The 57,319-nt window shown below is 61.4% G+C and carries 55 protein-coding genes and 2 tRNA genes (2 of these 57 only partly in view); 20 read left to right on the forward strand and 37 right to left on the reverse strand.

All coding sequences use genetic code 11. The features are described from left to right. The 3 genes from fliG to J5J09_RS01355 all read left to right on the forward strand — a co-directional run. A protein-coding gene (gene fliG / locus J5J09_RS01345; RefSeq protein ID WP_208547928.1) for a flagellar motor switch protein FliG crosses the window boundary here: on the forward strand, positions 1-776 show its 3' portion. 262 nt of this gene lie to the left of the window's left edge; the window shows 776 of its 1,038 coding nt (coding positions 263-1,038); its start codon lies beyond the left edge, outside the window; the stop codon is at positions 774-776. Between the two features lie 166 nt (positions 777-942). Next, on the forward strand, positions 943-2,034 hold the full coding sequence (gene flhB / locus J5J09_RS01350) for a flagellar biosynthesis protein FlhB (protein ID WP_208547929.1): 1,092 nt from the start codon (positions 943-945) through the stop codon (positions 2,032-2,034). Then, on the forward strand, positions 2,031-2,471 hold the full coding sequence (locus J5J09_RS01355) for a hypothetical protein (RefSeq protein WP_208547930.1): 441 nt from the start codon (positions 2,031-2,033) through the stop codon (positions 2,469-2,471). Before flhB ends, J5J09_RS01355 begins: the two co-directional genes overlap by 4 nt. Before the next feature lie 38 nt (positions 2,472-2,509). Here the strand turns inward: J5J09_RS01355 and J5J09_RS01360 are convergent, their stop codons facing one another. From J5J09_RS01360 to J5J09_RS01425, 14 genes are all read right to left on the reverse strand, one after another. Then, positions 2,510-3,217 carry a helix-turn-helix transcriptional regulator gene (locus J5J09_RS01360; protein WP_246745882.1) on the reverse strand — a complete coding sequence of 236 codons (708 nt, stop codon included), beginning with the start codon at positions 3,215-3,217 and terminating at the stop codon, positions 2,510-2,512. Positions 3,218-3,274: 57 nt separating this feature from the next. Beyond that, entirely contained in the window at positions 3,275-3,943 is a 669-nt protein-coding gene (locus J5J09_RS01365) for a helix-turn-helix transcriptional regulator (RefSeq protein ID WP_246745883.1), read from the reverse strand. Between the two features lie 466 nt (positions 3,944-4,409). Continuing rightward, positions 4,410-6,101: a flagellar basal-body MS-ring/collar protein FliF gene (fliF, locus tag J5J09_RS01370; RefSeq protein ID WP_208547933.1), complete on the reverse strand. Its 1,692-nt coding sequence runs from the start codon at positions 6,099-6,101 to the stop codon at positions 4,410-4,412. 117 nt (positions 6,102-6,218) lie between these two features. Then, the gene (locus J5J09_RS01375) at positions 6,219-6,548 is read right to left on the reverse strand and encodes a hypothetical protein (RefSeq protein ID WP_246745884.1); all 330 of its coding nucleotides are present in this window, start codon (positions 6,546-6,548) and stop codon (positions 6,219-6,221) included. Positions 6,549-6,618: 70 nt separating this feature from the next. Further along, entirely contained in the window at positions 6,619-7,173 is a 555-nt protein-coding gene (gene cheD, locus J5J09_RS01380) for a chemoreceptor glutamine deamidase CheD (RefSeq protein WP_208547935.1), read from the reverse strand. Next, positions 7,170-7,559, reverse strand: coding sequence for a response regulator (locus J5J09_RS01385; protein WP_208547936.1), 390 nt, complete (start codon positions 7,557-7,559; stop codon positions 7,170-7,172). The genes cheD and J5J09_RS01385 overlap by 4 nt, the downstream gene beginning before the upstream one ends. Then, positions 7,559-8,611 carry a chemotaxis response regulator protein-glutamate methylesterase gene (gene cheB, locus J5J09_RS01390; protein WP_208547937.1) on the reverse strand — a complete coding sequence of 351 codons (1,053 nt, stop codon included), beginning with the start codon at positions 8,609-8,611 and terminating at the stop codon, positions 7,559-7,561. Before cheB ends, J5J09_RS01385 begins: the two co-directional genes overlap by 1 nt. Then, positions 8,608-9,513 carry a protein-glutamate O-methyltransferase CheR gene (gene cheR, locus J5J09_RS01395; protein ID WP_208547938.1) on the reverse strand — a complete coding sequence of 302 codons (906 nt, stop codon included), beginning with the start codon at positions 9,511-9,513 and terminating at the stop codon, positions 8,608-8,610. The genes cheB and cheR overlap by 4 nt, the downstream gene beginning before the upstream one ends. After that, positions 9,510-9,977 carry a chemotaxis protein CheW gene (locus J5J09_RS01400; protein WP_208547939.1) on the reverse strand — a complete coding sequence of 156 codons (468 nt, stop codon included), beginning with the start codon at positions 9,975-9,977 and terminating at the stop codon, positions 9,510-9,512. The genes cheR and J5J09_RS01400 overlap by 4 nt, the downstream gene beginning before the upstream one ends. Positions 9,978-9,996: 19 nt before the next feature. Then, positions 9,997-12,303, reverse strand: a complete 2,307-nt coding sequence (locus tag J5J09_RS01405; RefSeq protein WP_208547940.1) for a chemotaxis protein CheA — start codon at positions 12,301-12,303, stop codon at positions 9,997-9,999. Between the two features lie 16 nt (positions 12,304-12,319). Continuing rightward, complete coding sequence (cheY1, locus tag J5J09_RS01410) at positions 12,320-12,685, reverse strand: chemotaxis response regulator CheY1 (RefSeq protein ID WP_028738986.1); 366 nt, start codon at positions 12,683-12,685, stop codon at positions 12,320-12,322. Then, positions 12,682-12,981: an STAS domain-containing protein gene (locus J5J09_RS01415; RefSeq protein WP_208547941.1), complete on the reverse strand. Its 300-nt coding sequence runs from the start codon at positions 12,979-12,981 to the stop codon at positions 12,682-12,684. The genes cheY1 and J5J09_RS01415 overlap by 4 nt, the downstream gene beginning before the upstream one ends. A gap of 136 nt (positions 12,982-13,117) precedes the next feature. Next, positions 13,118-14,716, reverse strand: coding sequence for a globin-coupled sensor protein (locus tag J5J09_RS01420; RefSeq protein ID WP_208547942.1), 1,599 nt, complete (start codon positions 14,714-14,716; stop codon positions 13,118-13,120). A gap of 385 nt (positions 14,717-15,101) precedes the next feature. After that, complete coding sequence (locus J5J09_RS01425; protein ID WP_208552956.1) at positions 15,102-16,301, reverse strand: ROK family transcriptional regulator; 1,200 nt, start codon at positions 16,299-16,301, stop codon at positions 15,102-15,104. A gap of 221 nt (positions 16,302-16,522) precedes the next feature. Between J5J09_RS01425 and xylF the strand changes: the two genes are divergently transcribed. The 8 genes from xylF to J5J09_RS01465 all read left to right on the forward strand — a co-directional run bounded on the left by xylF (position 16,523) and on the right by J5J09_RS01465 (position 27,319). Then, positions 16,523-17,560 (forward strand): D-xylose ABC transporter substrate-binding protein, encoded by a 1,038-nt coding sequence (gene xylF / locus J5J09_RS01430; RefSeq protein WP_208547943.1) that lies wholly within the window; start codon positions 16,523-16,525, stop codon positions 17,558-17,560. A gap of 172 nt (positions 17,561-17,732) precedes the next feature. Further along, positions 17,733-19,046 (forward strand): sugar ABC transporter permease, encoded by a 1,314-nt coding sequence (locus J5J09_RS01435; protein WP_208547944.1) that lies wholly within the window; start codon positions 17,733-17,735, stop codon positions 19,044-19,046. Positions 19,047-19,059: 13 nt separating this feature from the next. Continuing rightward, positions 19,060-19,842, forward strand: a complete 783-nt coding sequence (locus tag J5J09_RS01440) for an ATP-binding cassette domain-containing protein (protein ID WP_208547945.1) — start codon at positions 19,060-19,062, stop codon at positions 19,840-19,842. Positions 19,843-20,106: 264 nt separating this feature from the next. Further along, positions 20,107-20,388, forward strand: a complete 282-nt coding sequence (locus tag J5J09_RS01445; protein WP_208552957.1) for an EF-hand domain-containing protein — start codon at positions 20,107-20,109, stop codon at positions 20,386-20,388. Between the two features lie 80 nt (positions 20,389-20,468). Continuing rightward, entirely contained in the window at positions 20,469-21,599 is a 1,131-nt protein-coding gene (locus J5J09_RS01450; protein ID WP_208547946.1) for an efflux RND transporter periplasmic adaptor subunit, read from the forward strand. Further along, positions 21,596-24,745, forward strand: a complete 3,150-nt coding sequence (locus tag J5J09_RS01455) for an efflux RND transporter permease subunit (protein WP_208547947.1) — start codon at positions 21,596-21,598, stop codon at positions 24,743-24,745. Before J5J09_RS01450 ends, J5J09_RS01455 begins: the two co-directional genes overlap by 4 nt. Positions 24,746-24,758: 13 nt before the next feature. Beyond that, positions 24,759-25,430 carry a response regulator transcription factor gene (locus J5J09_RS01460; protein WP_208547948.1) on the forward strand — a complete coding sequence of 224 codons (672 nt, stop codon included), beginning with the start codon at positions 24,759-24,761 and terminating at the stop codon, positions 25,428-25,430. Then, entirely contained in the window at positions 25,427-27,319 is a 1,893-nt protein-coding gene (locus J5J09_RS01465; RefSeq protein ID WP_208547949.1) for an ATP-binding protein, read from the forward strand. The genes J5J09_RS01460 and J5J09_RS01465 overlap by 4 nt, the downstream gene beginning before the upstream one ends. Positions 27,320-27,492: 173 nt before the next feature. On the opposite strand, the gene J5J09_RS01470 is transcribed toward J5J09_RS01465, so the two are convergent. Together J5J09_RS01470 and J5J09_RS01475 are read right to left on the reverse strand one after the other, a co-directional pair. Beyond that, on the reverse strand, positions 27,493-27,807 hold the full coding sequence (locus J5J09_RS01470) for a hypothetical protein (RefSeq protein WP_208552958.1): 315 nt from the start codon (positions 27,805-27,807) through the stop codon (positions 27,493-27,495). A gap of 123 nt (positions 27,808-27,930) precedes the next feature. Continuing rightward, on the reverse strand, positions 27,931-29,151 hold the full coding sequence (locus tag J5J09_RS01475) for an AGE family epimerase/isomerase (RefSeq protein ID WP_208547950.1): 1,221 nt from the start codon (positions 29,149-29,151) through the stop codon (positions 27,931-27,933). A 344-nt stretch (positions 29,152-29,495) separates the two neighbouring features. Between J5J09_RS01475 and J5J09_RS01480 the strand changes: the two genes are divergently transcribed. After that, positions 29,496-30,776, forward strand: a complete 1,281-nt coding sequence (locus tag J5J09_RS01480) for a capsular polysaccharide biosynthesis protein (protein WP_208547951.1) — start codon at positions 29,496-29,498, stop codon at positions 30,774-30,776. Positions 30,777-30,858: 82 nt separating this feature from the next. Here the strand turns inward: J5J09_RS01480 and J5J09_RS01485 are convergent, their stop codons facing one another. Next, positions 30,859-32,367, reverse strand: coding sequence for a hypothetical protein (locus J5J09_RS01485; RefSeq protein WP_208547952.1), 1,509 nt, complete (start codon positions 32,365-32,367; stop codon positions 30,859-30,861). A gap of 73 nt (positions 32,368-32,440) precedes the next feature. On the opposite strand from J5J09_RS01485, the gene J5J09_RS01490 reads away from it, so the two are divergent. Continuing rightward, positions 32,441-33,655: a capsular polysaccharide biosynthesis protein gene (locus J5J09_RS01490; protein ID WP_246745765.1), complete on the forward strand. Its 1,215-nt coding sequence runs from the start codon at positions 32,441-32,443 to the stop codon at positions 33,653-33,655. Positions 33,656-34,011: 356 nt separating this feature from the next. Next, positions 34,012-34,332, forward strand: a complete 321-nt coding sequence (locus tag J5J09_RS22935) for an acyltransferase (protein ID WP_208547953.1) — start codon at positions 34,012-34,014, stop codon at positions 34,330-34,332. Positions 34,333-34,388: 56 nt separating this feature from the next. Here the strand turns inward: J5J09_RS22935 and J5J09_RS01500 are convergent. The 10 genes from J5J09_RS01500 to J5J09_RS22740 form a co-directional block, all read right to left on the reverse strand. Next, positions 34,389-34,464, reverse strand: a tRNA-Phe gene (locus tag J5J09_RS01500). 228 nt (positions 34,465-34,692) lie between these two features. Beyond that, the gene (gene yacG / locus J5J09_RS01505) at positions 34,693-34,884 is read right to left on the reverse strand and encodes a DNA gyrase inhibitor YacG (RefSeq protein ID WP_208547954.1); all 192 of its coding nucleotides are present in this window, start codon (positions 34,882-34,884) and stop codon (positions 34,693-34,695) included. A 2-nt stretch (positions 34,885-34,886) separates the two neighbouring features. Beyond that, positions 34,887-35,507, reverse strand: coding sequence for a Maf-like protein (locus tag J5J09_RS01510; RefSeq protein ID WP_208547955.1), 621 nt, complete (start codon positions 35,505-35,507; stop codon positions 34,887-34,889). 37 nt (positions 35,508-35,544) lie between these two features. Further along, positions 35,545-35,763, reverse strand: coding sequence for a translation initiation factor IF-1 (infA, locus tag J5J09_RS01515; RefSeq protein ID WP_004117876.1), 219 nt, complete (start codon positions 35,761-35,763; stop codon positions 35,545-35,547). Between the two features lie 126 nt (positions 35,764-35,889). Then, complete coding sequence (locus J5J09_RS01520) at positions 35,890-36,348, reverse strand: low molecular weight phosphatase family protein (protein ID WP_208547956.1); 459 nt, start codon at positions 36,346-36,348, stop codon at positions 35,890-35,892. 12 nt (positions 36,349-36,360) lie between these two features. Further along, positions 36,361-36,834 carry a UPF0262 family protein gene (locus J5J09_RS01525; RefSeq protein WP_208547957.1) on the reverse strand — a complete coding sequence of 158 codons (474 nt, stop codon included), beginning with the start codon at positions 36,832-36,834 and terminating at the stop codon, positions 36,361-36,363. A 2-nt stretch (positions 36,835-36,836) separates the two neighbouring features. After that, the gene (gene hisD, locus J5J09_RS01530) at positions 36,837-38,135 is read right to left on the reverse strand and encodes a histidinol dehydrogenase (RefSeq protein WP_208547958.1); all 1,299 of its coding nucleotides are present in this window, start codon (positions 38,133-38,135) and stop codon (positions 36,837-36,839) included. Positions 38,136-38,178: 43 nt separating this feature from the next. Further along, entirely contained in the window at positions 38,179-38,616 is a 438-nt protein-coding gene (locus tag J5J09_RS01535; RefSeq protein WP_208547959.1) for a DUF2948 family protein, read from the reverse strand. Positions 38,617-38,762: 146 nt separating this feature from the next. Further along, a complete protein-coding gene (murA, locus tag J5J09_RS01540) occupies positions 38,763-40,055 on the reverse strand; it encodes a UDP-N-acetylglucosamine 1-carboxyvinyltransferase (RefSeq protein ID WP_208547960.1) in 1,293 nt (430 codons plus the stop codon). A 118-nt stretch (positions 40,056-40,173) separates the two neighbouring features. Then, complete coding sequence (locus J5J09_RS22740) at positions 40,174-40,524, reverse strand: hypothetical protein (protein WP_246745766.1); 351 nt, start codon at positions 40,522-40,524, stop codon at positions 40,174-40,176. Between the two features lie 5 nt (positions 40,525-40,529). Between J5J09_RS22740 and J5J09_RS01550 the strand changes: the two genes are divergently transcribed. Beyond that, positions 40,530-40,604, forward strand: a tRNA-Thr gene (locus tag J5J09_RS01550). A 173-nt stretch (positions 40,605-40,777) separates the two neighbouring features. Here the strand turns inward: J5J09_RS01550 and J5J09_RS01555 are convergent. From J5J09_RS01555 to J5J09_RS01580, 6 genes are all read right to left on the reverse strand, one after another. Then, positions 40,778-41,941, reverse strand: coding sequence for an iron-containing alcohol dehydrogenase (locus J5J09_RS01555; protein WP_208547961.1), 1,164 nt, complete (start codon positions 41,939-41,941; stop codon positions 40,778-40,780). A 3-nt stretch (positions 41,942-41,944) separates the two neighbouring features. Next, positions 41,945-42,781 (reverse strand): ABC transporter permease, encoded by an 837-nt coding sequence (locus J5J09_RS01560; RefSeq protein WP_208547962.1) that lies wholly within the window; start codon positions 42,779-42,781, stop codon positions 41,945-41,947. Then, positions 42,778-43,656: an ABC transporter permease gene (locus tag J5J09_RS01565; RefSeq protein WP_208547963.1), complete on the reverse strand. Its 879-nt coding sequence runs from the start codon at positions 43,654-43,656 to the stop codon at positions 42,778-42,780. The genes J5J09_RS01560 and J5J09_RS01565 overlap by 4 nt, the downstream gene beginning before the upstream one ends. A 2-nt stretch (positions 43,657-43,658) precedes the next feature. Further along, a complete protein-coding gene (locus J5J09_RS01570) occupies positions 43,659-44,756 on the reverse strand; it encodes an ABC transporter ATP-binding protein (protein WP_208547964.1) in 1,098 nt (365 codons plus the stop codon). A gap of 69 nt (positions 44,757-44,825) precedes the next feature. Further along, entirely contained in the window at positions 44,826-45,956 is a 1,131-nt protein-coding gene (locus tag J5J09_RS01575; protein WP_208547965.1) for a PotD/PotF family extracellular solute-binding protein, read from the reverse strand. 39 nt (positions 45,957-45,995) lie between these two features. Beyond that, a complete protein-coding gene (locus J5J09_RS01580) occupies positions 45,996-47,339 on the reverse strand; it encodes a glutamine synthetase family protein (protein ID WP_208547966.1) in 1,344 nt (447 codons plus the stop codon). A 117-nt stretch (positions 47,340-47,456) separates the two neighbouring features. Here J5J09_RS01580 and J5J09_RS01585 point away from each other — a divergent pair, with 117 nt between their 5' ends. After that, positions 47,457-48,248: a helix-turn-helix transcriptional regulator gene (locus J5J09_RS01585; protein WP_208547967.1), complete on the forward strand. Its 792-nt coding sequence runs from the start codon at positions 47,457-47,459 to the stop codon at positions 48,246-48,248. A gap of 102 nt (positions 48,249-48,350) precedes the next feature. After that, entirely contained in the window at positions 48,351-48,704 is a 354-nt protein-coding gene (locus J5J09_RS01590; RefSeq protein WP_208547968.1) for a hypothetical protein, read from the forward strand. Positions 48,705-49,020: 316 nt separating this feature from the next. Here J5J09_RS01590 and J5J09_RS01595 read toward each other — a convergent pair whose 3' ends face one another. Continuing rightward, the gene (locus J5J09_RS01595; protein WP_208547969.1) at positions 49,021-49,725 is read right to left on the reverse strand and encodes a hypothetical protein; all 705 of its coding nucleotides are present in this window, start codon (positions 49,723-49,725) and stop codon (positions 49,021-49,023) included. Between the two features lie 223 nt (positions 49,726-49,948). Here J5J09_RS01595 and J5J09_RS01600 point away from each other — a divergent pair, with 223 nt between their 5' ends. Beyond that, entirely contained in the window at positions 49,949-50,818 is an 870-nt protein-coding gene (locus J5J09_RS01600) for a DUF6030 family protein (RefSeq protein WP_208547970.1), read from the forward strand. Positions 50,819-50,913: 95 nt separating this feature from the next. Next, positions 50,914-51,249 (forward strand): TIGR01244 family sulfur transferase, encoded by a 336-nt coding sequence (locus J5J09_RS01605; protein ID WP_208547971.1) that lies wholly within the window; start codon positions 50,914-50,916, stop codon positions 51,247-51,249. A 6-nt stretch (positions 51,250-51,255) separates the two neighbouring features. On the opposite strand, the gene galE is transcribed toward J5J09_RS01605, so the two are convergent. The 3 genes from galE to mscL all read right to left on the reverse strand — a co-directional run bounded on the left by galE (position 51,256) and on the right by mscL (position 54,162). After that, positions 51,256-52,290 carry a UDP-glucose 4-epimerase GalE gene (gene galE, locus J5J09_RS01610; RefSeq protein ID WP_208547972.1) on the reverse strand — a complete coding sequence of 345 codons (1,035 nt, stop codon included), beginning with the start codon at positions 52,288-52,290 and terminating at the stop codon, positions 51,256-51,258. Positions 52,291-52,444: 154 nt separating this feature from the next. Beyond that, complete coding sequence (locus tag J5J09_RS01615; RefSeq protein ID WP_208547973.1) at positions 52,445-53,614, reverse strand: pyridoxal phosphate-dependent aminotransferase; 1,170 nt, start codon at positions 53,612-53,614, stop codon at positions 52,445-52,447. A gap of 125 nt (positions 53,615-53,739) precedes the next feature. After that, positions 53,740-54,162, reverse strand: a complete 423-nt coding sequence (gene mscL / locus J5J09_RS01620; protein WP_208547974.1) for a large conductance mechanosensitive channel protein MscL — start codon at positions 54,160-54,162, stop codon at positions 53,740-53,742. A 204-nt stretch (positions 54,163-54,366) separates the two neighbouring features. Between mscL and J5J09_RS01625 the strand changes: the two genes are divergently transcribed. After that, positions 54,367-57,319: the 5' portion of a PAS-domain containing protein gene (locus J5J09_RS01625; protein WP_208547975.1), read on the forward strand. Its footprint extends 557 nt past the window's final position; the window shows 2,953 of its 3,510 coding nt (coding positions 1-2,953); its start codon is at positions 54,367-54,369; its stop codon lies beyond the right edge, outside the window.

Raw genomic sequence — 57,319 nt, forward strand, 5'->3', positions numbered from 1 at the left:
TCGAGGCCATCCTTGAGGAAGGCCTGACCCCCGAGGAAGTCGACGGCCTGCTCGGCCGCCGCACCGCCTTCCAGGCCTTCGAGGCCTCCATCTGGGACCGTCTGCAGGACGCAGAACCGGACTTCATCGCCCGCTATCTGATGCGCGAACATCCCCAGACCGTCGCATACATCCTGTCGATGCTGCCCTCCGGCTTTGGTGCCAAGGTTCTGCTGAAGCTGCCCGAAAGCCGGCGCGCCGATATCATGAACAGGACCGTCAATCTGAAAAATGTCAGCCCCAAGGCGGCACAGATCATCGAGAACCGGATTCAGGACCTGATCGCGGAGATCGAGGCCGACAAGAACTCCACCGGCACCAACAAGGTGGCCGAACTGATGAACGAACTCGACAAGCCGCAGGTCGATACCCTGCTCGACTCGCTCGAATCGATCAGCAAGGAAGCCGTCAACAAGGTGCGTCCGAAGATCTTCCTGTTCGAGGACCTGCTGGCGATGCCGCAGCGCAGCCGCGTCATGCTGCTCAACGACATATCCGGCGAAATCCTCACGATGGCGTTGCGTGGCGCCAATGCCGAGATCCGCGAGATCGTCCTGTCCTCGATCAGCCCGCGCTCGCGCCGCATGATCGAGGCCGATCTCGGCGCCGGCGCGACCGGTATCAATCCGCGCGAAATCGCGATCGCCCGCCGCGCCGTGGCGCAGGAAGCGATCAGGCTCGCCAATGCCGGGCAGATTCAGCTCAAGGAAACGGAAGGTGGCGAAGAGGCCGCCTGACACAAGCACCTTGTTGATAACCCGCACCACGAACTCCGGCCGATTGCGCGACAACGGCCGGAGTTATACGTTTTAGCAGCATCTGACTGAAACATACCTCCGTCGCAACGACGGTCCTAAACCTGCGTATCGGCGCGCACGCACGCCCTAACGACGAGGCGATATCTTGGCCGACGACGAGGACAAAGAGAGTAAAACAGAAGACCCGACAGAGAAAAAACTGCGGGACGCGATCGAGAAGGGCAATGTACCGGTTTCTCGAGAGGTGGCGATTTTCGCTTCTTCGCTCGCCTTCTACCTCTATCTTGTGTTTTTCGTGCCCGACGGGGTGGCGCGCGTCGGCGAAACGCTGCGCGACCTCTTCGAACAACCTGACCAGTGGCACATCGCAACGGCTTCCGACGTGGTGTCGCTCTTCGTCCATCTCGGCTGGGCGTCTGCTTCCCTGCTCATTCCCGTCATGGCGCTTTTTATTTTCGCCGGACTCGTCTCCGCTTTCGCGCAGAACATGCCGCAGTTCGTGCTGGAGCGAATCAGACCGCAGGCCAACCGCATCTCGCTCATCAAGGGATGGAACAGGCTTTTCAGCGCCCAGGGGCTGGTGGAGTTCGGCAAATCGCTTTTCAAGATCATTATCGTGTCGGTCATCATGGTCGTGGTGATGCGCGACGACTATTTCGCGATCCTCGACGCGATGTTTTCGGAACCGGAGACTGTATTCACCCGAATCGACGTGCTCATGCGGCAGGCTATGCTCGTCATTCTTGCCGCCACAGCAGTTCTTGCCGCCGTGGACCTCTTTTGGACGAGGCACCATTGGTACAGCGAGTTGCGTATGACCAAGCAGGAGATCAAGGACGAATACAAACAGTCTCAGGGCGACCCGATCGTTAAGTCGCGCCAGAGATCGATCGCCCGCGACCGCGCGCGCCGGCGCATGATCAACAACGTGCCGAGAGCAACCCTGGTGATCACGAACCCGACGCACTATGCGGTCGCGCTACGCTATGTGCGGGAGGAAAACGACGCTCCGGTGGTGGTGGCCAAGGGCCAGGACCTCATCGCGCTTAAGATTCGTGAGATTGCAGGTCAGAACGGCATTCCGATTTTCGAAGATCCTCCGCTTGCACGATCCATGTTTGCGCAAGTCTCGGTGGATAGTGTCATCCCGTCAGTTTTCTACAAGGCCGTGGCGGAACTCGTGCACCGGGTTTACGTCAAGCAGGCTCAGAAACAACGGGTACCCGGAAGAAAATGAAAAAAAGCCCCTATACCGACGAGCGGGAAAAGATCGTTGCACGCGCCATAAGCCCGGTTGCATCAGAGTTACGCCTGCTCGATGCGGCGGATTTGATCGCGCTGCTGCGATTCGAGTTCTACAGCAGCCTGTCCGATCTGGTGGCGTCAGCTGCCGAGCTCTATTTCCATCCGGGAACCGTGATCTTTGGAGCGGGCGGCGAATATCGGCTGGATTGGGGCGAGATGCCGGAGGTCTCGCTGGATCTGGAAATACGACCCAAGGACGTAACGATTTACGCCAAGCTCAGCCTGGGCGATCGCCAGGCCGGGCTTGAGATCAACCACATCGCCTTCGAAAAGCCCAGCGCCGACCCACATGAAAACACGGCGTTTCTGGCACAGGCTCTGGAAGAGTCGCGCTTCATCAAACAGCATGGGTCGCCGGTTCACGGGTGAGCCGGCCCGTTTCTACGCGAAAAACACTCGATCAGTTGTCAGTGGATGTAGCCAAGGCGAATCGCCTTGGCTATCGCCTGTATGCGGTTCACCGAGTCGAGCTTTATTGTCGCCGAGCCGAGATAGGCATTTACGGTATGCACGGAAAGGCCGAGCTTTTCGGCGATCTCCTCGCTGATGCGCCCGTCACCGGCAAGCTGAAGACAGGCGATCTCCCGATCGCTAAGCGCATCGGAGGGGCTGAGCCGACGTTCCTCGAGCGCCAGCACCTCCATAACCAGCTTGCAGCAACGGCCATGCGCGTCGAGGATCGCCTCGCCGGAAAGGTCGATCTCCAGATTACTTGCGAAAATCACAACACCGTTTCCGACCGCGCCGAGACGCACCGGAAACGCAATGCCTGAATTGGGTAAAAGCCGCTGCTTCAACTGGATAACGAACGGCGCGAAATCGTAGACGTCGGCAAGCCCCTCGCCGTCCTGGGCGTTCCAAACCATCGGCAGAATCGACACATCGAGATGCTGCAGAAGCTGATCACCATAGGCGCCGACAAATGCAGCCGATCCACCCCCGACGACGGGATCCCAGTTTTCCATCTGCGTTTCCAGACGACGCTTGCCCGGCAGACTGGCGCCCGAAACCCTCAGGAAAGCAAAGCTGCGCGTATTTAGTGACTTCTGGATCGACAGGAACTTTGGAAAGACGTCCGACCTACTAACCGCATTGCGGATCTGGACCGCTGGCATTTCAAGCCGCCCTTTTTCCGTATGGTCGCCGGTGTAAGTCATGGTCGCGTCCCAGCCCTAAACGAGATTGTTGCGAACGGCGTAGGCAATCGCTTCCGATCGCGTCTTGGTCGCCGTCTTGCGCATCACGCTGGTGATGTAGTTGTTGATGGTGTTTCTCGAAATGCCGAGAATCATCGCGATCTCGTCGCTGGTCTTGCCCTCGGCGATCCAGTAGAGGCATTCGAGCTCGCGCTCGGTCAACTCGAATTCCCTGTCGGTCTTCTGGCCTCGGGAGGTCGACAGACTGACACAGTATCCCGCCAGCAGGCCGGTCTCGCGCAGCCGCTCGGGCGACAACACCACATCCGTCGGAAACAGCATCAGCAGGGCGAGCCGGGTTCGTCCCACGTTGAACGTCAGCGAGCAGAAATGCCGGTCGATGTCGGACGGCACCTCGGCGTCATCCGGCAAGAGGGCAAACCGCGGGTGAAGGATCGATTGACACTTCTCGAATTCGGTGGTGCGGGCGTAATTTGCCGCCAGCTCGGACTCCACACGGCGCACCATATCAAAGGGCCAGTTGGAGCAGACAACGAAATCGAGACCGGCTTCCTGGACCAGGTCGTATCTGGCCAAAAGATAGAGTGATGCACCGACATACTCGGTGAGGATACGCAAGCCCGCCGCGACGTTGCCAGCGCCCGCCGCCAGCGAAAGCCGCGCGATCATCTGCTCGCGCGTCATGCCGTGGCCGAGAGTCCTTGTGCCGACCACGATGCCCGTGGCTTCTCCCGGCTGCTCCTTGCGATACCCCACTTCCATCGTGTTTCCCCCTCTCCGGGACGAAACGGCAAGCTTCGATCTCGTCGCGTGCCGTCGGAATGCCGCCATTTCCCGACCTGCAAGCTTCAATTCGATCATCGAATCACACAGGCATAGTAAGCCTTAAATTCGAAGGCGCGATAACCCGTTTTTTGGGAGTCCCCAGTTTTCACCCGTGAAGACAAGCAGAAGTGAAGTGAAACCGTCGTAGAACTGATGGCGACAGCAGTTGAAAACCCTGATTCCAAAGGGATGGGAGCTGGGGAAACGCAACACCATTGGGCTTTCAAATATGATAGATGGCTTTTACGCGACCCTCGCTGGGTGCCAAAAGTAAAACGCGCCGCCCCGGGGGCGACGCGTTCTGTCTGTGCGGTATCTTTGCCGATCAAGCTGCCTTGTCGACTGCCCATTTGCGGAGGATCTTCGCGGCGCGTTCTTCGCTGATTTCGACCATGCGCGACAGACGACGCTCGGGGCCTTCCTTGACCCGACGATTGAAGCCGGAATTCGGATCGTCGCCGATGTTGAGAAGATCGTCGGTCGAATCGAACCCGAAGTCGGAGCCGAAACCGTCCATGAGCGATGCGCCTGCGTCGGCACCGCCGAGGGCGGGTGAGAAGTCCGGCAGTTCCAGGCCAGCAGCCTCTTCGGAACCGCCCGTGGCGATGCTGGAGCTGGTTCCGCCAACGGAGCGGACCATCGGACGGATGCCCATCCAGATGATCAGGAAGGCGACGGCGACGAAGGCCAGCGAGTTGATGATGCCACCGAGATTGCGGCTGAGGATTTCCGTGACGCTGGGGCCGGTCGCGCTTTCCTCGAGAAGCTGATTCTCCAGGAATTCCATGGCGGTCAGCGTGACTACGTCGCCGCGGTCAGTATCGAGACCGGCTGCGGAGGCGACAATCTTCTGCATCTCCGCGAGATAGGCGTCGATCTTGGCCTGGTCGACGGGCTCGCCGACCATCTTGGCGACACGGCCGCGATTGACCACGACGGCGACCGAAAGCTTCTCGACGGTATAGCCGTTCCTGACTGTCGCTACCGTCTTCGAATTGATCTCGTAGTTGGTCTGTTCTTCCTTCTTGTCGCTTTCGTCATTGGAGCTCGGACCGCCGGCGCCGCCCTGGACGTTACCCTGCGGCACATTCTGTTCCACGGTCGCGGCCGTATCCTGCAGGCTCTGCTGCGACTTCTGCGCTTCCTTGGTGATCCGGACCGAGCGTTCGACGCGCGACTCCGGATCGAAGATCGTTTCCTGGATCTGCTGCGTATCGGTGTTGAGGACTGCCGTGACGGATGAACGGAAGTTGTCCATGCCGAGGAAGGGCGCCAGGGCCTTGTCGATGTTGGTCTCGATCTCCTGCTGCACCGACTGTACGACGCCGAGGGACCGGCTTGCCGTGCCGCCTGCCTCGTCGCCAGATGCCAGCAACTGGCCCGTCGAATCAAGAATCGTCACGTCCTCGACGTCGAGGCCGGGAACCGAAGATGCGACCAGGTGCCGAATCGATGCGGCGGCCTTGCGGCCGGCCGTGGCGCTTGCCCGGATCATGACGGATGCTGTCGGCTTCTGTTCACCACGCCTGAAGTTTCCGACGTCGGGCATGACGATGTGAACCCGCGCAGCCGCGATGCCACTGATCTGCTGGATGGTGCGTGCAACTTCGCCTTCCAGCGCCCGGACGCGGGTGACTTCCTGCATGAACGAGGTCAGGCCGAGGGACCCGACATTGTCGAAGAGCTCGTAGCCGGCATTGGCGCTGTTCGGCAGACCGCGCTCAGCGAGCAGAAGGCGCGCCTTGGTGGTCATGCCGACGGGAACGCGAATGCTTTTCCCGTCCGTTCCGACCTCGAAATCAATGTTCGATTCGGCGAGTGCAATGGAAACCTGGTTCAGGTCGACGGTTTCGAGACCAACATAAAGCGTCTCAAAGGCGGGCTTGTTGACGTAGAACGCCCCCGCCAGAATCACTGCGATCGACAAGACAGCGACGCCGGCCAAGGCCATCAAACGCGCCTGCCCTAGCTCCGCCAGGTTCTTAAAGACCTGAACTAATTGATTTAACAGATTCATTCTGTCTCACACCGTCAAACGAAGGGTTCAAGGCTTTTTGCCCTTGCAGGGACAATAGAAGCCGAAACTTGTGCGAACGTTTCGTTTTGGTGAAAGACAGATGAAGTAGAGGGACAATCAGAAGAAGTCGAAGTCGCCAGCGGCCTTCGTCAACGGCTGCGAATGCCCGTGCCTGATACCGGCGCCAAGAGCCTTCTGCATGTCGGCGAGCTTGACCAGGCTGAGCGCCGTGGAGACGTCGACCACCCAGTTGTCCGGGATGGTGCCGGTTATGGTGTCAATGAACTCTGCCAGGCCGCGCGCCTTCTGGACGGCAAGATCGATCCCCTGCATGACCTTGAGCGCATCGGGAGACTGAAGAATAGTCTCGCCGCCGAGTTCAAGAATCTGAGGTTCGATACGTTCGATCAAATACGCCACATCGTGCAACTCGGACACGACACGCATCAGCACTTCCGGCAACGTCTCATCCACGGTCGTGGTCTCCATACATACTCTGCGGCGTACCGCGTGATCGTTAAAAGAACTCGATCGAATCCTCGACCGGCTTGCTGACTGGTACCGGCTTCTGCTCGAGAGCGACGGTGCGCTGCGTTTCCGCTCCGGTGAGGGGATACTGGCGGGCGCGGCCGCTGACGGGCCAGAACTCCAGTTTGCGGCCATGCTCGCCACCCGTCGAGCCACCGACAACATTAATGCCTTCATCGCGCAGAAACTGCATCGCAAAGGCCGCGTTCTGTTCGCCGACATTGGAGAAGGTCGCTATCGTCTTCGCACCGCCGAAGACCTTCGCCTCCAGCCGGTCGCGCCGCGCGCCCTGTTTCAACAAGCCGTTGATCAGAAGTTCCATCAGGTGAACGCCGTAGCGGGTCGCGTCCCCTCCCCCCGAACCGGGAGTAGCGGAACCCGGAAGGAGAAAGTGGTTCATGCCACCGACTCCGGCGACCGGATCGCGCAAGCAAGCGGCCACGCACGAACCGAGAATGGTGGAGAGGACCACGTTGGGGTCACTCACTACCTTGTATTCGCCTTGTATTATGTGGACCCGCTTTGCAGCGCTTTCCTCTATCATTTTAGGGCTCCGAATACCGCCTCGATGGCGGCCTTCATCTTTTCGATGGTGAACGGTTTTGCGAGAACGTTGTTCGCGCCGAGCTGCGCCGCCTTCTGGACAAGGGCGCGGTCCCCCTGCGCGGTCAGGATGATGAACGCCGCTTTCTTGGTCGCCGGATTGGCGCGGACGTTCTGAAGGAAGACCAGGCCGTCCATCTTCGGCATGTTGAAGTCCGAGATGACCAGGTGATGCGGCTGCGCAGCCATAATCTTCATGCCCTGCTCGCCGTCACCGGCAGCAGTGATCTGCTTGAAGCCAAGCTGGGTCAGAGCATCACTCAAGAGCAAACGACTGGTGACCTGATCGTCGACGATCAGAACTTTGATTTTTTCAGCTATAGACATTATTCGATACCTTCTTTTCGGGCGGTAAGTTTCAGGATCTCTTCGCCGATGGAACCAAGTGGCAACTGCTGCTCGACGGCACCCAACTCCTGGGCGACGCGAGGCATGCCATAAACCACGCAGGTTTTTTCATTTTGCCCAAGGGTGCGGGCACCTGCGTGCCGCATCTTGAGCAATCCTGCCGCTCCATCGCGGCCCATTCCGGTCAGTATCACCCCGACCGCGTTTCTGCCTGCCAGTTCGGCGACGGAATCGAAGAGCACATCCACCGACGGCCTGTGGCCGTTGACAGGCGGACGTTCAACCAGACGGCAGCACGGTGCAGACGCGTTCACCACCTGAAGATGACGATCGCCGCCGGGCGCCAGATAGATTTTGCCAATCTCCAACCGAGCCCCATCCGTGGCTTCCTCCACCACCGGCGCGGACAAGCGGTTCAGCCGCTCGGCAAAGCTCTTGGTAAAGGTTGGCGGCATATGCTGCGTAATCACCGTGGGAGGGCAATTGCGCGGAAACTTCTGCAACACCGTGATCAGCGCTTCCACGCCACCGGTCGACGAACCGATCGCAACAATCTTGCGACCGACGCGGAATTCGGCAGCGGGAGCCGCATTGGCGGCCGGCGGCGGCGATGCGGCGCGATGATGGCTGAAGCGCCATTGCGAACGGGCCGCCGCCTTCACCTTCTCGGCCAGATCACCGAACGGATTGCGCTCTCCTGGGATTGGTTTGCTGACGCAATCGAAGGCTCCGATTTCGAGTGCGGTCAGCGAGGCGTCGGCACCCTGGTGCGTCAGTGTCGACACCATGATCACCGGCATCGGACGCAGACGCATGATCTTCTCGAGGAACTCAAGGCCGTTCATGTTCGGCATCTCGATGTCGAGAGTGACGACGTCGGGATTGAGTTCCTTGATCGCCGCGCGCGCTTCCATTGCGTCACCGGCCTGACCGATGACGTTTACCTCGGGATCCTGACTGAGAACGGCCGTGATGAGGCCACGCATGGTCGGACTGTCATCGACGACAAGAACGCGGGCGGGATTGCTCATGCCTTCCTGCCCCCCGTCTTGCCGATGTAGCGATAGGCGGTAATGCCAATATTGTCGAAAAGGTTCTTCGATTCGCCGGAGACCCGTTCGGAATGGCCGATATAGAGGTGGCCTCCTTCCGCCAGAAGTCCGGCAAAACGGGTCCAGATGCGCATCTGCGTCGGCTCGTCGAAATAGATCACGACGTTGCGGCAGAAGATCACATCGAACGGTCCCTTCAACGGCCACTGGGCCATGAGATTGAGTTCGTTGTAGGTGATCAGCCTCTTCACCTTGTCGTCGATCTGGAACTTGCGACGGCCGTTGATGTCCACCTCGCGGAACCATTGCTTGCGCATGGCCGGGCTCACGGTTTCCAGAGCCTGCTCGTCGTAAGCACCCTGACGGGCAACTGCCAGGATCTTCGGGTCGATATCGGTCGCGAGAATCTTGAAATCATAGTCGGCGGCATTCGGCAGCGCCTGCAGCACCGTCAGCGCGATGGAATACGGCTCCTGACCGTCGGACGAGGCCGCCGACCAGATGCGAACACGCCCACCGCTCTTCGCGCGGCTGATCAGTTCGGGCAAAACCGCATCACGAAGATGCTCGAAGTGATGGTTTTCGCGGAAGAAGCGGGTGAAATTGGTCGTCAGGTGCGAGAGCATCTCGCGGCGTTCGGTGGCGCCTTCCGGAGAGGAGACGAGCGCGCAATACTCGCGGAAGCCGCGCAGGCCGAGGGCCCGGATGTGCTTAGACAGCCGTGAATAGACGAGCGAAGCCTTGGAATCGTTCAGCGCGATCCCGGCATCGGAGTAGATCATCGCGGCAATCTCGTTGAGGTCGCGCCGGGTCAGCGGGTACTCGCCGCTCGCCAGCACCTCGTCGTCATGCAGTCTCGATGTCGCCTGTAGCAGTGTCATGCAGCTTCACTTTCGGATTCGGGGAACAGTGCCCCCAGCTCAATCAAGCAGATCATCCGCTTGTCGATCGCGAGGATTCCGCGGGCGTATTGTTTCTCGAGGTCGGAAGAGACCTCGGGGGTCGGCTGTATGTCGTCGTCCGTGACGGTCAGGATGTCGGAAACCGCATCCACCAGAAGGCCGATGATGCGGTTCTTGACCTGTGCCACGATAATCACGTGCCTGGGTGTCGGGTCGGCCGGCTTCATGGCCAGTCGCTTGGCTAGATCGACGATCGGCAGCACCGCTCCGCGCAGGTTGATCACGCCCATGACGTAAGAGGGTGCGTGCGGCAGCGGCGTGGCCTGCGTCCAGCCACGAATCTCCCGCACTGACATGATGTTCACGCTGAACTCCTGGTCGCCGATCCGGAAGGCGATAATCTCCCGGCTCCCTTGACTCAGATTCTTGACGGCGTACGACATCGACCTCTCTACCCTATACTCAGCCTGCTACTGCCAACGACATTTCCTGTTTCAACGACTGGCCACGCGAAGCGGCGACGACAGCATCCACGTCGAGGATGAGCGCCACGCGGCCATCTCCGAGGATCGTCGCCGCGGCGATGCCCGGCACGTGCGTGTAGTTTGCCTCAAGACTCTTAATAACGACCTGACGCTGACCCTGAATGGCATCGACCATCAGTGCCCGCTGGCCGCCACCTTCCGATTCGACCAGAAGTGCGACGCCCTCGATCGGATTGGCCTGGGTGGAGCGGAAGTTGAGGATACGGCCCACGTCCACGAGCGGGCAGAACGAATTACGGATCGAGATGAGCCGCTGGTTCGCACCGAAGGAGTGGATGTTCTCGGCTTCCGGCTGCAGGGTCTCGACGATCGCCGTCAAAGGCACGACGAGCGTCTGGCCGGCAACCGTGACGACCATGCCGTCGAGAACAGCGAGCGTCAGCGGCAGGCTCATAGTGAAGGTCGAGCCCTGGCCCGGACGCGAGGTGATCGAGATACGACCGCCGAGAGCCTGGATCGAGCGCTTGACGACGTCCATGCCGACGCCGCGACCGGAGATATCCGAGATCTTGTCGGCCGTGGAGAAGCCCGGCATGAAGATCAGGTTGTCGATTTCCTCATCCGTCAGGTTGGCATCGGCCGCGATCAGATCGTTGTCGATAGCCTTCTGGCGGACGCGCTCGCGGTTGATGCCGGCGCCGTCATCGACGAGTTCGATGACGATGCGGCCCGAACGATGCTTCGCGGTCAGCTTGACCGTGCCTTCCGGGTTCTTGCCGGCGGCTGCACGCTTTTCGGGGCTTTCGATACCGTGGTCGACAGCATTACGGATCATGTGGGTCAGCGGCTCGGCCAGCTTGTCGATGACCGTCTTGTCGACTTCGGTGTTTTCACCTTCGGTGACGAGGCGGATCGACTTGCCGACCATGTCGGCGACTTCGCGAACGATACGCGACATGCGCTGGAAGACCGGCTTCACCGGCTGCGCGCGGATCGCCATGACCGAATCCTGGATCTCGCGGGTGAGCTGCTGCAGCTCCTCCAGACCCATGTTGATCGATGAGGCACCGTTGTTGTCGTTCTCGATGACGCTCTGCGACAGCATTGCCTGGTTGATGACGAGCTCGCCCACCAGGTTGATGAGGCGGTCGACGCGGTCGAGATCAACGCGGATGGTCTGGCCAGCGGCATTCGCAGCCGCAGCGGCGGCGGCGTTGTTCTGGGCGGCAGCGGCGGCGGCCGCAGCGGCGCTTTCCTTGCGGTCTGCTTTCGCAGCGCCTGCAGCCATGTTCATGACATTTGTCGCGGTCTCGGCCGCGGCCACAGCCGCTTGAACGTCGGCATTCTCGGTCGATTCCGCTGCTTCGCCGGCTTCGGACGAACCCGCGTCATCCAGGATGGACAGATCGAACGGCACCGGCACCATCGGCGGCTCTTCGCCAGCGGCTTCCGCAGTCGGTTCCTCGTGCGGCTTGATTTCCAGGTCGCAGTCCCATTCGGCGAATTCGAATACCTGGCGGACGGCTTCTTCGCCTTTTTCGGCGGTGACCTGGATCTTCCAGGAGAAATAGGCCGCTTCCGGATCCATGTCTTCCAGCGAAGGCAGATCGTCCATGTTGCAATGGATGCTCATCTCGCCGACGCGGGACAGGTCCCGCAACAGAAGCGCAGCCTCGTTGCCCTTGGCGTAGAGCTCGCGGCGCGGCTTGAAGGAGACATCGAACTTGGACGGCACAATCGATGCTTCTTCCTCGCCACCGAAACCGTCGAAGGTGAACGGGATCGGCTGGAAGCCGCTGTCGTCGGTCGGCGCGGGTGCGGCGGCCTGAGGTGCTGCCGGCTTCGGCGCTGGCGCGGGGGCCGCTGCCTTCGGAGCCGGGGCGGCGCTCGGCGGCGGCGTTTCCCCGTTTGCGAGAGCCTCGAGTTCCTTGACGAGACCGCTGGAGCGGCTTTCGTCGACGCTGCCGCCGTCGCGAGCCGCGTTGGTCAAATCCGCCAGCACGTCGGCCGACTTCAGCATGACCTTCATAACTTCTGGGCCGGGCTCAAGCTTGTTGGACCGAACGCAATCAAGAGTCGTCTCGAAAACGTGGGCAAAGGCCACGAGATCGTCGAGGCCGAACGCACCGGCACCACCCTTGATCGAGTGGACGGCACGGAACACCGCATTGACCGTCTCGGGATCGCGATCCCCGTCGTTCATTTTCAGCAGACCGGATTCCAGTTCCGCGAGCTGTTCCTCGCACTCCTGGAAAAAGATCTCTTTGATTTCGTTCATATCCATAGGAGAAATTCCCGGCTTAGGCGGTTACGCGCTCGATGGCGTCGATCAGCTTTGTCGGATCGAAGGGCTTGACGATCCAGCCCGTCGCGCCGGCCTGGCGAGCACGGTTCTTCTTCTCGGCATCGCTTTCCGTCGTCAGCACGAGGATCGGGATGGCCCGGTACTTTTCGTTGCGCCGGACGCCTTCGATGAAACCGAAGCCATCAAGGCGCGGCATGTTGATGTCCGTGACGATGACGTCCGGGTTGCACTCCTCGAGAACCTCAAGGCCTTCGACGCCGTCTTCCGCCTGGATCGTCTCAAATCCCGCGTTGTTGAGCGTCACCAGGAGCATGTTCCGTATCGTCCTGGAATCGTCGACGGTCAGTACCTTCTTCTTCATTTCGCAATCTCCTTCGCGAGCAGGTGCTCGATGTTCACGCCAATCAGTTGCATTGTCTTCAAAAAGGCATCGGAAGCCTTGGCCACGACAAACGGCTTTCCGTCGCTCTCCCAGGTCTTCGCAGCCGCCATGAGCACCTGCACGCACTGCACGCCGAGACGCTCGACGCCTGAGGCATCGACGGCGACCGGCTTGCCGCGCAACGACTGGAGATTGGCCTTCAGATTGGAGGCTTCGTTCAAATCCAGCACGCTCGCCAGCTTGAAGTTGCCCGGATCATTCTTCTTTGCAGCCATCAATTGCTTCCTCGTCTTTCAACTCGTCCAAAGAACGCCCTCGGGCTTCCCGTCGGCAGTCGGCGCTCAGCGCCTTCCGAGCCGCGGTTTTCCACCCTCGTGTTTTCTGTGTATCCAAATGTGGTAAATAATCCCCTCATGCGCTCAGCCCCGCGAGATGATTGGGATAATAAAAGTCAGGTTCGCTAGGCGATGCCGGCAGCGGATGCTCCCGAACCGGCTGCGATTGCGCGCCGCGGCGCGGTGATTGCGTCGCGGGCGCGGCCTCGTGACGGCGCTGCAGATGGAACTGCCTGACGGTCTCGCCGAGCTCCAGGATAACGGTATGCAATTCATCCGCTTCCGTCTCCGCTCCGCCCATCGAAGTTGCTCGGTTGCCGATGGAGCGGAAGGTCCCGGAGAGCTCGCCGACACTGCCGGCGTTTTCACTGGCAAGCACCGACAGTCCCGACATGGTTTCGTTGATACCGGAAACCTGGCCGGCGATCTCGCCGATCATGCGTTGCGTTTCGCCGACGATCTCGACGCCTGCGTCGACCTGCGACTTGGTCGTAGCAACAAGCGTCTTGATCTCGCGGGCGGCATCCGCCGACCGCTGGGCAAGCGCACGAACCTCCTGTGCAACGACGGCGAAGCCCCGGCCGGAATCGCCGGCGCGGGCGGCCTCAATGCCGGCATTCAGCGCGAGAAGGTTGGTTTGGAAGGCGATTTCATCGATTGCACCAATGATGTGGCCGATCTGCTCCGCCGAGGTTTCAATGTCGGCCATAGCGCTGATCGCGCGACCCGCAACCTGACCACTGCGTTCGACAGCTTCGCGCGTGACGGACACAGCTTTCTCGGCAGCCGAACTCTGGTCCGTGCTTTCCCGCAGACGTGACCAGACACGCTCCAGCGCGGCAGACGCTTCGGCCAGTTCCCGACATTGTTCGGCGCCGAGATGCGTCTGAGAGATATGATAGTCCTTGATTCGGGACGCGGCCTCATGGGTTTGCGAGACGCGCTGGGAAACGTTCTCAAGCAGATCGCCGAGTTCCCTTACGCCGGCGTTGAACGCATCTGCCATGTCCCGGTATTCCGTCGGGACCTCGCTCTCGATCGTCACGGACAGATCGCGGCGTGCCATTGCATCAAGGGCCGGCTGAAAGATCGAGACGACTTGCGCCCTCTCGCGCTCTCGCAGGCCTGCCAGTTCATTGTGATGCTTGATGCGGAGCTCATTGAACCGCAGCGAGACGGCGATCTCGGCATCGACCATGACGAGACGGACAAGCGCGGCGGCCAGACTGGCCATTTCCTTTTGCCGACGCTTGCCGACCGGAAGGAAGCGGCGGCCGGACATTTCGGTGAGTATGCCCGCCAGCATGTGCTCAAGAAGAACGCCGTGGCCAGCGACCGTCCAGCGCGGGTCGAGCCCCATCTTGCTCTCGGTGTCGGAGAGCACCTTGACCCGCTCGGCATAGAGCGCGTCGAAGCGCGCGTCCGTGAGAACGTTAAAATGGGAGAGGAGAATGTCGTGAAGCCGGTCGGCCTGGCGCTCGCCGGTGAAGGCACGTGTGGCATCCGGCGAAGTGGCAAAGCGCTGAAAAAGATCCCTCAAGCCGCGCTCGACTAGAGGCAGCATCATGGGTCTGTTCTGGCGCAGACGTTCGCTGGTCTCCTCGTCCAGACCGGCAAAACGCAGGCGATCCCTCAGGCTGCTAGCCTGGGCCGCTTTCGCTCCGTCTGTCGGCAAGTCCTGCCCCACGCCCTGTGATCCCCGCTGACGTCGCCATTCACGGCGGCCGCATTGCAAGCCAGGCGCATTCAGGGGATTTCTACCGCCACCCGACCATAAAAGCGGGCAACGCCGTTCCCACAGAAGGTTGCTCCTGGCACTTCTTCAATGAAAACATACCGGATCGGAACCGGTACGGCGGGCGGCTTCATGCCTGGCGGGGACCGAAGATTTACGGTCCCACTCCGACGTATACGACAAGTCTTATGGTTAATTCCTTGCCCGAAGGTTAATAAAATCTATAGCACCCACCTATTTTTAAGGAAAATCGAAAAGAAGGCAAAGGCCCTGTAAATCCTGACCTGCGCTGTGTCCGGGCCACGGTTCCATGCCCCGTTCCGGATCAGGCGCCGGCCACCAGGTCCTCATCCATAACGGTGAGGGCACCGTCGAGGTGCCCCTCGAATACGAGCATGGGTTCGTCCGACACCACCGACAGAGCCGGCACGCCGAACATCCGCACGACCTGGGCCTCGCTCAACCCGTCAACCAGTCCGGGATGCAGAAGATCGAAATAGCGGGCGCCCGGCCCCGTGACCGAGATCGGTAGATGACCGTAGAGGCTCAGCAGCCTCGAGAGACCGTATCCGAGGGCGAGCCCTGCTTCGCGGAAGGCGTAGCTTGGCATACGCTCGCCGCTTCTGGCACGAATGGCGAGCTTGTCGACCTCCTGCAGGGGGACGAATTTCGCGGGGATGGTGTCACGCGGAACCTCGAAAGCGGTTCGCAAGATCGCATAGAAACCGGCATAAGCCTCAATGCAGCCGCGCGACCCGCAACGACACAGCGCCCCTCCCGGGACGTGCAACATATGACCGAAATTCGGCGCTGAAATATCGATATCCTGGTCACGGCGCAGGGCCAAGCCCAGCCCGATGCTGTGTCCCAGCGACAGCGTGACGAGACCGCGGAAGTCGGGGCCCAAACGTCGCTCGGATTTCTGGCCCAGCGCCCGGGCGACAAGAAGCGTTTCATTGCTCAAGAGAATGCGTGCCGGCCAGCGTGGCGACAGGCCTGCCTGGAAGTCAACGCGCTCAGTACCGAGGACCGGCGACCACAGCAGGACGGGCGCGCTCGAGTCGACGAGACCCTTACTGCTGATCGAGATCGACCTCACGGCGGAGGGCGATACCCGGTTTCGCTCGATCATCCTCTCCAGCGCACGCTGCACGCCTTCCATGAAAGTCCCCACGCCCCCGGCCACACGCGTTTCGGTGAAACGATCGATAAGGGTTCCGGAATAGTCGGCAAGCGAGTACTGGACGACGTCGGAGGAGATAATGACCACAACGAGGTAGCTATGTCCGCGCCGCTGGGTAAAGAGGACACGCGGTCGGCCGCGTCCAGACAGCGGCTTTTGCTCCGATTTCTCGATGATCCCGGCGCGTTCCAGATCGGCTGTAATCGCCGATACCGTGGCGGAGGCGAGCCCGGTGAAATCGCTGATTTCCGTATGCGACAGGCGGCCATGCAGCCTGAGCGCCCTCAACACGATATGGCTGTTTTGCTGGCGCACCAGTTCGGTGCTCGATTTGGCCAGCATGTAACCAACCTCCCAACCGCCGCGACGGCTCGCATATTCCTCCCGAAGCTGCCACACGGGGCCTTTCCGGCTCTTCCTGGCGCATGTTGACAGCTCCCGGATTCTCTGACATTTAATTTCTCGACTGTCGAGAAAAAAGTCTTTTAGGCCTTTTCGACAGACGTTCCGCGGTCGCCTGCTTGCTGAGGAGAGGTGGCCGTTCTGTCACTTGGGAGGACATCATGAATACCGTTTTCAAGCTGATGGCCAGCGCGGCCGTCATCGTCACCATGCATACTGCAGCCATGGCCGAAACAATCGTCGGCGTCTCCTGGTCGAACTTCCAGGAAGAGCGTTGGAAGACCGACGAAGCTGCCATCAAGGGCGCACTGGAAGCTGCCGGTGCCAAGTACATTTCCGCTGACGCACAGTCGTCCGCCGCAAAGCAGCTGACTGACGTCGAGTCGCTCATCGCCCAGGGCGCCAATGCCATTATCGTTCTGGCACAGGACTCCGAAGCTATCGGCCCGGCCATCGAAAAGGCAGCTGCTGAAGGCATCCCGGTCGTTGGCTATGACCGCCTGATCGAAAACCCGGCAGCGTTCTACATCACCTTCGACAACAAGGAAGTCGGCCGTATGCAGGCCCGCGAAGTGTTCAAGGTGAAGCCGGAAGGCAACTACGTGTTCATCAAGGGCTCCTCGTCCGACCCGAACGCCGACTTCCTGTTCTCCGGACAGATGGAAGTGCTGAAGGAAGCGATCGACAGCGGCAAGATCAAGAACGTCGGCGAAGCCTACACCGACGGCTGGAAGCCGGAAAATGCTCAGAAGAACATGGAGCAGTTCCTGACCGCGAACAACAACGCCGTTGACGCCGTCGTCGCGTCTAACGACGGTACCGCTGGTGGCGCGATTGCCGCACTCGACGCTCAGGGTCTTGCAGGTTCCGTACCGGTCTCGGGTCAGGACGCCGACAAGGCTGCCTTGAACCGCGTCGCTCTCGGTACGCAGACCGTGTCGGTCTGGAAGGACTCCCGCGACCTCGGCAAGAACGCAGCGGAGATCGCGCTGGCGCTCGCCGAAGGCAAGTCGATGGACGAAATCCCGAACGTCCAGACCTTCACCGGCGGCCCGAAGGGCGCTGAAATGAAGTCGGTGTTCCTCGCTCCGATGCCGATCACCAAAGACAACCTGAACGTCGTCATCGACGCAGGCTGGATCAGCAAGGAAGAGGCCTGCCAGGGCGTTGCAGCCGGCTCCGTCGCCGCCTGCAACTAAGGCAAGCACGAACGTCAGACCAAACATCCCGACGTTGCCCGCTCCGCGGCGTGGCGTCGGGATCGTCATTGAGAGGTGACGTCGCCTGAGCGGCGCCACCGGAGCCAGCGCAAGTCGGGACCGTCTCCGGGAAACCACGACAACGCGCCTGAAGAGGTGGGGAACGGCAAGAATGGCCGATAACATGCATTCGACGACAACAGGCGGACCGCGTCAGGCGGACGCCAACCCGGTGACGCGCTTTTTTCGAGCGACCGAGATCGACACCCGCCTTCTCGGCATGGTCGGCGCATTGCTGATCATCTGGGTCGGCTTTAATTTTCTGACCGGCGGTCTGTTCCTGACACCGCGCAACCTCTGGAACCTGACAGTCCAGACCTCCTCGGTCGCTGTCATGGCGACGGGCATGGTACTGGTCATTGTCACCCGTAACATCGACCTGTCGGTCGGCTCGATCCTGGGCTTCACCGGCATGATCATGGGCGTGATGCAGGCCCAGATTCTTCCGCAGATGCTCGGCTTCGATCATCCCGCGATCTGGATTGTGGCGCTCGGAAGCGGTCTCGCCGTTGGCGCCATGATCGGTGCCCTTCATGGCGGCATCATCGCATTTCTCGGCGTCCCGTCCTTCATCGTCACGCTCGGCGGACTGCTCGTCTGGCGCGGCGCGACCTGGTTCGTGACCAGCGGCCAGACCGTTGCGCCGATGAACCCCACCTTCCGCCTCATGGGTGGCGGAACCGAGGGATCGGTAGGCGCGACATGGAGCTGGGTCGTTGGCCTCGTCGCCTGCGTGGCGATCGTCGGTGCCATCATCAATGCCCGCCGCCAGCGCAAGCGCTTTGCCTTTCCCCGGAAGCCGATCTGGGCGGAATACGTCATCGGCGCGCTCGGTTGCGTGATCGTGCTTGGGGCCGTGCTGATCGCCAACAGCTATTACTGGCCAGTCGCGATTGCCCGCCGCTACGCGGACGCCAACGGCATCGCATGGCCCGAGGGCGGACTGCAGATTTCACACGGCATTGCCGTGCCGGTCCTGATCGCCATTGCTGTGGGCATCGTGATGACCTTCATCGCGACCCGCCTGCGTTTCGGCCGGTACGTCTTTGCCATCGGCGGCAATCCGGAAGCGGCTGAACTCGCCGGCATCAAGACCCGCTGGGTGACGGTACGCATCTTCGCTCTGATGGGCATTCTGTGCGCCATCGCGGCGGCGATCTCGACGGCGCGCCTTAATGCCGCGACGAACGCCCAAGGCGAACTCGACGAGCTCTACACCATCGCGGCAGCCGTCATCGGCGGTACATCGCTCGCTGGCGGTGTCGGCACGGTCGCCGGCGCGATGCTCGGAGCGCTTGTCATGCAGTCGCTTCAGTCCGGCATGGTGCTCCTCGGCATCGACACACCCCTTCAGCGCATCGTGGTGGGAATGGTGCTCGTCGTGGCCGTATGGCTCGATACCGTCTACCGCGCCCGCGCCAAGTAACCAGGAGTCCATCATGACGGAGCAAAAAACTCCCCTCGTGGAAATGAAGGACATTTCCATAGCCTTCGGCGGGATTCATGCCGTCGAAAAGGCGTCCGTCGACCTCTATCCCGGTGAGGTCGTGGCCCTGCTCGGCCACAACGGCGCCGGCAAGTCGACATTGATCAAGATACTCTCCGGTGCCTACAGGCGCGACAGCGGTGACATCATGATCAACGGTGAGACGGCTGATATCCGCAACCCGCGCGATGCCAAGGAATATGGTATCGAAACGATCTACCAGACGCTCGCCGTCGCGGACAATGTCGACGCCGCCGCCAATCTCTATCTCGGCCGCGAACTCAAGACGCCGTGGGGCACGCTCGACGACGTGGCGATGGAGGCCAAGGCGCGGGAAGTCATGGGGCGCCTCAACCCCAACTTCAAGCGGTTCAAAGAGCCGGTGAAGGCGCTTTCCGGTGGCCAGCGGCAGTCGGTGGCGATCGCACGCGCCATCCTGTTCAACGCCCGCATCCTGATCATGGACGAGCCGACAGCCGCGCTCGGCCCGCAGGAAACGGCGCAGGTTGGCGAACTGATCAAGCAGTTGAAGGCCGAGGGCATCGGCATCTTCCTGATCAGCCACGACATCCATGACGTGTTCGACCTCGCGGACCGCGTGTTCGTGATGAAGAACGGTCAGGTCGTGGGCCATGCCCGCACCCAGGACGTCACCAAGGACGAAGTGCTCGGCATGATCATCATGGGCAAGTGCCCTCCGGGCGCGACGCCCGGCCCCGGAGCGATCAAGGGCTGACAGGCCGCCGTTCTTTCAGCAATGACAAAGCCGCAGCGATCACAGATCGCTGCGGCTTTTTCTGTTTCAGCCGGTGAATAGGCACATCGGATCTTGCCCCCCATGAACATGGCATGCGGCGCAAGGTGCTTCGGGTTATCCATACTCGCAGGAGAGACGCCGATGGCTCCCGCCACCTACCGGGCAGGCTGCTTTCGGCCCGCTTCACCGGCCGCGCCGGACTGATCATTCGTTTCGACTTCGACACATATTGAGGAGACATCCATGTTGCAGTTCATCAAGTCCATTCCCGCCATCGCGACGGCGTTGTTGCTGGTCGCCGCGTCCTCGGCAACCGCCCAGGAAATGTTCGCGAAAGTCGATGCCAATGCCGATGGCGCACTCGACAAGACCGAATTCGCCGCTTTCATAGATGCCGCCGCACAGGCGGGACGGCCGAACGCGAAGAAGATCCAATCGGCCAATCTCTATGCCCAGGCCTTTGCCCGCATCGACAAGAACAAGGATGGGTCGATCACGCAGGCCGAACTGGCGGCGATGCGCTGATCGAAGACGGGTCGGGGAAGCGCCCTTCCCGGCCCGTCTCACGGGATTCGAAGGATCATCATATCGATGGGGACTACGCGATGATCGGAAAACGCTCGGGAAGGCTTGCTGCCCTTGTCGTCCTGGCACTCGCCTCGGGTGCCGGGGCGCAGGAGCCGTTGCCGCTGGTGGCGGTCGAAAAGCCGAAAGCGATGGACGTGGTTCAATACCTCGAGTCCACCGGAACACTTGCCGCCGAGCAATCGGTTGACCTCGTGGCACGGGCGTCCGGCCTGCTGGAAAAGGTGAACTTCCGGGACGGAGAAAAGGTGAAAAAGGGCGATGTGATCTTCGGCATCGAACGCGAGCCATACGAGATCAGCCTCGCAAGCGCTCAGGCGGATGTGCGGCAACAAGAAGCGAGCCTCGCACAGGCGGCTGCCAATCTGACGCGGCAGCGCGACCTCAAGGACAAGAGCGTCGTCTCGGCAAGCGCGCTCGAAGATGCAATCGCACAGCAGGCCATTGCCGAGTCGCAATTGGCGGCGGCACGGGCGCGACTGCGGACCGCCGAACTGAACCTCGGATACACCGAGATCACCGCGCCCTTTGACGGAATCCTGTCCGCACGCCTTGCCGATGTTGGCGCCTATATCAACGGCGCGGCAGCACAGAAACTGGCGACCCTGGTCAAGCCCGATCCGCTCCATGTGAATTTCACGGCGACCGACCGGCAGGTGGTGGAAATCCGTCGCAAAATGCTGGAGCGCGGCATTAAGGTCGGCAATTTTGGCCTACCCGTCAGCGTGGAACTTTCGCTCACCGATGGTGACGGCTATCCGTTCACCGGTCCTCTCGATTACGTGGCCCCGGAAATAGACCCGACGAGTGGAACGATGGCGCTGCGGGGGGAGATCGCCAACCCGGACCTTCTGCTCTCACCCGGGATGTTCGTGGAGGTTCGTGTCGCTGTCGCGATGCGCCCAGATGCTCTGACGGTCCCTGAAAGGGCGATCGGCAACACGCAGGAAGGCCGGACCGTTCTGGTGGTCGGCGAAGGGAACCGCATCGAGCAGCGGCTCGTGGAGATTGGCGCGCCAGCCGAAGCCGGCCGACGCGAAATTCGCTCAGGCCTTGAGCCGGATGACCGGGTGGTGATGCATGGGGGTGCCGCCGTAGCGCCGGGGCAAGTCGTTTCGGTCGAGGCAATGCCGCAAGAGGTGGCGCCATGATCGCCCGTTTCTTCATCGATCGGCCGGTTCTCGCCAACGTCATTTCGATCCTGATGGTGATCCTTGGTCTCGTTGCGGTGATCGGCCTGCCGGTTGCGCAGTATCCGGATATCGTCCCGCCCTCGATCCAGGTGACGGCGCGCTACCCAGGCGCAAATGCCGAGACACTGGTTCGCGAGGTGGCGCTGCCGATCGAACAGAAGATCAACGGCGTCGAGAACATGCTCTATATGCAATCGACCTCGACCAGCGACGGCTCCTACACATTGACGGTCACGTTCGCCATCGGGACGGACCCGGACGAGGCGCAGGTTCTGGTGCAGAACCGTGTGGCAAGCGCAATTCCGGCGCTTCCGGACGCGGTGCAGTCGCAGGGCGTGCAGACCGCGAAACGCTCGACCGCGATCATGTCGATCGTCGCGCTGTCGTCCAACAATCCCGTCCATGGCAGCCTGTTCATGGCGAATTACGCGACGATCAACCTCGTCGATGAATTGCTGCGCGTGCCGGGTATCGGCAATGTCGTCGTCTTCGGCTCGGGCCAGTATGCCGTTCGCATCTGGATGGACCCGCAACGAATGGCCGCGCGCGGCCTGGTGCCGGCCGATGTCGCCAACGCGATTGCCCGGCAGAGCCGCAGCACCGCCGCCGGCCAGATCGGCCTACCACCGGTGCCGTCGGGACAGGATTTCCAGTACACGCTGACGGTCGATTCAAGGCTAAGCGACGTGCCGTCGTTTGAAGATGTCATCGTCAAGGCTGATGGCAACGAGATCACGCGGGTGCGGGATGTGGCGCGGGTGGAGCTCGGCGCCCAGCAATATAGCCAGGACTTCGCCATGGACGGCAGACCGGCGGCCGGCATCGCGCTTTTCCTGCTGCCTGAAGCCAATGCTCTCGATGTCATAGGGCGCGTGAAGGTGAAAATGGAGACGCTGTCTGCCGCCTTTCCCGAAGGGCTTGTGTACGCCATACCCTTCGACACCACCCGCTTTGTATCCGCCGCCATCTCCGACGTGTACCACACGCTGTTCGAGGCGGCTGTCCTGGTTCTCCTGGTAATCCTGATCTTCCTCCAGGACTGGCGAGCGACCCTCGTGCCGGCGACGACCGTTCCCGTGACCATCATCGGGGCCTTCGCCGCCATGGCGGCCTTCGGCTTCACCATCAACCTCTCGACTCTCTTTGCCATCATTCTTGCGATCGGCATTGTTGTCGACGACGCGATCGTCGTCGTCGAGGCGGCGGCGCGCCATCTGCGCGAGGGCAAATCGCCGCGCGAGGCGGCAGCGCTTGCGATGGACGAGTTGACCGGGCCGATCGTGGGCATCACCCTCGTGCTGCTTGCCGTCTTCCTGCCTGCGGCGTTCCTTCCGGGCCTGAGTGGCCAGATGTACAGGCAGTTTTCCCTGGTCATCGCTGCAACCGCCGTCATCAGCGCCGTCAACGCCGTGACCCTGAAGCCGACGCAATGCGCGCTCTGGCTTCGCGCGCCTTCCCCTTCTCACAAGACGAACCTCGTCTATCGCGGGTTCAACGTCGCTTATGACGCATGCGAACGCGCGTATGTCGGCATGATCAGGCGCCTCGTTTCGTTCAGCGGCGTCGTCAGCATAGCGACGATCCTGCTGGTCGGGATCTCCGGGTTCCTCATTTCGCGTGTGCCAAGCGCCTTCCTGCCCGTCGAGGACCAGGGTTATTTCCTGATTTCCGTGCAGCTTCCGGAAGGTGCCTCCCTGGAACGCACGAGGGACGCGCTCGACGATGTCCGGCAGCGGTTGGAAACCATCGGGGCCGTCGATACCGTCATCGCGATCAGCGGCGTCTCCGCCCTCAACGGCAATGCCAGCCAGTCGAGTTCGGGCATCGTCTACGCCATCCTGACGGACTGGGAGGAGCGCCAGACGAACGAGGATCTCCGCTCCCTCTACACCCGCATGCGGGAGGCAACCGCGAACCTGCCGGACGGGCAGGCACTGGTGCTCCCGCCGCCGCCGATCCAGGGGATCGGCAATGCCGCCGGCTTCTCTTTGCAGCTTCAATCCCGCGACGGTCGTTTCGATTATGCCGCGCTCCAGACCGAGGCGGCTGCAATGCTGCAGTCGCTGAAAGACGATCCGGTGTTCCGCGAGGCCTTCACTCCGTTCCGGGCCGACGCTCCGCAGTATGCCGTTTCCGTGGATCGGACGAAGACGGAAGCGCTCGATGTCGATAGCGGCAGCGTCTACGACACCGTCAGCCAGTATATCGGTTCCAGCTATGCCGGACAGGTCAGTCTGTTCGGACGTGTGTTCCAGATCTACCTGCAGGCGGAAGCTGGCGACCGGGTCGCGATCGAGAATCTCGACAAGATCAAGGTCCGCAGCCGGTCGGGGCAAATGGTGCCTCTTTCGGCGCTCGCCGACATACGGCAAGTCACCGGCCCGTCGCTGATCAGCCTCTACAATCTCTATCCCGCGGCCCAGATCACCGGTTCGCAAGCAGAAGGATATTCCTCCGGCGAGGCCATGGACGCGCTCGACGTCCGGGTTGACAGCCTGCCGCGCGGCTACGGGGCCGAGTGGACGGCGGCCTCTCTGCAGGAGAAGATGCTTGGCGGGCAGATCTATGTGGTCTACGCCCTGAGCCTGCTGCTGGTCTATTTCGTGCTCGCCGGACAGTACGAAAGCTGGCTGGCGCCGGTGTCCGTCATCGTCTCGGTGCCACTTGCCCTCATCGGAACGGCGCTGACGCTGCTGGCGCTGAATGCTCCGGTCAATCTCTACACGCAGATAGGCCTCGTGCTCCTGATCGCGCTGTCGGCCAAGAACGCCATCCTGATCGTCGAATTCGCCCGCCAACTTAGGGCACATGATGGCAAAAGCATCGTCGAGGCGGCGATCGAGGCCGCCCGCGTGCGATTGCGTCCGATCCTGATGACCTCGATCGCCTTCATCCTGGGCGTGCTGCCGCTGGTGCTGCAGACAGGCGCCGGCGCGAGCGCGCAGAAATCGATTGGCATCGCCGTCTTTACTGGCATGATCGGCTCGACATGCCTGACGGTTGCGGTTGTGCCGTCGCTGTTCGTCGTCCTGCAACGGTTCGAGGAATGGCTTAAACGACGCAGGACGGCGGGTGCGCCGCCGCATGCCGCCGGTTCGGGCTGAAAGGGGCAAGGGGATGAACAAGGGGACGGTCCGGGATCGTATACAGGTTCTTGTCGTCGAGGACGACGCGCCGGTCCGCTGGCGCGTCTGCGATGCATTGCGCGGCGCGGAGGAATTCGCTGTCGAGGAGGCTGCCAATCTGGAGGAAGCCCGACAATTCCTCTCCGCCAATCCGGTCCGCGTGCTGCTCTCCGATTTGCGGTTGCCTGATGGCAGCGGCATAGACCTGATCCGCGCGGTGCGGCAGAAATACCCGGAGGCCGAGATCATGGTGATCTCGATCCTGGGCGACGAGGAAAGCGTGATCGCGGCCATTACCGCAGGTGCCAATGGCTACCTGCTGAAGGACGCATTTCCTGCGGACGTGGTAGAGACCGTGCGCGATCTGGTCGCCGGCCATTCCCCGATCTCAGCCTCGATCGCCCGCTTCATCGTACGGCACAGCCAGGGCGCCGGTCGCAGCCAGGCCACGACCGCTCTCAATACTGCGAAGCTGACACCGCGCGAGATCGATATCCTGTGGGGTATCGCCAAGGGCTTCAGCTACTCCGATATCGCCGACCATCTCGGCATCTCGCGACAGACGGTTCCCGGACACATCAAGAACATCTATCGCAAGCTCGAGGTCAACACACGCGGCGAAGCGGTGTTCGAAGCCGTGCAGCAGGGATTGATCAAACTATGAGCGAGACGGAGGCCGCAGCGTCCGTCGAGCGCCACCCGAGCCTGCGGAAGGCCCTGCTCTATTTGCCACTCCAGCTTATCGCCGTGCTTGCGGCTGTCCTGTTCTTCTCCGTCGATCTACCCCTGCCGTCGGAAACCTACCGTCTGGGTGCGATCATCAGAAGCGACAGCGATGGACGGGAGCACGACGTGGCTCTGCCGGATCTCGTCGCCACACGCGACGGCGACAAGCAGGAACTCGCATACACTGCAACGTTCGAACGTCCGGCGCAAAGCCGCGAGGTGTGGTCGATCTTCATTCCGCGCTTCATCGTCGATGTCAGGGTGCTCGTGAACGGAGTCGAGATCGGCGACACCGGTGCCGATCCGTCTGCCGGCAAGGCGCAGCTCAACCTTCCTTTCCTCACCATCATTCCCGACACTGTGCTCAGGCCCGGCCCGAACGAAGTGCAGATCGCGCTGATCTCCGATCCCCCCATCGCCAAACATCTCGAAGCAATCTATGCCGGACCGGACCGGGAACTCAGGCCTTCCTACAACGCGCGTCTGCGCCTCTTCCAGACACTCCCCCTGATCTTCTTCGCGTGGCGTTTTCTGCTCGCCCTGCTGCTCGGGATGATCTGGCTCAGCCGACGTAAGGAGACTGCCTATGGGCTTCTCGCGCTGGCACTGGTCGCGGGCGTGATCCGGAATGCGCTCTTCTCCTTCGGGAGTGTCGAGGCGGTGCCGCTGATCGGTGTGCTCATCGTCGTGGAGAGCGTTCTGGTTGTTCCGTTCGCGCTGGCCCAGACCGGATATCGCTCCCGATGGTGGTGGCTGCTTCTGGCGCCGGCGCCGGTTTTTCTCGTCGCCGGCTTCATCGGTGACGAGCGGGCGATCCAGTATTCCTTTCTCCTGCTCGGTCCACCGACGGTCATGGCCCACGCCGTCATCGTTTGGTCGCTGTTCACGCGGTCGGCGATAGAGAAGGGAGACGGCGCCAGCTTCCTGATGGGAACCGCCATGACCATCGTCATGGCGGGCATGGGGCATGATCTGCTCGCCCTGTTCAACCTGCTGCCAGGCGGCAAATACTTCTATGCTTCGCTGTCCTACTCCGCGATTCTGATCGCCTTCGGCACGCTGCTGGCCGCGCGGTTCGTGCAGGCTCTCAACCGGATCGACGGGTTCGCCAACCAGCTGATGGTGAAGATAACCGAAGCCGAACAGAAGCTGCGGCAAAGCTTCGCGCGCGAGCAGGCGCGCGACAGGGCCGAAGCACTCGCCCAAGAGCGGGACCGCCTGATGCGCGACCTGCACGACGGGCTTGGAGGACAACTCGTCCGCATCGTCGCGCTCAGCGAGCGCCATGGCAGCGACACCGGCAAGATCGGCGAGGCGGCACGCGCGGCCTTGAAGGACCTCAGGCTGGTGATCGACGCGATGGAGGATGTCGACGGAGACCTGCTTCTTGCCCTCGCCTCCTGGCGGGAACGCACCGACATGCAGCTTCGTGCCCACCAGATCACGCTCGACTGGCAGGTGCGGACGACAGACATGAACCTGACTTTCCCGGAACTTCGCCCCTGGCACGTGATCCAGATCGTGCGATTGATGGACGAAGCCGTGACCAATGCCGTCAAACACGCCGTAGCAAAGACGATTTCGGTCATCCTGCGGACAGCGGAGGGAGCAGAGGGCGCACCCGCCTTGCATATTACCATTCGCGACGACGGACGCGGCTTCGATCAGGCCGCTGCGACGACGGCTTCGACAGGCTTCGGCCTTTCAAACATGCGCAAACGCGCCATGCTCTGCGGCGCCACCCTGACGATCGACAGCGGGCCCTATGGCACGGCCGTCGATATCGCATTGCCGAGGATTTTTCCCGCGACACCCGGATCCGGCTGAAGGCATCAGGCGTCCGAAACGGGCTCAAGCAATGCTCGACGCCCGGCATGGAGTGGGGGCTCCGCCGCGACTGTGGACGGCAGCGCGGCTGATCTATGCCGGGCGTCGACCGGAGCGAGTGGAGAGTCGCTCCGTTTCCTGGATTTGAGGGTGGTTTGGGCAATGCAGGGAAATCAGCGGATCCCAAGCCGGTTGACCGGTCCGCCACGATTGGCCGGAGTGCCGGCGGGACCCGGAACACAGCCGACAGGATAACCCGGACGCGTGCAGTAGACGGCGGCTCCGGCAGGACGAGCGACGCAGCCGACGGGGTAACCCGGGCGCGTGCAGTACACGACAGGCGCAGGCCGCGCGACGCAGCCTTTCGGCACGCCGACTGCCTTGCAGTAGACGACCGCATGTGCCGGCTGCGGTTCGACGCTAACGCCGGTGACGAGGGCAAGCGCCGCTATTGCCAAAGCGGTGCAGGCGCGTCGATGCGATGTCATGCTTATCATGGCTGGTCCCTCCACAGGTCTGGCTGCGCGTCCGGCGCGAGCGTCATCCGATGGACCAGACTATGCGGCCGAACCCTGCGTTGCGGAATGCCATAAACATGGGGGCTCGCCGGCCTAGCCGGCTTCCTGCAGACGCTCCAGCCGCTTTACGGCCCAGTCGAACTCCAGGATGGCGCAGACGATGTGGTAGAACGTGCTTGCCGGCGCAGGCTCGTCGATCATCGGAGCATCAGCCGGCCACTTGTCCCACCAGAGCCCCTTGATGGGGGTCGCGAGGAATGGCTCCAGCGCATCGAGCGCCCGGTGGGCCGAGGCCACATACCGCTCCCGCTCCGCCGCGTTGCCAAGCAAAGCGAGGCGCACCGCCGCTTTCAGCCACTCGGTCTGCGGCCACAGCCGCGCCATGGCGTTGTGCACCGTAAAGTCGTCGTAAAGGCTCATGATCGCCACCTGGCGGTCCGCGCAGATGCCGTGGGCCTCGCCGATGTCGAAAAGACGTCGGGCCCTGGCAAGGGCATCGCCGTTTTGGCGCCGCTCGCCCCAGCGGGCGAGCAGCCAAGCCCATTCGAACTGGTGTCCCGGCTCGACGATACGGCCTTTTTCGCCGGGCATGGGGCGCCAGTTCAAATCGAAGAACTCCCGCAAGGCTCCGGTTTCGCCATCGATGAACCGTGTCAAGGCCAGATCGGCGATTTCATCGACCAGGGCGGCCCAGCGGACGCTGCTATTAGGCACGTCCTCCCAAGCCATCGCTGCCTCGAAGAGATGCATATGCGGGTTGGAGCAGAGCGGTTCTTTCGGCGGCATGGCTTCGTGGAAGCCGGCCTCCGGATGCGCGTAGACCTGCTTCAACCGGTCGAGAATGCCGAGTGCATAAAGCTCCCGCTCGGCGGCCCGCGAAGGCTCGGCCGTGGCCACGGCCGCCGCCGCGAAAAGCGCGAAGGCCTGGTTGTAAAGATCGAAGGACGGATCGATCAACACGCCCTCGGCATTGGCGAGACTGCCGTAGAGGCCATCCTCCAGCCTGTAGGTCGCATCGAACCACGACAATCCTTCTTCGACTGCGGCAGGCCATGGCCCGTTCCAACCGGCAGCGCCAGACATGGCGTAGCAATAGACCTGCCGCGGCTGGACCCTGGCCCGCCGGTCATCGCCGAACACGGGCTCACCGTCCTGACCCAACCGCTCGAAGAACCCCCCGCCGGATGCCGCGCCCTTCTCCCACCAGAACGGCAGGGCGGCGGTTTCAAGCCAGGCGTGGAGGTGAGTGGAGCGGGCGGTGAGGTCGGTAAAGTCGGGGGGGGTGTGGTCTGAAAGGGGCGTGACGTCGGGCATGGTGCTCCTTATTGTGGGGGATGACAACGGAGGAATTTTGCATGGGGATCAACCAACCGGAACTGCGATTATGCAAAACTCTACACGGGCGTGTTGGTTTCCGGAGGGCCGAATATGTCCCAGGAACCCAAACGAGCTAATTCGCGACCGTAACAGCGTGCAGGTGCGATTGCCAACCGCGCCTAGCACCATAATGCTGGGCTGTTTTCCTCATGAGGAGCGCCAAAGGCAGTTTTTGTGGCTAATCTTTCATTTGTCGCCGTTCAACGATATCAAGGACCCATCGCGCGGCGCTATGTGACAATGATTTGTAGCGACGTGGGCCAACATATGCAGAAAATCGAATGACTACTCGCATAAAAAAAGTACCCACCTTCGCCTTTCACGTGGTCGGATGGAAGAAAGACGTCTTTGCGAGTTATTTCCCGGATAGGAAATTTATATATTTACCCTTGAAAGTTGATGATTTTGCGTTCCGGAAGAAATGGGTCCCCAAAATAAATAGAATGCCAGAGGCTGAGATATTTGTCTGGGGGCAGAATTCCCCCCCAAGTCTTGACGCCTTTCTGGAAGCGACAGGATTGCCGTGCTACTTCATTGAGGATGGCTTTCTGAGATCATTCCGACCCAATGCAAGCCGGACTCCTCCTTTATCGCTCGCGCTAGACCGGCAACGACCCTACTTCGACAGTAGGGGCCCTTGCGATCTCGAAAGCTTGCTAGAAACGCATGAGTTTACCCAAGATCCCAATCTTCTGAAGCGAGCGAGACAGGGAATCGATCTGATCGTCGGGGGAGGTATCAGCAAATACAACTCCGTCTCCACCCGAAGTCTGAATGATATACTCGGGGAAAAGGACAGGAGGCGCATTCTCGTCCTCGGACAGGTGGAGGACGACGCGTCCATCCGATTTGGCTGCGCCCGAACATGCACCAACAACGACCTTGTCAGGCTTGCCGCCGAGGAAAATCCCGACGCTCAGATCATATACAAGCCACATCCGGACGTGCTGAACGGGCTTAGGGAGGCTCAGTCCGATCCAGCCGATGTCGAAGACATTTCCGTCGTCATCCGAGAAAACATTCCCCTGTCACGGTCGTTCGATACGATCGACAAGGCTTATACGATTACATCGCTGGCAGGCTTCGAAGCTTTAATGCGCGGCATTCCGCTTACCGTAGTCGGCTGCCCCTTTTACGCCGGCTGGGGTCTGACGGATGACCGGCAGCCAAATCCCCGTCGGACACGAAAGAGAAGTATCGAAGAGGTATTTGCCGCCGCCTATATCCTCTATCCCGCCTATTTCGATCCACACACCGGTCAACGCATTACATTCGAACAAGCGGTCGACTGGATCAAGGTGCGGCTTGAGAAACCCGATCATGTCGATGAGTTTGAGGATCTCCAACTTATGTGGGAAGCTTGGGGGCCATATGGTTTGATGGGATGGCGACATCTGCTGAGATACATAGTCGCACCCCTGATCGGGCGTCTGGGTAACGAGAAAGACGTTAAACGCTACAACGACAGTCCCATTCGTTTTTTCAGGGAACTTACATCGCCCCGAATGCGCCTGCTGGGACGTGTATTGTATCCATTCGACCCGCCGCGGCGAAGGCGGTGACGTTTCAGTACACTCTCAAGGACAACGGCCGTTGACGGCACATCGTCCGCCTCCCACGTGGAGCCGGCTACTGACCCACTGGCTACCGTGAACGGTCCGGGTCGAAGCGCAGCAACGGGCGACCCAACTCCACACCATATCGATCGAAGGCAGGATCCAGCGATGTGGTAGACGCGACAAATACGTCACCTGACGCGGCCTCATAGGGCGATGACATCTCAAAGACGGCGGAAACCCCCAGAAGGCTGGCCAGCTTGTCTTTTCCGTAAGTGGCGACCAGATCATCGCTAGCCGTTACGGAGGAGGGATAGAAGATGTCAGTCGATGGGTCGTTTACCCTGATGCCTAATCGCATCGGAGCCTGGTGGACGGAAAGAATGCTATCGAGAGCGCCTTTGATCCTCTCCAAGGATTTTCCGTCGATACCGAATTCCGCATCGGAGAACTCGCGACTGGCCCACGAAAGACAGGTTTTCGACATCGGCTGACGTCCACTTTCCAAGAGCCGGTCTGCTTTCATACTGAACTCCAGGCCGGAACGCGCGATCGCGATATCGGTATTCTCCCAGATGCTCGGCAAATCAATATACTTCATCGCAATGCTCGGCACCTCCATCAACCGGGCCTCAAATAGCATCGTGCTGTTGACCGAGCAGACTATGTCCGCGTGGGCAATAGTCTCCTCCGGTGTCAGAATATATTGACCGGCGATGTCTACGGACACATTTCTAGCCTTACTCAATCGGTTCCAGACAAAGTCGGGCAGTATCTGCTCCCGTGCCGGCGGCGTGCGGACGATCAAGTGATGACCACGTTCCGTGCTATACCGAAGAACATCACTGACGGCGGCCGCTTGTCGCTGGCGTGCTTCCACCTTGTCAGCGTAGTTGTCCATCGGCTGCATGGCGAAGACTAGGATTTTAGCAGCCTCGGGGATGCCGAACAGAGACTTGAATTGCTCCGTTGTGAGGATCGGCCGATATCTCACGTCAAAATCCAGTTTAGGTGATCCTACTTTGGTCAGCCGTTGGGAAGGGTAGCCTCTTTCGGCAAAGATTTTTTTTTGAAGCTCGCCCCAGCAGAGTACGTGATCCACCAAAGGCGCGTTGGTTTTGCGACGCTTTTGGGTGTAATAGGTGTCTTGCGTCGAAAATACGCTTTCATGTGGAATGAGGACCGTTGCTATGCCAAGGCTTCGGCAAGCAAAAACGATTTCCCTGAGCGGCGCGGTCCAGTCGAGCGTAAATATCACGAGTTTCAGTCCAGCCTGCTTCAAGCTTGTGAGTCGGGCAAGAACAAGGCGGCGAAAGCGCACCGGTTCTCTTTCCGCCGCCTGGGTGATGGCCCGCCGGCTCGTAGGATCGGACTGTCCGGAAAACAGCTGCAGATCAACGAAATCGAGGTGAGGACACGCGGCTATAACCCGCGAAATCAGGACATCGCTGTGTTCGGGTATCCATCTCACATACCCGACCAAGGGAGCTCCTGTGGGCCGGGGATTGTCGATCGGATTAACCGTGACTTGCCATCCGGCAAACCAATCCTGCGCATCGGGACCGCCGTCGCTCGCAAATTGATCCGTATTCCACATATTCTTTTCTTGCGGTTTGCCGACTATCGTTGCATCGGAATCTTTCAAAGAATCGGGCTTATAGCAGACAGGGATGGAATCGGCGATGACAATTGGGATCGAGATAAGGAGACTGTTGTTGCTGTCCTGGCGATGGGTATTTGGCAAAAAAAAGAAGGGCGTCTCCTTACCGCAGAGCCTCCGTCCGTTTCTCGACAGCGCCGGCTGGAAGTCGGAAGCGAAGCCGAGGGTGTTTGCCTTTCACTTCGATGATCGGAAATCCTATATCCCATCATGGTTTCCGGGCTCTGAGGTGCTGATTATGGGCATGACGATGCCCAATACCCTGTTCCAACGAAACTTTGCCGAAGCCCTGCTGTCAAACCCCGACTCTGAGATCCTGACCTGGGGCTACCGCGCGAAACCCTGGGTCTACGAATTCGCCCGAGAACATGGGGTGCCGCTTACCTACTGCGAGGACGGGTTCATCCGCAGCACTGGACTCGGTAACGAGCGGCAGCAACCTCTCTCGCTCTGCTTCGATCGCCAGGGACTCTATTTCGATGCGACCCGTCCCTCGGATCTGGAAACGATCCTCCAGAACTACGACTTCGATGCGGATCGACAACTGATGCGGAGGGCGTCTGATTGCCGCGACAAGCTCATTTCCATGGGACTCAGCAAATATAATTTCGCGCCGACTTTCGATGTTGAAGTCGTGTACGGACCTAAGACCGCCCGGAGAATCCTCGTTGTGGGGCAGGTGGAGACGGACGCATCGATCAAATACGGTTGCGACAGGCCGATCGACAACAACGATGTGGTGCGCCTCGCCAAAGCCGAAAATCCTGACGCGCAGATCATCTACAAGCCCCACCCGGATGTCCTGTTCGGCTCTCGCAATAAAGTTTCGGAGCCGGACGATGTGAGGGACATCGCCACGATAGTGACAGAGCGCATTCCGCTCCCCGATGCCCTCCGGACCGTGGATCACGTTTACACGATCACCTCTCTTGGCGGTTTCGAGGCGCTGCTGCGGGGTATTCCCGTAACGACGCTGGGGTGCCCTTTCTATTCTGGCTGGGGCATAACGGACGATCGCCAGCTCTGCCCTCGAAGAACGCGAAAGCTGAACGTGCTGCAAATCTTCGCCGCGGCATATATGCTCTACCCGACATATCGCGATCCCTTCACGCATGAGAAAATCGATATAGAGCGCGCCATCGAGCTTATGCAAGAATTGCTTGCGGCCCGCAGGGCGGGCGTGGACAAGACACCTGCGGCGACCTTAGCCGCAACGGTCGCGTGAGGCCTTGGAGAATGTGGTGGGCAATTGACTGGTCCGTCAGATTGTTAAACCGGCGGCAAAAGACACCGAGAGGCGCGGTCTTCGTCAAGGGCACTGGCGCGTCTTTGGGAGGCCAGATCATCGTCGAGAATGGCGAGAATAATTCGGTGATTTTCGATGAGGGGGCGAGGCTGAAAGGGAACATCAAATTTCGAGGAAGCCGAAACACGATCCGCTTAGGACGACAGGTCAACTTCACCGGAAGCATCACGATTAAAGGCAATGGGCAAACGGTCGCGGTGGGGGATCATACGACCTCCAATGGGACCTCGATCCTCTGCCATGAGTCATCGAATGTTTCTATCGGACGACACTGCATGCTTTCGAGATATGTCGAGATCCGGACGACCGACGCGCATTCAGTCATAGATCGGAAAACCGGAGAACGACTGAACTTGGCCGGCCCTGTCACGATCGGCGACCACGTATGGATCGGCATGGGCGCCATCATCAGCAAGGGCGTAACGATTGGCGACGACAATATCGTCGGAGCGCGGTCATTCGTGACCAAGTCTTTTGTCGGCAGCGGCACGATCATAGCCGGCGCGCCGGCAAAGGTTATCAAGAGCGGGGTGACGTGGTCGCGCCTTCTCAGGAAGCGCTACAGCGAGGCTGAGATGGAGGCCTGGCGGCAATGACGCTCCACGAACCGTTCGGAGCGCTATAAATTTCCAGCTAACCACGTGGAGAAAAATGGTGCCCGGAGGCGGATTTGAACCACCGACACGCGGATTTTCAATCCGCTGCTCTACCAACTGAGCTATCCGGGCATCCGGCTTCGTGAAGCCTTCCAGTGCGCCTTAGCGACCGGCCGGGGGCTTGGTTTGCCCCGGAACGAGCGGGGTTATAGCATCTTGTTCGTGCATGTCCAGCGCTAAACGGCAGTTTTTTGACAGGATTTCGTGATGGCGAAGAAGTCCTTGGATTACGGTGGGTTAGGACAGGTTTTCGGTCCGATCCGACCCACCAGGACCCTGGGCCAAGCCTGATATCTGCCGCTAGTCGTCGTAGTCGGCCTTGCTCTCGTCTTCCGTCACCGGAATGGCATAGCGGCCGCCCAGCCAGCGCGAGAGATCGACGGAACGGCAGCGCTCCGAGCAGAAGGGGTAGCTTTCCCGGATCGAGGGACGGCCGCATTCGGGACAGGGGCGGGATTTGCGCAGCGGCGCCACCTTGGCGGGTTCGGCCATCGTCAGCCCTCCGCCCAGCCCGAGCGAACGTCGAAGCCCTCGCCCGAAAGAAGCTGCATGGTCTCGAAAAGCGGCAGCCCGACGACGTTGGTGTAGGAACCGACGAGCTTCTGCACGAAGCTGCCGGCAATTCCCTGGATACCGTAGGCACCCGCCTTGCCGCGCCACTCGCCCGAGGCAAGATAGGCGTCGATATCGGCGGTCGACAGGCGCTTGAAGCGAACCTTGGTCTCGGCCACCTTCTGGCGCACCGTCCGATCCGGCGTCACCAGGCAGATGCCGGTGAAGACCCAATGGCTGCGACCGGAGAGCAGATGCAAAGCGGAGGATGCCTCCTCCATGAGGTCGGCCTTCGGCAGAATCCGGCGCCCGACGGCGACGACCGTGTCGGCCGCGAGGATGTAGCTGCCGTTCCAGGAAAGGTCCGGCTTGATCACGGCAAGCGCTGCCTTCGCCTTTTCGATCGACAGACGTCTTGCGAGCGATCTGGGATGCTCGGACTTCTTCGGCGTCTCGTCGAGATCCATCGGCATCAGGCGGTCAGGCTCGATGCCGACCTGCTTCAGCAGGTCGAGCCGGCGCGGCGAGCCGGAGGCCAGTATCAGCTTCTGTCTCAGTTCCATCGGGCCTGGCGTCTCGGAGTGTCGGCGCTTGCGCGCCTTATTTGAAGCGGTAGGTGATGCGACCCTTGGTCAGGTCATAGGGTGTCATCTCGACGAGCACCTTGTCGCCCGCCAGAACACGGATGCGGTTCTTGCGCATGCGGCCGGCCGTATGGGCTATGATCTCGTGCTCGTTCTCCAGCTTCACGCGGAATGTCGCGTTCGGCAGGAGTTCGGTGACGACACCGGGAAATTCGAGGACTTCTTCTTTAGGCATGGAAGGATTTTCTTTCTGTCAGACGGTTCACGGACACCCGGTCCGGAAAATGTGGGCGGAAACTACACAATCAACGCGGTTTTGTGAACCACGTAGCAAACGCTTTTCCATTTTGTTTCTCAGCGCCTAGGCGCGGCTCAGAATCCGCTCGCGGATCAGGCGCTCCAGCCGATCGCGCACTTCCCGGTAGGCGGAGAGAACCTGGTCGCGCGAGCCGGTCGCAACGGTCGGGTCGGGCATCGGCCAGTAGACGACCTCGACGGCGGAGGAGCGTGTCAGCTCCAGTGCGGCGTGATGGGCTTCGGGCGCGAGTGTCACGACCAAGTCGAAATAGTCGTCCTCCAACTGGTCGAGCGTCTGCGGTCGGCGGCTTCCAAGCGTCAGTCCCACCTCGTCCAGAACGGCATCGACGAAAGGGTCCCGGTCACCGGCGCGCACACCGGCCGAAGCGACATAAACGCCCTTTGGCAGGAGATGGCGGGCGAAGGCTTCGGCCATCGGCGATCGGATCGCGTTCATGCCGCAGACGAAGAGGATCGCACCCGGCAGCCTGTCCTTCGATGCGCCCTCGCTTTCCTCCGTCATCGCCGCCCGGTCCTAGCCGCGCCAGTAGAGCACGCAGACCAGCGTAAACAGTCGCCGGGCGGTGTCGAAATCGATCCTGATCTTGCCCGAGAGCCGATCCAGCAGGGTCTGTGATCCCTCGTTGTGGATGCCCCGGCGTCCCATGTCGATCGCCTCGATCTGGCTCGGAGTCGAGGAGCGGATCGCCTCGTAGTAGCTCTCGCAGATCATGAAGTAGTCCTTGATGATCCGGCGAAACGGCGTGAGCGATAGAATATGGGTAACAACGCTTTCTTCCGCCTCGGTCTTGATCGAGAACACAAGCTTGCTGTCGACCAGCGAGAGGTAGAGCTTGTAGGGGCCACCCTTGTGACCGACAGGCTCGAAGGAATTCTCCTCGATCAGATCGAAGATGGCGACCGCCCGCTCGTGCTCGACATCCGGGGTCGAGCGACCGATCGTCTCGTCCAGGATCACGTCACAGAGCCGGAAGTCCCCATCCGCCATCGCTATCCCCCGAGATTGAGACGGATGGCAACGGAGCGGGCATGTGCATCCAGTCCCTCGCTGGTCGCGAGCGCGATCGCGGCCGGCGCCAGCTGGCGCAGTTGGTCAGGCCCAAGTCTTAGGATCGAGGTGCGTTTCACGAAATCGAGCACCGAAAGACCGGAGGAAAAGCGTGCCGAACGCGCCGTCGGCAGGACGTGGTTGGACCCGCCGACATAGTCGCCGATCACCTCGGGCGTATGGCGCCCGACAAAAATGGCGCCGGCATTGCGGATATCGACCATCAGAGCGTCGGGATCGTCGACGGCAAGCTCCAGGTGCTCGGCGGCGATACGATTGGCGAGCGGTATCGCATCCATCAGGGTCTTAACGAGAATGATGGCGCCGAAATCGCGCCAGCTCGCCGTGGCGGTCTCGGACCGCGACAGGCTCTTCAATTGCCGCTCGACCGCCGCCTCGACCGCGTGGCCGAGACCGGCGTCATCAGTGATCAGGATCGACTGGGCACCCGGATCATGCTCTGCCTGGGCCAGGAGATCAGCCGCGAGCCAGTCGGGATCGTTGTTGCGATCCGCAATGACAAGCACTTCAGAGGGTCCGGCGATCATGTCGATGCCGACGGTGCCGAAGACGTGGCGCTTGGCGGCGGCGACATAGGCATTGCCGGGTCCGACGATCTTGGCGACCGGGGCAATGCTCTCGGTCCCGTAGGCGAGAGCGGCTACCGCCTGCGCACCACCGATGCGATAGATTTCCTCGACGCCGGCGATCTTCGCCGCGGCAAGCACCGTCGGGTTGATCCGGCCGCCGGAGGCCGGCACGACCATGACAATGCGCGCAACACCCGCAACCTTCGCCGGCAGCGCGTTCATCAGCACCGAACTCGGATAGCTCGCGGTACCGCCTGGCACGTAAAGACCAACCGCGTCGATCGCGGTCCAGCGCGACCCGAGGCCGACGCCGATCGCATCCTCGTAGATGTCGTCCTTTGGCATCTGGCGGGCATGATGCTTTTCGATCCGCTCGGCGGCGAGCCTGAGAGCGGCGATCACCTCCGGCTCCACCTGTCCCATCGCCTCGTCGATCTCTGCCGGCGTCACCCGCATGGGAGTCACCGCGAAATCGATGCCGTCAAACCGTCGGGAATAGTCCGCGAGTGCCGCATCGCCGCGGGACCGGACATCGGCAATGATCGCCAATACGGCGTGATTGACGTCGTCCGACACCTCGCGCTTGGTCGTCAGGAAGTCGGCGAACCGCTTCTCAAAGCCTTCGGATGTCTGTTCGAGCCAGATCGCCACCTGCGTATGTCCCCTCAAATCAACACTATGCCGTCGCCGGCACTCAATCGCCTATATGCCGCGGCAGAGACGACGCTTCCCAGGCACCGCCGGTATCGGCCAGCTGCGCCTCAATGCATTCCACGTCCAGAACGATCATGCCGCCACCCGACAGGACGAGTTCCACCTTGCCGTCCGGCCCCTCGCCGTCGGGCAGATAGCGCAGCGCCAGGAGCGACTTCACATCATCCGACCGGCTGCGGTCGACACCAGCGGAGCGGACCGCGCGCACGCGTTTGAAGCTGATCACGGCGCGGCGACGCTCGTAGGTCTTGCGCTGGCCATTGGCCTTTTCCCACACGAAGCGGTTGGCGGCGAGAGCGAAATGCCCGCCCTTCGGCGAGAAGGTGATGTCGCCCACCTTGAAGACCGCGTCCTGCATGTGGGCCGAGACGATCGCCAGATCGTCGCCATCGAGCGCCATCAGTTTCAGGCTTTCCATGCTCATCCCGTCCGTCGGTGGCAAGGCCACGCTAGAATTTCACCTTCTCTGGAAATAGGTTGCTGCGTTGCAGGACGCAACGACGAAGATGAGCAGGCGGGCGTTTTTTAGGCAAAGGCCGCCCGCCGTTTCGACGAAAGTCGGACTCAGTCGCTGATGCGCTCGATCGAGGCGCCGCAACGGCCGAGCTTCTCTTCCAGCCGCTCGAAGCCGCGGTCGAGGTGATAGACGCGATTGACAACCGTCTCGCCTTCGGCGGCAAGACCGGCGATGACAAGCGAGACGGAGGCGCGCAGATCGGTCGCCATGACCGGCGCGCCCCTCAGCGTGCGAACGCCTTCGATCCGCGCCGTCTGTCCGGAGAGGCTGATGCGGGCACCGAGCCGGGCAAGCTCCTGCACATGCATGAACCGGTTCTCGAAGATCGTCTCGGTGACATGCGAGACACCGTTGGCGCGGGTCATCAGACCCATGAACTGCGCCTGCAGGTCCGTCGGGAAGCCCGGGAAAGGTTCGGTGACGATGTCGACGGGACGGATGTCGTTGCCATGGCCGATGACGCGGATGCCGCCGTCGACGGCAGTCACCTCCGCCCCGGCGCGGCGGATCGCTTCCAGAGCCGTCTCCAGCAGAGCACCATCGGTTCCCTGCAGCGTCACGTCGCCGCCGGTCATGGCAACGGCCATGGCATAGGTGCCGGTCTCGATGCGGTCCGGCAAGACGCGGTGGCGCGCGCCGGAGAGGCTCGTGACGCCCTCGATGGTGATCGTTGCGGTGCCGGCGCCGGTGATCTTCGCGCCCATGGCGATCAGGCAGTTGGCGAGATCGACAACCTCCGGCTCGCGAGCGGCATTGCCGATCACCGTCGTGCCGCGAGCGAGCGCGGCCGCCATCATCATCACGTGGGTCGCACCGACGGAGACCTTCGGAAACGTGTAGCTGGCGCCGATCAGGCCGCCCTTCGGCGCGGTGGCGTTGATATAGCCGCCATCGATTTCCATGTCGGCGCCCAGCGCCGCCAGTCCCTCGATGAAGAGATCGACGGGGCGGGTACCGATGGCGCAACCGCCGGGCAGCGATACGCGCGCCCTGCCCTCGCGGGCGAGAAGCGGACCGATGACCCAGAAGCTCGCGCGCATCTTCGATACCAGCTCGTAGGGCGCGGTCGTATCTGCGACGGTGCGGCAGGTGAAATGGATGGTGCGCGCATAGGAGCCGTCCTGGTGCTCGCGCCGGCCGTTGACCGCGACATCGACGCCGTGATTGCCGAGAATGCGGAGCAGGAGCTCGACATCGGCCAGATGCGGCACGTTTTCGAGCGTCAACGTGTCGCTCGTCAGCAGCGAGGCGATCATCAGGGGCAGCGCCGCGTTCTTGGCGCCGGAAATCGGGATCACGCCCTTGAGCTCGTTGCCGCCGACAATGCGAATTCGATCCATGTTCAGCTCTCGGGCGAGGCCCGCCTCTATCAATGATGGTCCGGTCGTCCAGCCGGAGAAGGATGGGGGTCTTTAGACGAAAAGCATGAGGTCTTCAATTCCACGCGGGAATTGCCGGCTAATCATCGTCCTGCGTCGATTTTGCGGCAGGCAGACCGACTGCGTCGTCCGCCTCCCCGGCGCGTCTGGCGCGAACCTGCTGCTTGCGGCGCAGCAAATTCTCGCGCAGCTTCTTCGCGGCTCGCGCCTCGCGCTGTTCCTTGGCGGCGGCCACGGCACGCTCACGCGCCGTCGGCTCCTTTTCATCGGGTTCTTTCGACATGGCCCCTGCATAGCGAAAAACCGCGTGCTGCGGAAGGCGGCGCAAGCGCCAGTTCTTTTGTTGCATCAAACTCTTTTTGCGGCTTGCGCTGCCGCCGAAGCTGTGGCAATAGGCCACTCGCTCCGGACGGCGCAACCGCGTCGCCAACAGATGCTGCTATAGCTCAGGGGTAGAGCACTCCCTTGGTAAGGGAGAGGCCGAGAGTTCAAATCTCTCTAGCAGCACCATTTTTCCAAACATTCGAATTTCTGCCCGAGACAGATCGGCATCCGGGCGCTCATCCTGCTGCATTCAAGCGGGAGCCGTGCCGATTTTTTGGCGCGGCCCAGCGATACGCAAGCGGTCGGGTGCGCTGGCCTGTTGGAGGCTGGCGCGTGTTTGTCGGGGTAGTCTGCTGGTGCTACCGCGCGGCCTGCAGGATGCCCAGCAGCGACTTGCGGTCTAGCGGGATCGGGTTGCCGCCGGCGCAGGGGTCGACCTCGGCCATGGCGACGACCTTTTCCTCGTCGATGTCGGTCAGGCCCATCGCGGAGAGCGTCGGGGGGATGTTCAGTTCGCCCCTTAGGTCCAGCATCCAGTCCAGAACGCCGGCCGCGCAATAGTGCGGAAGGTCGAGCGTGCGGGACAGAAGTTCCAGCTTCTCGTCGATCGCGGGGGCGTTGAACTCGAGGACATAGGGCATCAGCACCGCATTGAGCAGTCCATGGTGGGCATCATAAAGGGCGCCGAGCGGGTGAGCCAGCGCATGGATGGCGCCGAGGCCCTTCTGCAACGCGACGCAGCCCATGCCCGAGGCGATCAGCATCTGTCCCCGCGCCTCCAGATTATTGCCATCGGCAACGGCCACCGGCAGCCAGGTCTTGATCAGCCGCAGCGCGTTCAGCGCAATACCCTCTGCCATCGGGTGGAAGCTCGGCGCGGAGAGCGCCTCGAGCGCATGGGACAGCGCGTCCATGCCGGTTGCCGCGGTGATATGCGGCGGCAGGCCGGTCGTCAGTTCGGGGTCCATGATCACGAGATCAGGCATCATGCGCGGATGGAAGACGATGACCTTGCGATGTTCCTCGTCATGGGTGATCACGGAGGAGCGGCCGAGCTCCGAGCCGGTGCCGGCCGTTGTCGGGATGGCGATGACCGGCGTCAGCCGCGAGGTATCGGCCCTGGTCCAGTTGTCGCCGATGTCCTCCATATCCCACATGGGGATCGTCTGCGACGCCATTAGCGCGATCGCCTTGGCGGCATCGAGCGCGCTGCCGCCACCGATCGCGACGACCAAGTCGTGCCCGCCGGCGCGGAGGGCCTCGACACCCCCGGCCACGTTGCGGCCGGTCGGATTGGGTTTCACGTCATGGAAGAGGCCGGGCCGCAGTCCTCCCGCACGCAGGACCTCCAGCGTGCGCTGCACCGGAAAGAGGTCCTTGAGACCGGCATCGGTGACGACCAGCGGAGCGGCGGCACCCAGCGAGCGGACGGCATCGGCCAGTTCACCGATGCGGCCATTGCCGAAACGGACGGCAGTCGGAAAGCTCCAGTTGCTGCTGACGGAGAGGGGTGCGGTGATCATGGTCTAAGCCTCCGTGGATGGCATGGCCTGTCGCCTCAAGGCCCGGCGGCGAAACACCTCGGCGAAGGCGACCAGGAACAGGGCGGGAATGAAGTTGAGTGTCGCCAGCGCCGGGTAGATCGGCGAGGAGCCGACGGCGATGCCGCTGTAGACGAACACCGGCAGCGTTCGGGCCGTGCCTGCCAGCGAGTAGGACACATAGAAATTGCCCCAGGACAGCAGGAAGGCAAAAATGGCGGCGGAAAAGATGCCCGGCCAGAGGAGCGGGAAGGTCACCTCGCGGAACACCTCCCAGCCATTGGCCCCTGCATCGCGGGCGGCGTCTTCCAGGGTATCGTCAAAGCCATAAACCTGGACGGCGACGATCACGAGGGCGAAGGGCGTGATGTAGACGACATGGCCGATGATGACAGTCATGAGACCCGTCGAGAAGCCAAGCCAGTTTCCGAGCACGGAAAACCAGAGCAGCATGACGACACCAAGCAGCAATTGCGGAAAGAGCAGCGGCGCGAAGGTAACGATCTGGAACAGGCGTTGCAGGCGGAACCGGTAGCGGATCCAGGCGACGGCGCCGGCGGTGCCGAGGATCGTTGCGAAGACGGTCGAGACGGCGGCCACGATCGCCGAATTGGCGACGGCCGGAAGGAAATCCGGCTTGCGCAGCAGTTCGCCATACCATTCGAACGAGAAGCCCTCGATCGGCAGGGTCAGTACCCGGCTGGACGTGAAGGAGAACGCGACCAGCGTGGCGATCGGCACGTAGAAGAAGACCAGCAGGAGTGCCAGCGTGCCGACGAGCGCGATGTCGATGAGCCGGTCCTTGAGGCGATGCGATATCATGCGGCCTGCTCCCCTCGGACGGAGGTTCTCCTGCTGGCGAGAAGGCCGACAAGGGCCAGCGTCAACGCGCCGACGGTGATCAGCACGATGGTGAGCGCGGCGCCGAGCGGCCAGTTGACCCGGGTCTCGAAGCTCTGGCGGATGAGTTCGGACGCCAGAGGCGATGTGCCCCCACCCAGAACCCTTGGCTCGAGGAAGGCGCCGAGGCTGAGGACGAAGACGAGCACCGCTCCGGAATAAAGACCCGGTCGCGACAGCGGCAGGGTTATCTCAAAGAAGGTGCGCAGACGCGAGGCGCCGGCGTCGTAGGCGGCGAGTAGCAGGTCGCGGTCGATGCGGACGAGCGACAGGTAGATTGTGAACATCGGATAGACGACGAGGTTGTAGACCATGCCGATCATGGTGCCCGCCGGCGTAAACAGCAGATTGAGCGCGTCAGGCGGAAATCCGACATGCGCAAGCATCCAGTTCGCCACGCCGTTGCGGTCGAGCACCAGGATCCAGCCGAAGGTCTTCAGCACGGCATCGGTCAGGAAGGCGAAGACGATCAGGATCTGGATCTGGGTGTTGTAGGTCTTGAGCCGCGTGGCGAGCGCGTAGGCGGCGGGAAAGGCGATCAGCAGGCACAGCGCGACGCAGATGATGGCCATCACGACGGTGCGGCCAATGATCGTCCAGTAGTGCGGCTTGGAGAAGATTTCCGTCCAGATCTTCAGATCCCAGGTCCAGACCAGCCTGTAATACTGGGTGGTCTGGAAAGTCAGCACCACCGTCATGAGAAGCGGAATGAGGAAGAAGACCAGCATCACGATCGCGAGCGGCGCGACGGCCGCCACGAGCACCGGGTCCTTCCAGCTCTTTTGCTCGATCTTCATGCTCACTCCGACAACAGAAAGGCGGAGGCGGGGTCGAAGCCGATGCGAACCTTCTCACCGACATCGGCAGGCAGGATGATCGAGCCGGGCAGTTCCATGACGACAGGATTGTCGAGACCGGGAACACGAACCCGGTACTGGGTGGATGCGCCCTTGATGAAGTATTCCTCGACGGTGCCGCCCATAGACCAGAAGCCGGCGGGCGCATCGCCAGAGACGAAGCCGATGGTTTCGGGCCTGACCAGGAGGGCGGTTCCATCCACTGCCAAACCAGCGGACACATGATCGGCCGGGAGCGCCGCAGGCTGTCCGTCAGCCAGCGGCGAACGGACCGTCGCGCCACCGGCGGCCCGACCGTCCACCGCCACCGGGATGAAATTGGTCTCGCCGATGAAGCCGGCGACGAACCTGTTGACCGGCCGGTAGTAGATGTCGGAGGGCGTACCGACCTGAACGACGTGTCCGGCCTGCATGACGCAGATCCGGTCGGCAAGCATCATCGCCTCTTCCAGATCGTGGGTCACGAGCACGAAGCTGGTGCCGATTTCGCGGTGCAGTTTCTTGAGTTCCGCCTGGAGAGATTTCTTGAGCTTGGCATCAAGGGCGCTCATCGGCTCGTCAAGCAGAAGCACGCCTGGCTGGGAGATGAGCGCACGAGCCAGCGCGACGCGCTGCTGCTCGCCGCCCGAAAGCTGCGCCGGATAGCGGTCGAGATATTCCCGCTTGAGATGCATCAGGTCGATCATGACGCCCACCCGCTCGCGGATTTCGCTCGGCGCGACCTTTTTCAGTTTCAGCGGGAAGCCGATGTTATCGGCCACGGTCTTGTGCGGAAAGAGCGCCAGCTTCTGGAACACCATGCGGGTCGGGCGGCTTGCGGCAGGCACGCCGCTCATGTCCTGGCAGGCGATCTGCAGCCTTCCCTCGGTGAGGTCCTCGAAACCGGCGAGGATCTTCAAAAGCGTGGTCTTGCCGCAGCCGGACGGACCGACGAGCGCGACGAACTCCCCCTCCCCGACGTCCAGCGAAACGCCATGCAGGGCGCGCGCGGAACCGTAGTCCTTTATGATGTTCGAGGCGGAGATAATCGGCGATAACAAGACAGGCGTCCCCCATGCTTGCGGAAAGAAAAGGGGCCGCCGTGTCGTGCGGCGGCCCGCCCAATCGGTTTACCGTGCGGCGAGCTCTTCCTGCCAGATCGCCAACATATCGTCGATGTTCGGCGCAACGGTGTGGAACTGACTGTTGTCCCAGGCCGTCCACATGTAATCCATCTGCAGCGCCTTCTTCTCCTCTTCGGAGAAAAGGGCTTCCGCCTTCTGGTTGGGAACCAGGTTGCAGGTCGCCTCGGTGATCGCCAGTTGCTTGGCCACCTCGGGCGAGACGATGTATTTCAGGAAGTCGGCGGCAATCTGCGAGTTCTTGCCGTTGTCGATCAGGCCTGTGGCCTCCATCCAGATGATGCCCTGCTTCAGGCCGTCCTTCGGCTCGGGAACGATCGACTGGATGTAGTCGTGACCCTGCAGCCTGAGCGCCGAGGTGCAGTAGGTGCCGCCGCCGATGAGGGCGCGGAACGAACCGTCGATCAGACCCTTCTGGGCCACGGCGAGATCGGCGACGATAGCGCGGGTGTTCTTGAAGGCGGCGCGAAGGACCTTGCGGACTTCGCCAAGGGCGGCCTCGTCGAGTTCCTCGTACGGGTTCACGCCGGCATAGAGGGCCAGCGGCATGATCGGCCAGTCACCCCAGTCGAGCAGGCAAATCTTGTCCTTGTAGGCGCTGTCGAAGACCGGCGCGTAGCTCGACCAGGTCTCGAGCTTGTCGAACTTGGTGTTGACGGTCGGTCCGACCCAGCCCCAGCGCGTCGGCAGGCCGGTCGCCTTGCCCTCATGCTGCAGCGGCGCAAAGGGGGCGCGAAACTGCGGATAGAAATCGGCGTACTGGTCGGCGAAGTCGGCATCCTCCAGGAAGCGGCAGAAGCCGGCGGGGCCCATGCGCTGGATCCAGGGGCTGTCTGAGGACACGAGGTCGAACTCGCGGAAGGCGCCAGCGGCGAGCTTGGCGAAACCACCGGCGGAGTCCGTGATCAGGTCGATGGCGATCGTCGCATCATTGCTCTTCTGGAAGGGCTCGAGAATGCTGGGCGCGTTATAGCCCTCCCAGCACATGTAATTGAGGCTTTCGGCCGCGTTCGCCATGCGCGGCAGGCCGAGGAGGCTCCCGCCGGCGGCGGCGAGACCCAGGCCACCCATGCCCTGAAGCACCGAGCGGCGGCTGATATTGGCTGTTCCCTTTGTCATTCTTGTTTTCCTTTCTCTCATCCAACTGACGAGGGGCGATCAGACGACGCCGAGATAGCGCCTGATCTCCCACTCACTGACCTGCTTCTGATAGTGCGAGAATTCCACCTCCCGGCTTTCGACGAAGCTGTCGACGAAATCATCGCCGAAGATTTCGCGCGCTTTTTCGCTGCGCTTGAGACGCTGCGCGGCGTCCCAGAGATCGCGAGGAAAGACGGCGTCCGGCGCGGGCGCGGAGGCATAGAAGTTCTCGGCGCTGTGCGGCGGCGGTTCGATAGCATTATCGATCCCGTAGAGCCCGGCGCCGATGAACATCGCAAGCGCCAGATAGGGGTTCGTATCGGCCGACGGCACGCGGAATTCGAGGCGGGTCGCGTCGCGGCTGTCGTTGATCACGCGCACGGCGGCGGTGCGGTTCTGCACGCCCCAGTTGGCGGAAGTCGGCGCCCAGGCGCCCGGCACCAGCCGCTTGTAGGCGTTGACCGTGGACGAGCACATCGCCAGAAGCTCCGGCATCAGCGTCAGGAGACCGCCAATGAAATGCCGCGCCGTGGCCGACAGCCCGTCGGGGGCGTCCGCATCGGCAAAGACAGGATTGCCCGCCTTGTCGCGCAACGACAGATGCAGGTGACCCGACTGGCCGGAAAGCGCCGGCGACAGTTTGGACATGAAGCTGACCGTCAGCTCGTTGCGGGCGAAATAAGATCTTGCGAAGTTCTTGAACAGGAAGGCGTCGTCGGCCGCCTTGATGCCCTTTGCATAGGTCAGTGGCGCTTCGAAGCAGCCCGGCCCAAGCTCGGTATGGATTGCGTCGAGCTTGACGCCCATGACCGACATGGTCTCCTCGAGACCTTCGAGCAAATCGCCGTAGAGTGCGGACGTCTGGAGGGAATAGGTGCGGTTGCCCTGGGCGAAGTGGGTGAGGTCCCGGTAGTTCTTGGCCTTGAGCGTTTCCGGCGTCTCGTCGAAGACGAAGAATTCGAATTCGAAGGCCGAGAGCACGTCGAAGCCACGGTCGGACGCCCTTGCGAGCTGCTCGAGGCAGACGTTGCGCGGCGAACGGCGGCCGAAGTCACCGGAGAAGTCCGCAAGGCAGAGTGCGGTGTCCTCGGCGAACGGGTAGGCGCGGATTGTATCAGCGAAGAGCTGTGCTGGACGGTCGACGAACGCACCGTCACGATAGGTACTCTCGGCGATATCCCAGAAATAGAGCACTTCGCAGAAGGGATAGCCGTCGCGTGCCAGCTTGATCGCCTTGTCGGCCGAGACCAGCTTATCGCGGAACTCTCCTTCTGGATCGACCATGCCTATGTGCACGGACTTCGCACCCAGATCACGGATTGCGGTTTCAAACTCGGTCGCGGAACGGCTATTGATCGTCATGGGGGCCTTCTCAGAATTGACTTGAGGTTAGGCAGCCCGAATGGGTAAGGAAATATCCCCAAAGGGATAGTCGGCGACCGATTGTTGCGACATTTCCCGGCATGACGGAGACACAGGTTGGAAAAAGGGTTTGCCGCCTGGAACAGGACACTGGCGGAGCTCCTTGCTTCCGAGGGGCAGCCGGACTTCGAGGCTCGCGTTGAATCGGCGCTGAAGACAGTGCTCGAGTTCGACGTTTTTATGGTGTTCGGCTATAATGGCGCATCCCGTCCGACCGCGCACTACTACAATATCGATCCCCATCGGGCGGCCACCGTGATTGAAGCCTACGCGGCTGGACCGTATCTCCTCGATCCCTTTTATGCGGCTGCAACCAACGCGGCGATCACCGGGGTCAGGCGGCTACGCGACATGGCGCCCGACCAGTTCTACAGCTCCGAATATTTCCGTCGTCATTATGCCCTGACGGGGATAAGGGACGAAGTCGGCATCGTCTGTCGTCCTGCATCCGGTTATGGCGTCGTCGTCAGCTTTACACGGCCGGTGGGTTCACCGGCTTTCGGTCGACGCGACCTCGACGCGGTTCATGCGGTGGAGCCCGTGATCAGACTGCTGGTCGAACGGCACTATGCGGACAGCGGGGCGAGCGACCGGCACCATGAGCAGAGCCGGACACCGCCCGATACGATCAACGCCTGCCTTGACCGGATGACCGACGGCCTTCTGACGCCACGGGAGATCGAGATCACCTCGCTCATCCTGCGCGGCCACTCGAATATGTCGATCGCCGAAAGCCTTCATATCGCCGAGGGAACGGTGAAGATCCACCGCAAGAACATCTATCACAAGCTTGAGATCTCCTCCCAGGCCGAGCTCTTCGCCCGCTTCATTTCGGAACTCGCGGTCTGACACCGTTTCCTCCCGTGACGGCTTGCCCTCTGTTCGCGGTTGACCTCGACACGTGTTGCGGCCAAGGAGGCTTTCGACGAAACGGGGGGAGCGACTGCGATCATGAAAAAAGATGGCCGCACGCGCCTTGAGAAACTACAGCGCTCCTGGACCAAGGCATCCGGCGAGGAGCGACGGCAGTTCCTCGAGTGGATTGGGCATCGCCCGTCAGGCGAAGCAGCGGCGGCAGCCGACCCGATTGCCTCGGGCCGCTATCTCACGCCCCGCACCATCGACCGCGTCCGCATAGTGCTTGCCCAGCGGTCGATGACGCTTGCGGACCTATCGACGGAACTCGGCCTTCGGCCGGGCGACCTGTCGCTGGCGCGCGCGTTCGCGCGAAACGCCAGCCTTCGACTGCGCCTCATCGCGGCGTTGCAGCGATGGCTCGAAGAGCACGCGACGGACGGCTTCTAAACAAAGCGTGGACGGACACGTGTCTATCTGGAACCTTCGCGTGGCGTCATCGTTGCATCCCGACCCGTCACCCAAAAAGGAGGGCAGCATGTCGAGCGGCCGGAATGCGAAGGGCAACAAGAACGCAATACCGGGATCAAAGAATGAGACCGAACCGGCGGAAAAGACAAAATTGCCGCTTGGGGAAACGCCGATGTCCCAGGTGGCGGTGCCAGCCACAATCAACGGCACCGCTACCCTCGATACGAACAAAGGTCCGGTGCCGCCAAAAAGCCGCCTGAAGGATTAGCCTTTGAACTCTGGAAAAACCAGCGGCTCAGCCGCAGCCGTTGCGGGAATACACCTTGCCGGCGTCCTGCTTCAACGTCCAGCCGTGGAACGTTGGCAAGTCGACCTCACACCATATAACGTTGCCGCCCTTTTCGACACAGCCTAGGACAGTCACACACTGGTCCTTTTCCAGCCTACCGATCACGGCACCGTCCATCCCCGGCAATCCTCTAATGTTGAGCCGCGTCAACGCCTGAATCGAGTTGATGCCGAGAGCGACATCGGGCGAGCCGACATCGTTCGGCTGTGCACAACCGCCGTCGGGATAACGAAGACAAGCCGATGATCCGGACGGCTTCTTCGGCTTCTGTGGTTTTTGCGGCTTTGTCGGCAGGTCCGGCGTCTCGCCGAAGGAGATCGTAAGCTCCGTCCCGTCGCCGATCATGCCAACATAAAGACCATCCTTTTCCTTGTCCGCCCTCCCGACCATTTCGAGGCCGGTAAACGTGGTGTACAGGATGATCGTGCCGTCACCATTGTTCATCGAGTAGCCGGAGACGTTGCGCAGCATCTCCGGGCAGGCGTAATCGTGCTGCAGGATCGACTGGATTCCGTCAGCGACCGGATCGTCCTGGAACGAGATGCGGCATGTACCCTCCGGTGTCGTCATGGACCAGATGTCTTCGGCAGCGCCTGCCTCCACGCTCAACAACAGCGCGACCCCCGCAACGACGTATGACAGCGATTTCAAGCCCGCTCCAATCATCCAATCACCCTCTTCTGCATCATCTCTTCATGGTCTTGTCCTATGGAGTTCGGGAAAAGCGGGTCAACAGCGGATCGGCAGTCGGCCCAAAAGTGGCCGAGCCGCCCCCCCGGTATTTCACGAGGCGCACCGGAATTCGGAATGAGTTAGGTTGCGTTCATTGGTTGCTGCCATAAGTCTGACGAAAGCATTGTTCAAAAGGGGGCCAATGCCTAGCGACAGTCCACAACCCGGCCAGAAATGGCAGGACCAGCCGCCGCGTCCGCCCCGGTTCGGTGGCGGCGGCGTTTTCGTTGTCGTCTTCCTGTCGATCGCAGCCTGTATCGGCCTGGTGGTGTTGCTGGCCAACGAACGGCAGAACCTGAAGGCGATGACCCGCTGGCTCGGCGTCGACCATTACCTCGCTGCTCTGCACGAGGCGCCCCGTCCACCGCAGCCATTGAAGAGCCAAAGAAACCTCTCTCCAACGGTGATCCTTCCCGATCACTTCATCCGGGAGCCAGATATCGGCGTGGTCGGCGTGTTCGTTCGTGAAATGCGCGACCTCGGTCCAGCCTTCTGCGCTGCCTTCGATTCCTCCGGTATCAACAATGAAGGCTGGAAGGCCAGCCAGGTCGACCGGTCTACCTTCGAATGCCTGTCCGAAGATCTCGTGAGACCAATCGGAGGGGATGAGCCGACCGCCTCGTTCTTCTTCATCGCCAAAGGGCAGCCCGACGGCGAAATCAACTCCATCCGCATGAAGCTCATCGCACCCGACACCGACGCCGGGAGGGCTTCCCATGACAAGCTGGTGAACGCCGTCTCGACTCTTATCCACGAGACCGGGTGGAGCGATCTCGCCCAGCTTCTCGACAGCACGCGAAAACTCTCCGACTACACCACGATCCGCTTTGGAATGTCCTACAAGTTCACCAAGGAATTCACGGGCGAAGACCGCTACAATCTCATCATCCTGCCAATCAACAAGGACCCATTGGTGAAGAGAGCGCGGGAGTATTTCGACCGGAGCAACTGGCTGCCCGTACCCTCGCTGTCGGGGCAGATGATGCGTCTGCCCAGAGCCACCGCCAGCTGACCTCCTTGCACAAACATATATAATTTAATATATGTATTTGCAGCCGTGCGGACTCGATCGCATGGCCTTACGCGCAGTTGCAGGGAGCCTTATCGTTGCATATCAGGGAAATCACACCGACCTATCACGTCACCGGACAGATCAAGCCGGACGACCTGCCGGCGATTGCCGCGGCCGGGTACACCACAATCATTTGCATGCGGCCGGATGGCGAGGGATGGGGTCAGCCCAAATTCGAGCTGGTTTCCGAGGCGGCGGCCGCAAGCGGCTTGAGCGCGCACTATCTTCCCGTCGGAGGAAGCTCCGTTCCAATGGAACAGGCGGCCAAGCTGAAGGCGCTTCTGAAACAGACCCAGGGGCCGATCCTCGCATTCTGCGCGTCGGGCGCGCGCAGCGCCGGGCTTTACCAGATGGCACAGCAGATCGGCTGATGCCGGTCAGGAGGCGAGTGCTGCCAGCTTGCGCTTGAGTGCCTCGATATCCTGGAATTCCTCGCGCCGCATGCGCCGTTCCCAATCCAGCGATGTCCGGATGATCCCGTCGAGGTCGTCGTGGCGTGGGCGCCATCCGAGGCGCTGGCGTGCCAGCGTCGGATCCGCGACGACGGAGGCCGCGTCCCCTGGCCGGCGCTGCTCGTGCACCACCTTCAGGCTCGCGCCGGATACCCTTTCGACCGCGCGCAGCACGTCGAGGACCGAATAGCCGCGACCATAGCCGCAATTGGCGATCAGGGATTCGCCACCCCTGTCCAGATGGCTCAGCGCATCGATATGCGCCGATACCAGATCCGCCACATGGATATAGTCGCGGACACCGGTGCCGTCCGGCGTTGGGTAATCGCCGCCAAAGACATGAACGGCCCGACGCTCGCCGAGCGCGGTTTCGCAGGCGACCTTGATCAGGTGAGTGGCATTGCGCGTGGCCTGGCCGACCCTGCCCTTCAGGTCAGCACCCGCGACGTTGAAATAGCGGAGCGCGACGAAACGAAAATCATGAGCGCGCGCGGTATCCTGCAGCATAAGCTCGCTCATGAGCTTGGACGCCCCATACGGATTTTCCGGGCGTGGCAGGTCGGTCTCCCGGACGGGCGCATTGCTGACCGGCGTTCCGTAGACTGCCGCGGTGGAGGAGAAGATGAACTTTCCGACGCCCGCCTCGACCGCCGCCGACAGGAGGACGCGCGTATTGCCGGTATTGTTTTCATAATAGCTCAGCGGGTCGCGAACGGAGTCCGGCACAACGATGGATCCCGCGAAGTGAATGATCGAATCGATCCGGTTTTCTGTGAAAACCTGCTTCAGGACTTCGGCGTTGCCGACGTCACCAAGGTAGAATCGCGCCTCGGGAGCGACGGCCCAGCGAAATCCCGTCGACAAACGGTCAAGCACAACGACCTCGTGACCTTGGTCGAGGAGCGCCCACACCATGTGACTGCCAATGTAACCGGCGCCGCCTGTTACCAAAATCGCCATGCCGCTTCTCCCAAACGCTGAACCATTGGGAGCACTCAACCACAACGACGCTGACTATTACTTACGCGACAGCAAAATCAGGCGTAATTGCGCCGTAAATCATAATTTATACTTTCCCGTCCGTTTCGGAAAAGCGTAGAATTTTATCGATGGGCTAAAGCGACAAAACATATTTCCTCAGACGTTCCGCCGCATCCTGCATCTGCCTGGGGTCCCTGAGAAAACAGGCGCGCAGGAACGTTCCGCCACCGGGCCCGAAGGCGCTACCCGGCGCCATTCCCACACCCGTTCGATCGACGATATCGAGTGCGGCCTGGCGGCTGTCGGTGATGCCGTCGATCTTCAGGAAGGCGTAGAGAGCACCGTCCGGTTTCAGTGTCTCGACCCGGTTGGTAGCGATCAGGGCCTCGCAGAGGATGTCGCGACCCTGCCGCGCCCTCTCGATATTTTCCGAGACAAAGCGATCCCCTTCGTCGAGCGCGACCACGGCGCCGCGCTGCATGAACTGGGCGACGCCGGAGGTCGAATACTGGATCAGGTTTTCCAGCACCTGGCCGATTTCCGGCGGCGCGACGATCCAGCCGACACGCCAGCCGGTCATCGACCAGTTCTTGGAAAAGGAATTGGAGAAGATGACCTTGTCGCCCTCCTCCATAATATCGAGGAAGGATGGCGCACGCTGCGCGTCACCGAAATAGTAGAGTGCGTAGATTTCGTCGGCGAGAATCCAGAGGTCATGCCGGCGGGCGATGGCGAGGATTGCCTTCAGATCGTCGCGGCTTGCCGTCCATCCCGTCGGGTTCGACGGCGAGTTGATGAAGAGAGCACGTGTCTTCGGTGTGATCATGGACTCAAGCCGGTCGAGATCGAGGCGCCAGCCGCCGTCCCTGAAATCGAGCGGCAAAGCGCTCGCCTTGGCACCCGCAAGCTCGATCGCCGAGACGATATTCGGCCAGGTTGGCGACAGATAGATCATCTCGTCGCCAGGCGACGTCAGCGCCTGGACGGCAAGTGCGATCGCCTGCATGCCGGACCCCGTGACATAAAAGTGCTCCGCCGGCAGGGTGATCGAGAAATGACGTTCGTAGTAACGCGACAGCGCCGCGAGCAATTCCGGGATGCCGCGCTGCCAGGTGTAGAAAGTCTCGCCGGCGAGCAGCGCATCGGCGGCTGCGCGGTTGATGAAATCCGGCGTCGGAAGATCGCCTTCTCCGGCCCATAAAGGCAGCAGGCCATCGCGACCGCGCGCGTAGTTGATGATTTCGACGATACCGCTCTCCGGAGCGGCAAGGGCGCGGGGGCTCAGGCTTTCGAGAAGGGACACGGCGAGAAATCTCCTGTTTCCGCCGTCATAGCCGACGAAGACTGAAAAATCTCATGAGAAAGCGTGGAGATAAAATCGATTCCGGTGATGGGACGGCACTCGAGGGCCGCCTCGACCGGTTCGCGTCAGCGCGCCTTCAACAGGTCGCGGATTTCACCCAGCAACTGGATGTCGGCCGGCGGAGGTGCTGCGGGTGATGGCGTCTTTTCCTCTTCCAGCGAGGCCCGGAGCGCATTGACGCCCTTGACCATCAGGAAAATGATCCAGGCAAGAATCAGGAAGTTAATCGCAACCGTGATGAAGCTGCCATATGCGAAGACGGCGCCCTGCTCACGGGCCGCATCCAGCGACTGCGCGGTGACATTGCTGCTGAGCGGCAGGAAATAGTTGGAGAAATCGAAGCCGCCGAAGATGACGCCGACGATCGGCATGACGATGTCGTTGACGAGAGAGTCGACGATCTTGCTGAAGGCGGCGCCGATGATGACACCGACGGCCAGATCCATGACGTTGCCGCGGGCGATGAATGTCTTGAACTCGTTGAGCATCTGGCTCTCTCCCCTTATCCTGGCCGGGACCGCTTGGGTACCGTCGGCACTTTCTAACATGCTTAAGCGAAGTTTAAACATGCGGGAACCGGAAAAATGCAGCCCGCCTTCGACTTAAGATGAAGGCCAGTGCAATTTCAAAATGCAGGCGTTTGACCTAGTGTTCGGGAGGGAGTTTTGGAGGGCAGTGCCGAAGGAGGGAACGTGCTTCCGGGGTGGGTGATCTTCTCATCCGCGATCGCGTATCTGCTGCTGCTGTTCGCGGTGGCGAGCTACGGCGATCGCCGCAGCCGGCGGCTTGGCGTCCCGCCGAAGGGACGACCTATGGTCTATGCCCTTAGCCTCGCCGTCTATTGCACCTCCTGGACCTATTTCGGCGGCGTCGGGCTTGCCGCCAGCCGTGGTCTCGAATTCACGGCGATCTATATCGGCCCCATCCTCGTCTTCACCATCGGCATGCCTATACTCCGACGCATCATCGAACTCGCCAAGGCTGAAAAGCTGACGTCGGGGGCCGATTTCGTCGCTGCCCGTTATGGCAAGAACCCGCTGGTCGGGATGCTGGTCACGCTCATCTGCCTGGTGGGGACGATTCCCTACATCGCCCTTCAGTTGAAGGCCGTGTCATCCTCGGTGGCCGCCATGATCGATCCGTCGGACTACGGCATCGGCATCGGCAATCTGTATTTCCTCGACCTGTCTTTGATCGTGGCACTTTCGCTTGCCTGCTTCGCGGTGATCTTTGGCACGCGCCATACCGACGCGACGGAGCATCAGGATGGGCTGATCCTCGCGATCGCGATGGAGTCGGTGGTGAAGCTCGTGGCCTTCTGGATGCTCGGCTTCGTCGTCATCTTCGTTCTTTACGACGGACCGACGGCACTTTGGGAGGCCGCGCAGTCCTCGTCGATGGTGATGGATGCGCTGTCCTACGAGACGCCCGGGATTCGCTGGGTTCTGCTGATCGCGCTTTCCGCCTTCGCGATCGTGATGCTGCCAAGGCAGTTTCACGTCACCGTCGTCGAGAACCGCACCAGCCGCGAACTCAGTTTCGCCCGCGTTCTCTTCCCGCTTTACCTTATCGCCATCAACATCTTCGTGCTTCCCGCAGCGATCGCCGGACTTCTGACCTTTGGTGGCGGGGGGGACGCCGATCTCTACGTCTTATCGCTCCCGTTGTATCACGAGATGCCGTTCGTGACGCTGTTCACCTTCCTCGGTGGCTTTTCCGCAGCCACCGCGATGGTGATCGTCGCCTCCGTGGCGCTCGCCATCATGATCTCGAACGATATCGTGCTGCCGATCTTTCTTCGCCGCAAGCTCGTGGCGAGGTCGGGCGACCGTTCGGACTTCGCCGGCGCGCTGCTGCAGATCCGCCGGACGGCGATCTTCATCGTGCTGCTGCTCGGCTATGCCTATTACCGCACCGCCGACAGCACTTCGGGCCTGGCCTCCATCGGCCTCCTGTCCTTCACGGCGATCGCGCAGATCGCACCCTCGCTGTTCGGCGGGCTCTTGTGGCGCAGGGCCAATGCGCGGGGCGCCATTGCCGGGCTTTCCACGGGTTTGGTCGTATGGGCCTACCTGCTGTTTCTTCCAAGCTTCGGGGGAGACGACAATGCCGAGCTCACTTCGGTCGTGCTCTCCTTCCTGCTGCCCGGCACCGGCCTGTTCGACGGCCCACATGCCGATCCGCTGGTCAATGCCACCCTCCTCAGCCTGCTCCTCAACAGCCTCGCCTTCGTGCTCGGCTCGCTCAGCCGCAACCCGCGTCCCGTCGAGCGCATCCAGGCCGGAATTTTCGTCAAGCGCCATGCCCGCTCGCAGTTCGCGACTCGCGGCTGGAAGACCAGCGTCAGCGTCGGCGACCTGAAATCCGCCATCGCCCGCTACCTCGGCGAGGAGCGGATGCGACGGTCGTTCCGGAGCTACGAGCAGGCGACGGGCCGGCGTCTTTCGGACGAGGATCCGGCCGACATGGCCTTCATCCACTTTTCCGAGCAATTGCTCGGCAGCGCCATCGGTTCGTCTTCCGCGCGGCTGGTACTGTCGCTCATCCTGCAAAAGGCCGAGGACACCTCCGCCGACACCGCCTGGCTGCTCGACCAGGCGAGCGAGGCGCTACAATATAACCAGGACATGCTGCACACCGCGCTTTCCCAGATGGACCAGGGGATTGCCGTGTTCGACAGCAACAACTGCCTGACCATCTGGAACCGCCGGTTCCGCGAACTCCTCGATCTTCCCGAACATGTCGGGCAGGTCGGATTTCCGCTGACGGAGATCGTCGGCATCCTGTCGAGCCGCGGCGACATCGCGCCCGATGAGCAGGCGCAGGTCATCCGTGACTTCCAACGGCTGGACAATCCTTTCCGCCTCGGCATGCGGCACGGCAAGCGCATCATCGAAGTCCGCTGCAACGCCATGCCCGACAAGGGCGTCGTGGCGACCTTCACCGACATCACCAGCCAGATGGCCGCCGACCAGGCGCTGAAGCAGTCCAACGAAACGCTGGAGCAAAGGGTCGGCGAACGCACCGCGGAACTCACCCGGGTCAACCGCGAACTCGCGGAAGCACGCGCAGCCGCCGACGAAGCCAATATCGGCAAGACGCGGTTCTTTGCGGCGGCCGGTCATGACATCCTGCAGCCGCTCAACGCCGCCCGCCTCTATTCATCCTCACTGGTCGAGCGGATGGGCGAGTCCGAGAACAGTGCGCTGGTGCGCAACATCGATTCCGCGCTCGAGTCGGTGGAGAACATCCTCGGCGCTGTCCTCGACATCTCCCGACTCGATACCGGGGCGATGAAGGCACGCACGACGTCGGTCCCCTTGCAAAGCCTGCTCGAGAGGATCGAGACCGACTTCGCCCCGATGGCGCGGGAAAAGAACCTTAAGCTCGTGGTCATGCCGACCACGCTGACCGTGCGGTCCGATCCGAACCTGCTGCGACGGCTGGTGCAGAACCTGGTCTCCAATGCCATCAAGTACACCCCGTCCGGACGGGTCATCATCGGGGCGCGACGCCAGGGCAAGGAAGCGGTCATCCAGGTTTCGGATTCGGGGATCGGCATTCCGCCGTCGAAATTCCGCACAGTGTTCAAGGAATTCGCCCGCCTCGACGAAGGCATGAAAACCGCCTCTGGTCTCGGCCTCG

The sequence above is a fragment of the Ciceribacter sp. L1K22 genome (assembly GCF_017599385.1).
GTDB lineage: Bacteria > Pseudomonadota > Alphaproteobacteria > Rhizobiales > Rhizobiaceae > Allorhizobium.

Excerpts from the sequence above, each read along its gene's own strand:
- J5J09_RS01445 (WP_208552957.1), top strand. The coding sequence starts at position 20,107 with ATGTTGCAGTTCATCAAGTCCATTCCCGCCATCGCGACGGCGTTGTTG.
- J5J09_RS01525 (WP_208547957.1), bottom strand. The coding sequence starts at position 36,834 with ATGGCGGATGGGGACTTCCGGCTCTGTGACGTGATCCTGGACGAGACG.
- J5J09_RS01555 (WP_208547961.1), bottom strand. The coding sequence starts at position 41,941 with ATGATCACCGCACCCCTCTCCGTCAGCAGCAACTGGAGCTTTCCGACT.
- mscL (WP_208547974.1), bottom strand. The coding sequence starts at position 54,162 with ATGCTCAACGAGTTCAAGACATTCATCGCCCGCGGCAACGTCATGGAT.
- J5J09_RS01575 (WP_208547965.1), bottom strand. The coding sequence starts at position 45,956 with ATGACAAAGGGAACAGCCAATATCAGCCGCCGCTCGGTGCTTCAGGGC.
- J5J09_RS01450 (WP_208547946.1), top strand. The coding sequence starts at position 20,469 with ATGATCGGAAAACGCTCGGGAAGGCTTGCTGCCCTTGTCGTCCTGGCA.
- cheR (WP_208547938.1), bottom strand. The coding sequence starts at position 9,513 with ATGACACTGCTACAGGCGACATCGAGACTGCATGACGACGAGGTGCTG.
- J5J09_RS01360 (WP_246745882.1), bottom strand. The coding sequence starts at position 3,217 with ATGCCAGCGGTCCAGATCCGCAATGCGGTTAGTAGGTCGGACGTCTTT.
- J5J09_RS01480 (WP_208547951.1), top strand. The coding sequence starts at position 29,496 with ATGACTACTCGCATAAAAAAAGTACCCACCTTCGCCTTTCACGTGGTC.
- J5J09_RS01400 (WP_208547939.1), bottom strand. The coding sequence starts at position 9,977 with ATGTCGTACGCCGTCAAGAATCTGAGTCAAGGGAGCCGGGAGATTATC.
- J5J09_RS01565 (WP_208547963.1), bottom strand. The coding sequence starts at position 43,656 with ATGAAGATCGAGCAAAAGAGCTGGAAGGACCCGGTGCTCGTGGCGGCC.
- J5J09_RS01455 (WP_208547947.1), top strand. The coding sequence starts at position 21,596 with ATGATCGCCCGTTTCTTCATCGATCGGCCGGTTCTCGCCAACGTCATT.
- J5J09_RS01425 (WP_208552956.1), bottom strand. The coding sequence starts at position 16,301 with ATGCTGGCCAAATCGAGCACCGAACTGGTGCGCCAGCAAAACAGCCAT.
- J5J09_RS01580 (WP_208547966.1), bottom strand. The coding sequence starts at position 47,339 with ATGACGATCAATAGCCGTTCCGCGACCGAGTTTGAAACCGCAATCCGT.
- J5J09_RS22935 (WP_208547953.1), top strand. The coding sequence starts at position 34,012 with ATGCTTTCGAGATATGTCGAGATCCGGACGACCGACGCGCATTCAGTC.
- infA (WP_004117876.1), bottom strand. The coding sequence starts at position 35,763 with ATGCCTAAAGAAGAAGTCCTCGAATTTCCCGGTGTCGTCACCGAACTC.
- J5J09_RS01405 (WP_208547940.1), bottom strand. The coding sequence starts at position 12,303 with ATGGATATGAACGAAATCAAAGAGATCTTTTTCCAGGAGTGCGAGGAA.
- J5J09_RS01440 (WP_208547945.1), top strand. The coding sequence starts at position 19,060 with ATGACGGAGCAAAAAACTCCCCTCGTGGAAATGAAGGACATTTCCATA.
- J5J09_RS01460 (WP_208547948.1), top strand. The coding sequence starts at position 24,759 with ATGAACAAGGGGACGGTCCGGGATCGTATACAGGTTCTTGTCGTCGAG.
- J5J09_RS01560 (WP_208547962.1), bottom strand. The coding sequence starts at position 42,781 with ATGATATCGCATCGCCTCAAGGACCGGCTCATCGACATCGCGCTCGTC.
- J5J09_RS01485 (WP_208547952.1), bottom strand. The coding sequence starts at position 32,367 with ATGTGGAATACGGATCAATTTGCGAGCGACGGCGGTCCCGATGCGCAG.
- yacG (WP_208547954.1), bottom strand. The coding sequence starts at position 34,884 with ATGGCCGAACCCGCCAAGGTGGCGCCGCTGCGCAAATCCCGCCCCTGT.
- J5J09_RS01355 (WP_208547930.1), top strand. The coding sequence starts at position 2,031 with ATGAAAAAAAGCCCCTATACCGACGAGCGGGAAAAGATCGTTGCACGC.
- J5J09_RS01365 (WP_246745883.1), bottom strand. The coding sequence starts at position 3,943 with ATGACGCGCGAGCAGATGATCGCGCGGCTTTCGCTGGCGGCGGGCGCT.
- J5J09_RS01475 (WP_208547950.1), bottom strand. The coding sequence starts at position 29,151 with ATGCCCGACGTCACGCCCCTTTCAGACCACACCCCCCCCGACTTTACC.
- xylF (WP_208547943.1), top strand. The coding sequence starts at position 16,523 with ATGAATACCGTTTTCAAGCTGATGGCCAGCGCGGCCGTCATCGTCACC.
- J5J09_RS01510 (WP_208547955.1), bottom strand. The coding sequence starts at position 35,507 with ATGGAACTGAGACAGAAGCTGATACTGGCCTCCGGCTCGCCGCGCCGG.
- fliF (WP_208547933.1), bottom strand. The coding sequence starts at position 6,101 with ATGAATCTGTTAAATCAATTAGTTCAGGTCTTTAAGAACCTGGCGGAG.
- J5J09_RS01590 (WP_208547968.1), top strand. The coding sequence starts at position 48,351 with ATGAAAAAAGATGGCCGCACGCGCCTTGAGAAACTACAGCGCTCCTGG.
- J5J09_RS01535 (WP_208547959.1), bottom strand. The coding sequence starts at position 38,616 with ATGGAAAGCCTGAAACTGATGGCGCTCGATGGCGACGATCTGGCGATC.
- J5J09_RS01375 (WP_246745884.1), bottom strand. The coding sequence starts at position 6,548 with ATGCGTGTCGTGTCCGAGTTGCACGATGTGGCGTATTTGATCGAACGT.
- galE (WP_208547972.1), bottom strand. The coding sequence starts at position 52,290 with ATGGCGATTTTGGTAACAGGCGGCGCCGGTTACATTGGCAGTCACATG.
- cheD (WP_208547935.1), bottom strand. The coding sequence starts at position 7,173 with ATGATAGAGGAAAGCGCTGCAAAGCGGGTCCACATAATACAAGGCGAA.
- J5J09_RS01470 (WP_208552958.1), bottom strand. The coding sequence starts at position 27,807 with ATGACATCGCATCGACGCGCCTGCACCGCTTTGGCAATAGCGGCGCTT.
- J5J09_RS01520 (WP_208547956.1), bottom strand. The coding sequence starts at position 36,348 with ATGACGGAGGAAAGCGAGGGCGCATCGAAGGACAGGCTGCCGGGTGCG.
- cheY1 (WP_028738986.1), bottom strand. The coding sequence starts at position 12,685 with ATGAAGAAGAAGGTACTGACCGTCGACGATTCCAGGACGATACGGAAC.
- J5J09_RS01600 (WP_208547970.1), top strand. The coding sequence starts at position 49,949 with ATGCCTAGCGACAGTCCACAACCCGGCCAGAAATGGCAGGACCAGCCG.
- J5J09_RS01490 (WP_246745765.1), top strand. The coding sequence starts at position 32,441 with ATGGAATCGGCGATGACAATTGGGATCGAGATAAGGAGACTGTTGTTG.
- cheB (WP_208547937.1), bottom strand. The coding sequence starts at position 8,611 with ATGAGCAATCCCGCCCGCGTTCTTGTCGTCGATGACAGTCCGACCATG.
- J5J09_RS01385 (WP_208547936.1), bottom strand. The coding sequence starts at position 7,559 with ATGTCTATAGCTGAAAAAATCAAAGTTCTGATCGTCGACGATCAGGTC.
- murA (WP_208547960.1), bottom strand. The coding sequence starts at position 40,055 with ATGGATCGAATTCGCATTGTCGGCGGCAACGAGCTCAAGGGCGTGATC.
- J5J09_RS01415 (WP_208547941.1), bottom strand. The coding sequence starts at position 12,981 with ATGGCTGCAAAGAAGAATGATCCGGGCAACTTCAAGCTGGCGAGCGTG.
- J5J09_RS01465 (WP_208547949.1), top strand. The coding sequence starts at position 25,427 with ATGAGCGAGACGGAGGCCGCAGCGTCCGTCGAGCGCCACCCGAGCCTG.
- J5J09_RS01435 (WP_208547944.1), top strand. The coding sequence starts at position 17,733 with ATGGCCGATAACATGCATTCGACGACAACAGGCGGACCGCGTCAGGCG.